Genomic DNA, 57519 nt, shown 5'->3' with positions numbered 1-57519 from the left:
CCCGTCCCGGAACATCCTGCGCAGCGAGACGCTGATCGTCCTCGCCCTCTCGCTGGGTGCCAGCGCGGTGTCGGCACTGATCAGCTTCATCGGATCGCTGACCAAGCCCGGCGGCCTCAAGCATCAGGCGGCGACGCTCAACGGGTCCCATGCGCCCGGCCGGCCCTGGCTGGATCTCGCCTGGCAGCTGTTCGGTATCGCGACGGCCCTCGTCCCCGTGGTGCTGGTGGCACATCTGCTGCTGCGCGAACGGGCCGGCGGGCTGCGGGCGATCGGCTTCGACCGGCGGCGGCCCGGCTTCGACCTGGGGCGCGGTGTCGCGCTGGCGGCCGTCATCGGCGGCAGCGGGCTGCTGCTGTATCTGGGTGCGCGGGCGGCCGGATTCAATCTGACGGTGGTCCCCGAGGCGCTGCCGGCGGTGTGGTGGAAGATCCCGGTGCTGATCGCCTCCGCGGTGCAGAACGCCGTACTGGAGGAGGTCATCGTCGTCGGGTATCTGCTGCGCAGACTGGGGCAGTTGGGCTGGTCCCCGGTGGCGGCACTGGTGGCCAGTTCGGTGCTGCGCGGCTCCTACCACCTCTACCAGGGCATCGGCGGCTTCGTCGGCAACATGGTGATGGGCGTGATCTTCGTCCTGCTCTACCGGCGATGGGGGCGGGTCGGGCCGCTGGTCGCCGCCCATGCCCTGATCGACATCGTGGCGTTCGTCGGCTATGCGGTGCTGGCGGGGCACGTGGGGTGGCTGCCGACGGCGTGAGACGGGCGAGGCGCGGGGCACCGCCGATGCCTGCCGCGCCTCCTGGAGACCGCTCCCGCCGGGGCCGGCTCAGCCGGTGACCAGCAGCTCGCCGTCGATGACCGTGACCGCCGAGCCGGTCAGCAGCGTACGGTCGCCGCGCAGCTCGGTCCGTACGAAGCCGGTGCGGGCGGCACCCTGCAGGCCGACGAGTGCGTCCCGGCCCAGGCGCGCCGACCAGAACGGGGCGAGCGCGGTGTGCGCGCTGCCCGTCACCGGGTCCTCGTCGATGCCCACCCCGGGGAAGAAGCAGCGCGAGACGAAGTCATAGCCGCCGTCGGGGTTTTCGGCGCGCGCGGTGGTGATCACCCCCCGGCCTCCGTGCCCCGCCAGCGCCGTCAGGTCCGGGCGCAGCGCCCGTACGGACCTCTCGTCGGCCAGCTCGACCAGGAGATCCCCGACATCGGGACCGGTGTCGTGCGCGGAGCGGATCTCGGTGCCCAGCGCGCCCGCGACGGCCGGCGGCACCTCGACGGGCGTGAGCGGGGCGGTCGGGAAGTCCATGGTGATCGCGCCGCCGGAGCCGGTCGCCGTGGTCAGCACTCCGCTGCGGGTGCGGAAGCGGACCGTACCGGTGGCCGTCCCGGTGGTGTGCAGGACATGTGCCGTGGCCAAAGTGGCATGCCCGCACATGTTCACCTCGGCGGCCGGGGTGAGCCAGCGCAGCGCCCAGTCGGCGTCACCGCCCTCGGGCAGCGGATGCGCAAAGGCGGTCTCGGAGAGATTGACCTCGGTGGCGACCTGCTGCAGCCAGGCCGTATCGGGAAAGGCGCCGGAGTCGAGAAGCACGACTCCCGCGGGGTTGCCGGTGAACGGACGCTCGCTGAAGGCGTCGACGATACGAATCCTCATGGCCGCGAGCGTAGAGGTGCCGCAAAGCCGCAGGCCAAGGCCAATTCGAGGGAATTGGCCACAGTTGGCCGGCATGGCGGCGGCCGTCGGTGGCTCGCCGGTTGTGTGCGCGATGTTCCCGGGGAGGCGTTCAGGGGCTTGCTTCGACGAACAGTCCCGATATATCGTTGAGGCATCGCAATAGATCAACGATAGAAAGCGAGGACGCCATCATGCGTTCCCAAGGACACGATCACGGACATGAGCACCGGCATGAGCACTGCGGCCCCGGGCGCCATGGCGGCCGCGGCGACTTCCCGGGCGGCTGGGAGCGGCGGCGCGCCGCCTTCGGCCCGTTCGGCCCGCCTTTCGGGGGCCCGCCGTTCGGCGGCGGCCGGGGGCGCGGCGGACCGCGCGGCCGGGCGCGGCGGGGCGATGTGCGCGCCTCGATTCTGGCGCTGCTGAAGGACCGCCCGATGCACGGCTACGAAATGATCCAGGAGATCGCCGAGCGCAGCGGCGGGGCGTGGAAGCCCAGTCCCGGCTCGGTCTATCCGACGCTGCAGCTCCTGGAGGACGAGGGGCTGATCGCCAGCGCCAGTGAGGGCGGCAAGAAGCTGTTCTCGCTGACGGACGCCGGGCGCACCGAGGCCGACAGTGGCTCGGACGCCCCCTGGGAGGACGCCGGCCGTGGCGTTGACTGGGAGGCGATGAACGAGATCCGCAAGGCGGGCGGCGGCCTGGTCGAGGCGTTCCGTCAGGTGTGGGCCACCGGCAGTCCCGAACAGCGGGAGAAGGCCATGGCGGTGGTCAACAAGGCGCGCAAGGAGCTGTATCTGATCCTTGCCGAGGAGGACTGAGCGAGGGGTGACGGGGGTGCGGGGCCTTCGGGGGCCGGTGCGTGTGGGGGCTCCCGAGGGCTCAGGTGACCAGGGCGGCGAGCTTGCGAAGTGACTCGTTCAGCGCGGCACCCGCCGAGTCCCTGAGCTTGCCGGCCATCAGGGAGACCGCGGCGCCGGTGAACGTCCCGTCGATCCGGACGGCCGTCGCTGCGCCGTCCGGTGTGAGCTCATAGCGCATCCCCAGGTTGACGCCCATCGGGCCCTTGCCCTGGATGTCGAGCAGCCGGCCCGGCTCCAGCTCCCGCACGGTCCAGACGACCTCCGCGGGAAAGCCCATCAGCTTCATGTTCTCCTCGTACCCCGCGCCGACCTCGAGCGATTCCGGGCCGCCTTTGGGGAAGGCGGTGTGGGTGGCGTTCCACTCCCCGTACGAGTCGAAGTCGGTGAGCCGGTCCCAGAGCTTCTCGGCCGGCGCTTCGATACGGGCCTGCGCGGTGACTTCGGCCATGCGAGCACCCCTTCGGTGACGGTCCTGGCTGGTGCCGCGGAACGTAGCCCTATGGGGGTGAAGGTTCAATACCGATGACCGAGCTTTGCTGATGAGGCGTCAGTTTTGAGGTGCCCCCCGTGGTGGGCCGCGACGGATGCGTGGTCGCCCCGGGCCCGCATGTCCGGCCTCCACGTTTCCCTCGCATCTCCTCCGTAAGGATGAGATGGTGTGCGGCCGTGCCCAACCACCGTGGGATACGCAAATGCTCCCCGCCGGGGATGATCCGGCGCCCAGAGGCTGGTGGGGTGGGTGCTGTGCAAAACCGTACTGCGTACAGTGGTGGCGACGGGCCCGCCCAGGAGGAGCTCGACACCCGGCTCACCGTCGAGCTTGCGACGGTCGTATCCGCTGCCCGCAGGCGGGCCACCCGCGACGGCGACCGGCAGGTCGACACCGCGCATCTGCTGCACGGCCTCCTGGAATCGGACCCCGCCGTACGCGACTCCTTCGACGGCGCACCGCAGGTCGCACGGCTGCTGGGCTACCTCGTCCAGCGCAGCATCGGCTACGGGCTCCAATGGCACGGCACGATCGAGGACTCCGGAGCGGTCCCCATGGTCGCCGAGGGCGGGGCCCCGGGGTGGTCACCGGCCGCGGCCGCCGCCATGGACGGCGCCCTGGACCGCGCCCATTCCCGCTACGACACCTGTGCGGGCTGCCTCGACCTGCTCGCCGCTTTGGTGGACGACCCCGAGTCCCGGGCCGTCGAAGTACTGCGCCGGGCCTCCGTCGACACCGCCCGGCTCGCCGCCCGTCTGGACGGGGAACGCCCCGGTCGTGTCTGACGGGAACGCCCCGGCCAGGAAGGACAGGGGTATCGGGGGGTGGCACTGCTGACGACGGCTGCCATGATGACCGGATGCACGCGACTTCGGGGAGCCCGGCAGGTCCATCGACCGGGCCGGGCCAGGGAACTCCAGGGTCCTGGGGGACCCAGCCGTCACCACCCGCCCTCCGGGCGAGCCATGGCGAGGCGTCCCGGGGACGCGGCGCCGGCCTCGGCATCGCCCTGCTGTCCGCCCTCGCCTTCGGCGGTTCGGGCGTCGCCGCCAAGCCCCTGATATCCGCCGGTCTCGAACCGCTGCATGTCACCTGGCTGCGGGTCGTCGGGGCCGCGCTGGTCATGCTGCCGGTCGCCTGGCGCCACCGGGATCTGCCGCGCCGCCGGCCCGCGCTGCTCGTGGGCTTCGGGCTGCTCGCCGTCGCGGGGGTGCAGGCCTGCTACTTCGCCGCGCTCTCCCGTATCCCCGTCGGTGTCGCGCTGCTCATCGAATACCTGGCTCCTGCCCTCGTGCTGGGCTGGGTCCGCTTCGTTCAGAAACGGCCGGTCACCCGTGCCGCCGCGGTCGGGGTGGTGCTGGCCGTCGGCGGACTGGCCTGCGTCGTGGAGGTCTGGTCCGGGCTGAGCTTCGATGCCGTCGGACTCGGCCTCGCGCTCGGCGCGGCCTGCTGCCAGGTCGGCTACTTCGTGCTCTCCGATCACGGCAGCGACGGCGACGACTCGGTGGACCCGCTCGGCGTGATCGCCTACGGCCTGCTGATCGGCGCCGTCGTCCTCACCGCCATCGCCCGCCCCTGGGGCATGCGCTGGCCGGTGCTCGGGGGCAGCGCGCAGATGAACGGTGTCCAGGTGCCCGCTGTCCTGCTGCTCGCGTGGATCGTGCTGATCGCGACGGTGGCCGCCTACCTCACCGGAGTGGTCTCGATCCGCCGGCTCTCACCACAGGTGGCCGGGGTGGTCGCCTGCCTGGAGGCGGTCATCGCGACCGTCCTTGCCTGGGTCCTGCTCGGTGAGCACCTCTCCGCGCCGCAGATCGTCGGTGGGGTGGTGGTGCTGACCGGCGCCTTCATCGCGCAGTCGGCCAAGCCGAAGGCGACGGAGACGGTGCGGGTGGCGGGTGCCGGTGCCGGGACGGGGACGGCGGCGGGCGACGGGACGGGTGAGGGGGCTCCGGGTGACGGGGTGTCCCCGGCATCGTCGGCCTCCTCGGCGCCCTAGTAGCGGACACGCCCTGGGCCCCGTCGCTCCGGGAGCGCTCCGGGAGCGACTTGTCGGCCGGTCCGAGCGTGACGTAGGGTCACGATCATGCATTCGACTGTGCTGCCCCCTCCCGCCGCGTAACGCGGGCGGCGGCCTCCGAGGAAACCCCCGGCTCGGGACGGTTCCCGAGCTGTTTCGTCGCTGCCTGCACACGGGACCACGCGACCACTCCACGGCGCACCGCGCCGTCCTGGATTTCCCGGAGCACCTCTGTCATGCATGCCACTCCTTCCTCCGCCCTGCCCGTGGGCCGGGGGCTGCTGTACGTGACGTTCGCCGCGACCGCCTGGGGCACGGCGGGCGCGGCCGCCGCGCTCCTCTACCGCGGTAGCGGACTGGGCCCGCTCGCCCTCACCTTCTGGCGCACCTTCGGCGGCCTGGTCCTGCTGCTCGCCGTACGGGCGCTGCTGCGCCGCCGGTCCGGTACCGCCGCCGTCCGGGCCCCGTACGAGCCGCTGCGCCGGCGGATGACCCGGGTCGTGGTGACCGGCGTCGCCCTCGCGGTCTTCCAGGCCGCCTACTTCGCGGCCGTCGAAGCCACCGGCCTGGCCGTGGGCACCGTCGTCACCATGGGGGCGGGGCCCGTCCTCATCGCCATCGGGGCGCGCGTGACGATGGGCGAACGGCTCGGCGGGGGCGGGGTGCTGGCCGTCGCCGGGGCGCTTGCCGGGCTGACGGTTCTGGTCCTCGGGGGCGACGGGGGCGCCACCGTCCGTCCCGCCGGCCTCGGTTATGCCCTGCTGTCCGCGGCCGGCTGTGCCGCGATGACGCTGGCCACCCGACGGCTGGGCAAGGGCGGCGGCAGCGATCCGTATGCTGCGACGATCGGCGCGTTCGCCGTCGGTGCGCTGTGTCTGCTGCCGCTCGCGGCGGCGGAGGGGCTGTGGCCCCAGGCCCACGATCTGGGCCGCAGCCTCGTGCTGTTGGGCTATATCGCCGCCGTGCCGACGGCGCTGGCCTACGGGCTGTACTTCGCGGGGCTGGCCGCCGTCCGGGCCGCGACCGCGTCCGTGATCTCGCTGATCGAGCCGGTGTCGGCCGCGGTGATCGCGGTGCTGTTCCTCGGGGAGCGGCTCACGACGGGGACGGTGGTCGGCACCGGCGTGCTGCTGACGGCCGTGGCTGCGCTGGCGGTGACGGAGGCGCGCGGAGCGGTGACGGCGGCGCGGTCCGCGGCGCCGGTGGCCGGCTGAGACCCGGGCCCGGCCGGTTGTGCCGACCGGGCCCCGCCGGTTCGACGGCCGGGCGCCTGCCGACGAACCGGCGGGGCAAGTAACGGGGCGGGGGCGCCGTTCAGGGGCGAGGCGTGCCGGTGGCCGTGAGCCGGCGCTGCTGGTGGGTGCGGGCCGCCGCGTCCCCGGGGCCGTCCCGTTCGGCGAGGTGCTCCGAGACACGCTGTTGGACGGCCTCGCTCCGCTTGCCTCCGTACTTGAACTTGGCGCGGACCTCGAGCACTTCGAGGCGCAGGCCGCGGATACCGGACAGCAGCCGCCCGTACGGAGCCGCACCGGCGGTGACCGGGGCCGAGCCGCCGTCCGGCTGGAAGTGGCCCAGCTGTCGCTGCAGCAGCGCCGCCTTCGCCTCCGGGTCGTCCACCACATGCGCGGTGCAGATCAGCTGGACCGCGGCGTAGAAGCTGGTGGGGACGCCGTGCTCGGGCGGCTGGTCCTCGGCCGCCTGCCAGGGGCCGGGGATGAAGGTGTAGTCGTCCACCACGCTCAGCAGCACCGTCGGCCGGTCCTCCAGCGCGCCCCAGAGGGGGTTGGGGCGGGCCAGGTGGGTGACGGCCTCGCGCCGGGACGGGTCGTAGGCGAAGTGCAGTGGTTGCAGCATCGGCGGCTCGCCGGGCGGTCCGTTGACGGCCAGCTGGCCGAAGTCGTGTGCCGCGAGCCACTGTTGCCACTCGGTGTCTTCGGTGGGGGCGTCCCAGGGATGGATCAGCACGGTCGCTCCTCAGCGGGCGGAGAGGTATGCCGGCTCGGGCGTGCCCGGCGCGAGATCGTCGGACGCTATGGGGGCGCCGTAGACCGGTGACACCGGGAGGACGCCGCTCCAGTACGGCAGCGCCAGGTCCTCCGGCTCGTCGTTGGGGCCACCGCTGCGGATCTTGGCGGAGACCTGGCGCAGATCGAGCCGGATCACGGCGGTCGCGGCCAGTTCCTTGGCGTTGCCCGGCCGGGAGTCGGCGGCGCGGCCGGGCAGCACATGGTCGACGAGCGCGTCGAGAGCGGCCTTCTTCTCCTCGGGGTCGGTCACCTCGTGCGCGGTGCCGTGCACCACGACGCAGCGGTAGTTGATGGAGTGGTGGAACGCGGACCTGGCCAGCACCAGACCGTCGACGTGGGTGACCGTGACACACACCTCCAGGCCGGGATCCGGTGCCTCGCCGGCCATCCGCAGCGGGCGGGACCCGGTCGATCCGTGCAGATAGAGGCGGTCCCCGACGCGGCCGTAGAGCGTCGGCAGGACGACGGGGGAGCCGTCGCGGACGAAGCCCAGATGGCAGACGTATCCCGTGTCGAGAATGGCGTGCACCGTCTCGTGGTCGTAGGCCGCACGGTCACGGGCGCGGGTGGGGGTCGTGCGCGCGGTCGGTTCGTAGGCCTCGGTTCGGGACATTGCCAACTCCATTGAACTAGTGCATAATAAAGTTTGTGCTAGGAGAGTATCGGATTGAAGGGCGGCGCGCATCGGAGATTGCCGCCAGCGTCGAGCGAGCCGTCGGTGCGGGCGAGCTCCAACCGGGCGAAGTCCTGCCCCCGCTGCGGGAGTTGGCCGTCTATCTGGAGGTCAATCCGAATACGGTCGCGTCCGCATACCGCACGCTCCGTGACCGCGGGGTGATCGAGACGGCGGGCCGGCGCGGCAGCCGGGTGCGCCCTCGCCCCGCGAGTACGCCACGTGAGGCGCTGCGGGCGGAGGTCCCGCCCGGCGTCCGCGACGCCTCCGGCGGGAATCCCGACCCGTCCCTGTTGCCCCCGCTCGAACGGGCGCTTGCGGAGGCCGCGGCGCGCAGCGCCCGGCGCCCCGTGCTCTATGGCACACCTGCCGTGGACGACGATCTCGCGGCCCTCGCGCGGGCGGCGTTCGCCGACGACGGGGTGCCGGCCGGTCCCGTCGCCGTCACCAGCGGTGCCCTGGATGCCATTGAGCGGGTGCTGGCCGCTCATCTGCGGCCCGGCGACACCGTGGCGGTGGAAGACCCGGGGTGGGGCAGCCTGCTGGATCTCATCCCGGCGCTCGGACTGCGCCCCGCCCCGGTCGGGGTGGACGACGAAGGCCCGTTGCCGGAGCCGCTGGCGCGTGCGCTCCGGGACGGTGCCCGTGCCGTCGTCATCACCGACCGGGCGCAGAACCCCACCGGAGCCGCCGTCAGCCGCGCCCGCGCCACCGAACTCCGCACGCTCCTGTCCGCACACCCCGGCGCCCTCCTCATCGAGGACGACCACGGCCACGGCATCGTCGACCTTCCGCTTCATCCGCTCTCCGGCGTCACCGACCACTGGGTCCTGGTCCGCTCGACGGCCAAGGCGTACGGACCTGATCTGCGGCTGGCGGTGCTCACCGGCGATGCGCTGACCATCGACCGGGTGCGGGGCCGTCAGGGCCTCGGCCCGGGCTGGATCAGCCATCTGCTCCAGGACACCGTCGTCCATCTCTGGCGGACGTCCGCGGTCGACCCGGAAGCGGTGGCCGGAGCGTACGGGCGACGGCGTGACGGGCTGATACGGGCGTTGGCGGAGCGCGGGGTCCGTGCCCGGGGCCGCAGTGGCATGAACGTGTGGGTACCGGTGCCGGACGAGACCGGTGCGGTGGCCCGGCTCCTGCACTCCGGCTGGGCGGTGGCCCCCGGCGCCCGCTTCCGTCTGCAGTCCCCGCCCGGCATCCGTATCACCGTCTCCGCCCTCTCCGATGACGACATCGACCCCGTGGCGGACGCCGTTGCCGCGGCAACGGGGGTGGGGGAGGCGCGGCGGTACGAGTGAGGGGAGACGGTAGGGGCTGACGGAACCGTGTAGAACTACCGGGGATGCTGCGGCGGTTGGCCCGGGAGTGCGGGGGAGCATGTGCGGGAGCCCCCGCGCCGGGGCGCGGGGGCTGGGAGGCGCGGCCTCGGCGCCCTGGCGCGCCGTCAGTCGCTGGTGGAGCCGGGCCGGGGGAGTGACGGGCTGTTCGGGCGGGGCTTGCTCTGTGTGAGGGCGGCGCCGGCCAGAACGATGAGGGCGCCGACCGGGGTGTTCCAGCTCAGCTGTTCGTGCAGAAGGGCCACTCCGGCCGCGGTGGCGATCACGGGGATGAAATACGTGACCATCTGGGCGGTGGTGGGACCGATCTCGGCGACCAGCCCGTACTGGATGAGGAAGGCGAAGCCGGTGCCCAGGGCGCCGAGGGCGAAGACGGCGAGCAGCGGGATGATCGGGTAGTCGGCCGGTGCGGTGGTGAACAGGGGTGTCACCACGGCCAGTTGGGCGGTTGCCAGCAGCAGCTGGGCGCTGGACATGGACAGGTGGGAGTGCTGGACGCCCGCCAGGGTGCGGCGGACGTAGATCCAGCCGATGGCGTAGCTGAGCGAGGCGCCCAGCGCCATCGCGGTGCCCGTCAGATCCGTGCCCGCGAAGCCCTGCCAGGCGCCGAGCACGGTCAGCACGCCCAGGAACCCGAGGCCGAGCCCGGCGACCCGGCGCCGGCTGGGGCGGTCCTCGGAGAGCGCGACGACCGACAGCGCCATGCCCCACAGCGGGGAGGTGGCATTGCAGATGCCGGCCAGTGTGGAGGGGATGGTCAGCTCGGAGTAGGCGAAGAGGGAGAACGGCAGCGCATTGAGGAAGAAGGCGGCGACGGTGAGATGGGCCCAGGTGCGGGGGGAGCGGGGAAGCCGCTCACGCTTGATCACGACCATGGCCAGCAGCACCAGCGCACCGAACGCCACCCGGCCCAGCGTGACCTGCAGTGGGGCGAAGCCCTGGGTGCCCACCTTGATGAAGAGAAAGCTGAAGCCCCAGATCAGCGAGAGGACGGCGAAGCGGAGCTGCCAGCCGCGGGCCCGACCGGTGGTCTTTGGGGTCGGGGTGCCCGTGCGGGGCGAGGCCGCCGCGGTTGCCGCGGCGTGCTCGTCGCCGGCGTGGCACGCGGTCGTGGCCGGAGAGTTCGTGGTGTCGGCGGAGGCGGTGGGTGCGCCGGTGGCGGTGCTCATGACGACCACGATGCGGCGTACAACTTCGTAGCACAAGCGAGATTTCGTGGCGGGTATCGCTTAGCATTGCTTATATGTTGAACCTTGATCGCCTACGGACGCTGAGCGCGATCGCCCGGCACGGGTCGGTGAGCGCGGCCGCCGACGGACTGCATGTGACGACCTCGGCCGTCTCGCAGCAGATCGCCAAGCTCGAGCGGGAGACCGGACAGCAGCTGCTGGCGAAGAACGGGCGCGGGGTCCGGCTGACCGACGCCGGACGGCTGCTCGCCGACCATGCGACGCGCATCCTCTCCCAGGTCGAGCTGGCACAGGCCGAGCTGGAAGCGCATCGGGGCCAGGCGGTGGGCGAGCTGCGGCTGGGCGCGTTTCCTACCGCGGCGCGAGGACTCTTCCCGGCCGCGCTGGTCGCCCTCCGGGCCGAGCACCCACAACTGCGGGCGCGGCTGACGGAGATGGAGCCGGATGAATCGGTACGCGGCGTGGTGCGCGGCGATATCGATCTGGCGGTCGTCCTGGACTGGTACAACCGGCCGCTGTCACTGCCGGAAGGCCTGGCGAAGGCCCCGCTCCTGGACGATCCGGCCGATGTGGCCATGCCGTCCACGCATCCGCTCGCCGGGCGGGGGTCCGTGGAGCTGGAGGAATTCGCGGAGGACGAGTGGATCTCCTGGCCGCAAGGGGAGTTCTGCCACGACTGGCTGATGTTCACCCTGCGCAGCAAGGGCGTGGAGCCGCGCATCGCGCACATGGCCGAGGAGCACCACACCCAGCTGGCCCTCATCGCGTCCGGGCTGGGCGTCGCGGTGGCGCCGCGGCTCGGCCGCGGGCCGGTGCCGGAGGGGGTGAGTGTGGTGCCCGTCCGTCATACGATGCGCCGCCATGTCTATGCCATCTGGCGCGCGGACGCCGACCGCAGGCCGTCGATCCGTGCCGCGGTGGGGGCGCTCCGCGCGGCCGGGAAGCGTGTGGAGGGCCGCTGAGGACGGAGCTGCCGGCAGTCTCCCGGCTCCGTTCAGGGCGGTGGGACGATCCCGCGGATCACGCCCAGTTCCAGCAAGTCCTGCGGGCGGATGCGGAGTTGGTCGGCAGTGTCGTGGATCTGCGCTTCGTCGCGCTTGAGGATGGCCGCGGCCAGCTCCGGGGCGATCACGGAGAAATAGCTGTCCGGTGTCGCCCACAGCCGGTCCGGCGCGGCAAGGGCCAGTGCGCCGCCCGAACCGCCCTCCCCGATGAGCAGGGAGGTGACGGGCACCTCGACGGTGGCGAGCGCCGCGAAGGCATCGGCGATGGCCGCGCCGGCCCCGGCCCGTTCGGCCGCGGCGTCGTTGGCGGCGCCCGGGGTGTCCACGAGCGTGAGGACCGGTAGGCCCAGCCGGCCGGCGAGCCGGACCAGACGCGCGGCGGTACGGAAGCCGGCCGGACGGGTGGCCGTGCCGCACTGGGCGGCGAACGCGATGGTACGGCCCTCGTGATGGCCGAAACCGCACCGTATCCCGGGGTCGACGCCGCCACAGCGGTCGCCACTGATCTCCTCCCGGTCGTCGAAGTACGCGTGCAGATACGCCTCGGCCCGCGGCCGCCGGGGCTCGCGGGCGCGGACCACCGCACCCCAGCCGGTCTCCGGCAGCCCCGGCGCTCCGAGCGCATACGGCGGGGGCGCCGGCTCCACGGTGCTAGTGCGGGACTCAGCGGGCGGGCACAGCAGTTGCAGCCACCGCTGGAGCGTGCCCCGCAGCCGGTCGGGCGGGACGACGGCGTCGATCTGGCCGGAGGCGAGCTGCCCCTCGGCGCAGTAGGCGGAGGGATCGGCGGCTGGGGGGCGCACCCGCGAGCCCGCGAAGCCGACCTGTGCCCCGGGAAGCGCGAGGATCACATCGGCGGCCGCGCCGAGGGTGGCCCAGCCGCCGCCGGTCGTCGGATCGCGCAGTACGGCGATCTGCGGCAGCCCCGCGGCGCGGTTCAGCGCCGACTGCCGTGCCACCCGCTGGAGTTGGGTCAGCGCGCGCATCCCTTCCTGCATCCGGCTGCCGCCCGTCGCGATCAGCGAAACGACCGGCAGGCCGCGCTCGCGGGCGTGGGTGTAGGCGGCCTCCAGACGGTCGCCGGTGCGCTCGCCGAGGGAGCCGCCCAGATAGCGGAACTCGAAGGAGATCACGACCGTTTCCCTGCCGCCCATCGTGGCCAGGGCCGTGACCACCGACTCGTCCTCGCCGGTCCGTGCGTGGGCGCGGGCCCGTGCGTCGTCGTAGCCGCGCCAGCCGAGCGGGCCGTCCGGTGCGGACGGAGCCGCGGCCGGAGTTTCGCGGCCGGCGGGAACGGCCGTTTCGGTGTACGTGTCCGCCACTGCCGCGATGGCTTGACGAGCTGTCAGCCGGGCGCACGGTATCGCGGTGGCAGCGGTGGCAGCGGTGGCAGCAGTGGCCGAAGCCCGGCCGTCGGCCGCGGCGTCGTTGGCGGCGTCGGCGCCCTGGCCGCCGTCCACACCGTGGCGCCCTTTCCCGTCCCCGGCCCGGTCCCCGTCCCCGGCCGCGCCGCGGCCGTCGTTACGCACGGAGCTCACGCTTCAGGATCTTGCCCATGTCGTTGCGCGGCAGGGTGTCCAGGAAGTGCACGGTGCGTGGCCGCTTGTGCGGCGCGAGCTGGCGGGCGACATGATCGGCGAGCTCCGGGCCGGAGGGTGCCGGGCCTGCGTCCGGACCCGTCTCCGCCACGACCCAGGCGACGATCCGCTCGCCGAGGTCTTCGTCCGGCGCGCCGGTGACGGCGGCCTCGGCGACCCCGGGGTGGGCCAGCAGCGCATTCTCGATCTCGCCCGCACCGATTTTGTATCCGCCGCTTTTGATCAGGTCGGTGGCCTTGCGGCCCACGATGCGGTAGTTCCCGCCGGCGTCCCGGATCGCCATGTCGCCGGTGCGGAACCAGCCCCCGTCGAAGGCTGCGGCGGTGGCATCGGGGCGGTTGAGGTACTCGACGAAGAGGTTCGGGCCGCGGACCTGGATCTCGCCGACCGTCTCGGCATCGTTCGCCTCGATGACCTGCCCCGCCTCGTCGACGAGACGGACGTACACCCCCGGCAGCGGCACTCCGACCGTGCCCGTGGCATCGGGGCCGTCCGCCCGCACGCTGGTGTTCATGAGCGTTTCCGTCATGCCGTAGCGCTCGATCACCCGCCGGCCGGAGGCCGCCGTGATCCGCTCATGATCGGTCAGCGGCAGCGCGGCCGAGCCGGAGACCAGCAGCCGGGCGCGGGAGAGCGCCTTGGCGAGCGCGGGGTCACCGCCGGCCTCGACGGCCAGGCGGTGGTACATCGTCGGTACGCCGAACAGCATCGTGCCGTCCGCGGACAGCTCACGGACCACCGCGTCGGTGCTGAAGCGTCCCAGGTGGTGAACGCTGCCACCGCGGCGCAGCGGTCCGAGGATGCCGAGAATCAGGCCGTGGACATGAAAGAGCGGCAGGGCGTGGACGAGGACGTCGTCGGCGGTCCACTGCCAGGCGTCCTCCAGGGCATCGAGGGTGTGCGCAATGGCGCGCCGGGGGAGGACGACGCCCTTGGGCGGCCCGGTCGTACCGGAGGTGTAGACGATCAGGGCCGGTGCCTCGTCGCCCGGTTCGTACGGCAACGGGGCCGGCTCGGCGTCCTCGGGCGGCTCCGCGGCCTCGATGTCGACGCGGTGCAGTGCGGCGAGCGGGCCCGGCAGGTCGGTGCCCGGCTCGGCCAGGACGAGCGATGGCGCGCTGTCCGTCACGATGTGCGCCAGCTCGCTTTCACCGATCTTCGGATTCACCGGCACCACGGACACTCCGGCGAGCAGGGCGGCCACCACACCGACCGAGGTCTCCAGCGTCGGCGTCGCCCAGACGGCGATACGGGTCTCACCGGCAATCCGCTCGGCGAGCGCCCCCGCCACCGACGCCAATTGGCGATAGCTGAGGGTGCGGTCACCGAAGCGCAGCGCGGGCGCGGGCGAAGCGTCACGCAGCGCGGGGAAGAGCACGTTCACCGGATCTCCTTCGTACTCGTCGGCGCCCGGTCCGTCGCGGCCGGGCCGTCCCGCTCCGGCGCCCCTGCCGGTACCGAACGGGCTGACCCACACCACTCTCGCAGAGACCACCGACAACGCGATCACATCCGGATGATCGATCCCCGCCGTCCGCGGTGACCGTCCCCACACCACCCCTCGCCCGCGCCCCGACACTCACCCCGGGATCTTGCGGAAGTCCCACGACGCGACCGACTCCGGCGTCAGGCGCAGCCAGGCATGGCGGCCGTCGTGCGGCATGTCGGACATCCCGAAGTACTTGTCCGCGAAGAGCCGCTCCGGGGCGTCGAGCGCGGGGCAGGGCTCGCCGGTGCGCGGCGCCTCGCCGACGAAGTCCGCGCGGCCCGCCAGCTCGGCCCCGCGCAGCTCGCCGTACTCGTGCCCGTCGTCGACGACCACCGCGATCCGCGGGTCCGTGCGCAGCTGGGCCCACCGCTTGCTGCGGGTGATCGAATACAGCCACAGCGCCGTGCCGTCCCAGACGAACCAGAGCGCCCCGACGTGCGGCGCTCCGTCGCCGCCCACCGTCGCGACCCGGCAGGTGCGCTGCGCCGCGAGAAACGCGTCGAGCTCGCCCTGCGTCATCATGATCCGGCGCCCGCGCCGCTGTGTGTCGGCCATCGTTCCTCGCCCTCCGCCGTGTGCCCCCGCTCGTGGGGCACTGACCCGCTTGCCTGACACCGACCCCGATACCTGACTGGGTGTCAGAAATCATGAGGGCTCTTCCTGACGTGCGCAATGCCCGGTACCCTCGCCCGGCTCGGACAGGCCGGGAACAGGTCCGCCAGGGGCCGCCTCCGAGGAGTCACGTCCGGCAGCAATCACGTCCGCCAGAGGGGAATGCGATGTCTTCGGGCGCAGCACGGCTCATCGAGCAACTGGATCCGGCCTCCACGGTGCTGCTCACCGTCGAGTGCCAGCGCGGCGTGGTCGGCCCGGACAGCGCGCTGCCCGAACTGGCGGACGCGGCCCGCAAGTCAGGGGCGCTGGCGAATGTCGCGCGGCTGGTGACGGCCGCCCACGACACCGGCGTCCAGGTGCTGCACGCCGTGGCCGAACGCCGTCCCGACGGCCGCGGCGCCAGCCACAACGCCCGCCTCTTCAAGGCGGCCGAGCGGCTGCCCGTCCAGCAGCTCACCGGGTCCACCGCGGTACGCATCGCCGATCCGGTCCCGGTCTCGGCGGACGACCTGGTGGTACGCAGACTGCACGGCCTCTCGCCCATCGCCGGCACCGAGGTGGACGCGCTGCTGCGCAACTTCGGATGCCGGACACTCATCGTCACCGGGGTGTCGGCGAATGTGGCGATCCCCAATGCCGTGTTCGACGCGGTCAATCTCGGATACACGGCCGTGGTGCCCGCGGACGCCATCGCGGGGGTGCCTGCCGACTACACACCCGCGATGGTCCGCAACACCCTCGCTCTGGTCGCCACCGTCACCACCACCGATGACATTCTGACCAGCTGGAGACGACCGCGCCGTGGCCGCTGAGCCGTGCCCGCCGCCCTGAGCGGCGGGCGGCCTGCGGCCCGTTCCGTCAGTCCAGGGCCACCGAACCGCCCTTCACGTTCACCTTGGCGGGCGCCAGCCCCTTGGTGGCGGGGCCCTTCTTCACGCTGCCGTCGGTGATGTCGAACTTGCTGCCGTGGCACATGCAGTTGATGGTGCCGCCGGAGACCTCGCCGACGACGCAGCCCGCGTGGGTGCAGATCGCGGAGAACGCCTTGATCTCGCCGTCCTTCGGCTGCGTGACGACGACCTTGTCGGCCTTGAAGATCTTGCCGCCGCCCGAGGGGATCTCCGAGGTCTTGGCGAGGATGGTGCCGCCACCGCTCCCGCCGGCGGCGCCGTCGCCCCCACCGCTCCCGCCCGAGCTGCCGGCCTGATCGCCGCCCTCGGCCTTGGAATCGCCGCTCCCCGCGTCCGCCGTGCTGCCTCCGCAGGCCGCGAGCGCCGCCGTCAGTCCGGCCGCGCCGACCGCCGCGACGACGGTCCGCCGGGCCGCCCCGCGCCCGGCCGGCGCCTGGTCGGTCCCCTCCGTCGCCGTCATCGCTTCGGTCTCCGTCCGCTCCGACGCTGCCTGTCGAGCCATGGTGTGCCTCCGGTTCTTGGTGGTGCCTTCGGTGCGCGTTGTGCTCCATGGACGTTGCACAAGGTCCATACGGAGGGACGGCCCGGCGTGTTCAATGCGGATGCGTTCTCTCGGCAAAAGCGACGAGCCGGCGGTGAACCACCAGGCCGAACGGGCGGACCGAAGAGCCGAGAGGGAACCGCCGAGCCGGACCGCGGGGCGAACCGCCGGGGGCCCTCACTCCACGTCGTCGCGCCCCGCCAGCGCATCCAGCAGGAAATCCCGCTGGAAGTGCAGCAGCTGCTCATTGACCGCGTCGTCGGCCGGCAGATGCGTGGCGCCCGGGAGCGGGAGCACGCTGTGCGGTTTGCCCGCCGCGAGCAGCTCCGCCGAGAAGCGCAGGGTGTGCGCGGCGGCCACATTGTCGTCCGCCAGGCCGTGGACCAGCAGCAGCGGGCGGCGCAGCAGATGGCCGTGGCCGATCAGGGAGCAGCGCACATAGTTCTCCGGCTGCTCGTCCGGGTGGCCCAGGAACCGCTCCTTCCAGTGGGTGTCGTACAGCCGCATGTCGGTGGGCGGGGCGCCGGCGACCGCCGCGTGGAAGACATCGGGGTGGTGCAGCACCGCGGCCGCGGCGAGGAACCCGCCGAACGACCAGCCGCGGATCGCCACCCGCGTCAGGTCCAGATCGCCGAAGCGCGCCCCGGCCGCCCGCAGCGCGTCCACCTGGTCCTCCAGCGCGGGCGTGAGCTGGTCGCCGTGGATGGTCTTCTCCCAGGCCGGGCCGCGGTTCGGTGTCCCGCGCCCGTCGACCACCAGCACCGCGAACCCCTGCTCGGCGAACCACTGCGACACACAGCCGGGCCAGCCACGGGCCTGCCCCACGAGCTGCATGGCCGGGCCCCCGTACGGGTCGAGGAGTACCGGCAGCTTCGCGGCGCCTTCCTCGTGCCACGACGGCAGGAAGAGAGCGCCGCGCAGCCGCCGGGAGCCGAGGGTGAGATGGAGCGGTTGCGGGGTGACCGACGGCTCCTCGGCGAGCGAGGCGATGGTCTGGTACGACGCTTCCTCGTCCGCACCCGCACCCGCACCCGCACCCGGCCCCGTTCCCCGCAGCACACCGGCTTCCTCGCCCCGCGGTGTCACTCCCGCCACGACGACCGCGCCGCCCCGCCCCACGCCGATGTACCTGCCGGGGTCCCGGCTCAGTCGGCGGCAGCCGTGGCCGGGCTCATGGCACCACACATGGGTCTCCAACGGGTCCTCGCTCGCGGTGAACAGCACCCGCTCGCCCTCGACCCCGAGGACCGCGCACAGCTGCAGCCCGTCCGGGGTGACCCGTCGGCCGCCGACGGTCAGATACCGGGTGTCGCCGTCGTCCTCGGGGAGCACCAGGGCACCCGACGCCGTACGGGCCGGGGTGCCGCCGACGAGCTCCACCCATGCGGGATCGGTGCGCTCATGCAGCACTTCGGTGGCACCGGTCGCCGCATCGACCGACAGCGTGCGCACTATCCGCTGGTCGCGGCTCTGTACGGCGAGGTACGGGCCGTGCGCGTCCCAGCCGGCGTCCACGAGGTACTCGTACGCCTTGCGGTCCCATTCCACGTCGACCCGCTCCCCCTCCAGGGAGAGGATCTGCAGGGTGACCTCCGCATTGGGCGTCCCGGCCGCCGGGTACCTGATCGTCTGCGGTGGCCTCGTCGGGTCGGCCGGATCGCCGACGTATCGCCGCTCCACGGGGCCGGTGTCGACCCTGGCCACCAGGATGTGGCGGCTGTCCGGAGCCCACCAGTAGCCGCGCATCCGGTTCATGGATTCGGCGGCCACGTATTCGGCGAGCCCGTAGGTGATCTCCGGGCCCTGCGCGCGGGCCAGTTGGCGGTCGGCACCGGTCAGATCGACGACGTGGAAGCAGCGGCGGCTCACATAGGCGATGTGCCGGCCGTCGGGGGAGGGGCGGGGGTCGACCACCGGACCTGCCGCGGGGACGGAGAACGGCGCGCCGTCATCGGTGCGCACCGCCCAGAGGGCTCCGGACAGCGCGAACGCCACGAGACGGGCGGCGTCGTCGGTCGCGTAGGACACCACTCCCACGGACCGCTCACGGGCGCGTTCCCGGCGCAGCCGCTCCTCCTCGGGGACGGCCCCGGAACCGGCCCCCACCAGGAGCGCCGGATCGGCCAACAGCCGTTCCACGCCGTCCTCGTGCTGCCACAGCCGGCCGACGGGATCGGTGCCCGAACCCGTACGGACGAACAGCACCCGGCTGCCGTCGGGGGAGAGGGTGAAATGCCGGGGCACCCCGAGGGAGAAGCGGCGAGTGCGGGCGAATTGGCGCGGAAAATCGGCGGAGTTTTCGGAGCTCACGGCGGGCGTCGAGCTCACGGTGTGTGCGGAGTTAGCGGTGTCCGTGGAGTTCACGGTGCTGCTGGGCAAGGTGCTGTCCTCCAGGATGCTGAGGGGTCCGGTCTGCGATGGTCCGGGTACGGCGATCCCTGGGGGCAACATAGGCAGGTCCGGGATTCACGGAAAAGGCTTGGCCGCGACGAGTTTTTTCGCAGCACTGAGCGCCCGGTACCCGACCGGGTGCTCAAGAGAATTCGGAAGCCTCCCCCTGCGCCCTGCCGCCCGGCGCATGCAGGTGATGATCACGATGCGGGGCATCGGCGCGTCAGGGTCAGGAAAGCCGTAGCTCGATCCAAGGGATGATATTCCCCCGGCAGCAGACCGCGCTCGGATTTTCACCGACCCGGTGCTGCTGCACGAACCGGAGCCCGCCCGCGCGGGAGGACAGGACGACGGTCTCGATCGTCTGCGTCACCGAGGTACGCGACCTCCAGATGCCGGTGCCGGGTACGTTCCCGTATCAGCCCCGGAGGGCCTTCGTACCTGCTCGGCTAGGGTCGTTCCCATGAGTGAGGACATCGCCGCGCTGGTAGGGCGACTGGCAGCCGTGGACCGGGTCGAGCGCAGGGCGGCGGCGGACCGGCTGGTCGCGCTCGGAGCCCCGGTCGTGGAGTACCTTCTGCCGCTGCTCAGCGACGAGGAAGGGCCCGGCCGGTCGGCCGCGGAGTCGTGCGTGCAGCGCCTCGGCGCCGCGGCGATCGAGCCGCTGAGAAGGGTGCGCGGCGAAGGCCCCGGCCGCCTGCGGCCCGCTGCACTCCGCATGCTCGCGAGCGTCGGCGGCGGCGACGCCCTGGCCCCCGCCGACCGGGCAGCCATCGAGCGACTCGTACGGATCAAGCTGCTGGACGAAACGCCCGGCGACCTGCCGGCCGAGACCTGGGCAGCGGTGCCACGGGCGGAAGTGAAGGACATCGTCCGGGCGTTGGGACTGCACGACGCACGCCCCGTCACCACGGCCCTGGGGGTGTCCGCCGCCGTCCACCAGGAGAATGCGCTCGACCATCGCTCCGCCGACGGCACCACCACCACCGAATACCGCGTGTTCATCACGCCCGAATTCGACGGCTGGCGGCTCGTCTACGGCGCCGGCTATCTCAACGACAACTGGGCACAAGCCGTCGAAAAGCTCAGCGCCCATTGCCGGGAAGCCCATTTCTACGCGGTGGACGAGTACAACGGCGCGCGGGTGTGGTGGGTCGCGGAGAACGGGCAGGACAAGCGCGGCTACCGCACCTACGGCGATCCCGAATGGGTCGGCGAACCCATGGAATTCGAGCGGGACCTGATGCAGGACGAGGACGACGAACTCTACGACCCGGAAGAGGCCGAGGAGTACGCCGAAGGCGTCCGCGACCCGGAGGAGGCGGCGTCCTGGATCTCCGTCCAGCCGACGACCGTCGAGGTGCTCGACCGGGTGGGCCACGGCTGGCTCGCGGTGACCAGCCCGGACGTCGGACACGGCCGGTTCAGGGGCGCACTGGACATCTGAGGGCCGGGACGGGACCGGTGCGGCCGCCCCGGCACGGGCGGCCGCACCGGGGACCGGGCCGACCGGTCACATCAGGCTCGGCTGGATCTTCCGCCAGGTCGTGTCCAGGTGATCGATGTGCCGGTCCATCTCCCGGACCATGGCCTGCTTCTCCTCCGTCGTCGAGCTGTCCTTCCGCTTGCCGTACTCGCGCTCGATGATCTTCTTGAGTTCCTTGCGCGCGTCCGCCTCGCCGAGCTTCTGTGCTGCCGCGATTTCCTTGGCGGCCCGCTCGGCGGACTTGTCCGAGCGCGCGTTGATGCGGTCGGCGATGTTCTGCTGCACGTCGGCCGCGGTCATCTTGTCGACCTTCTTCTTCTCCGCGGTCTTCTCCGTGTCGAGCTTCTTCTTCGCCGCGACATCGGCCGGGTCGGTGCGATAGGTCGTGCTGTAGTAGACCTTTGTGTCGTCGAGTGCCTTGTCCCGCAGCACCGTGGAACACTTCGCATGGCCCTGGCCCATACCGCAGGGCTCACGCTCCGTGTAGACGGCCTTGGGCGTGTAGGTCTGGTCGCCCTGATTGACCCGCTTCAGCCAGTCGGCGAGATGCTTTTCCGAGTGCCGGCCCGACACATACTTCTCGCCCACCGGCACCGAGGAGTCGGTGACATAGTGCGTCTCGCGTCCGGGCGGCGGGCCCTCGACCTCCAGCACCGCGTAATTGCGGTCCGTGAGGTCCGGGCTGTTGTGCTGCAGGCCGGGCGGAACGGTGCCGAGCTTGAGAGTGTTGAGGAGTTTGTCGCTGCTCTTACGGTGGCCCCGCACACCGAGCGATTCATCCGAGTTCTTGGCCGCACTGTCCCGGCTTTCCGGCTTGGGCGCATCCTCGCCCTTCTTGCGGTACGGCTTGTCGACGTTCTCCGGATTCTTGCCCACGCCGTGCTGCTCGTGGAATCCGACGCTGAGCCGGGCCAGGGACGAAACGACCGCGAGCCGTTCACCGCGCTCCAGGTTCTTGAATCCGGGCAGCCGCTGTTCCAGATCGCTCTGGGTGAAGGCGCGCGGACCCTTTCCGGCATCGGGTGACGAGGGAGTGGCATCACCGGTCGAGGCACGCAGAACCTGCGCCAGACTCCCGTCCTTCGCCCAACTGTCCAGATGGTCATGGACGTTGTCGAGCGGGATGCGGTGTACGTCGCGGTCCCGCCGGAGATCGTTCTGCAGCGTGTCCGGCGGAATCCCGTACTCCTTGGCCCCTTCCGCCTCCGCGGCGAGGGTGCGATCCCCCTTCCGCTCCTGCTCGGAGGTGTCGCTGTCACCGCGGTCGTGCGGGTCGGAGTAGGGCTTCTTCTCGTCGACGTCCATCCCGTCGTCGTCCTTCGGCGGCGACGGTGAATCGTCCAGTTTCAGAGCGGCGAGCCCCTCGTGATCCGGATCCGTTCGCGGCCTCTTGTTGCCACGTCCGTCCCCCGACGAGGACCCGGCGCCCGAGCCGGACGGCTCGTTGTCCGTGGGCGGTGGATCGCTGGCCTTCCGCTTTCCGCCCGGAGCGTCAGGAGCCGACGGCTTGGGACGGCCGTCGGGAGGCGACTGCTTCGGGCGGCCGTCGGCAGGGGGCTGGTCCGGTCGGCCACCGGGCGTGCCGGGGACGGTGGGGTCGGGCCGCGCCGCGGTGGGCCGGTTCTGGTCGTTGCTCTGGGGATCGCCCTCACGTGGCGGGGTGTCTCCGGGATTCCGGGATGCGCCGTCCGCATCGGGCCGGGCGTCGCGGCCATCCGGCCGCGGCTGTCCACCGGGTGAGCCGTCCGCAGGCGGGCCCGAGGAGAGCGAGGTGGACTGTTCGTGCCCGCGCTCGGGCTCGTGCCCGTCCTGCTTCCGGTGGTCCGGGGCGTCGTGGCCGTTGTCCGAAGCGGGCGGGGTGCTGGCGGAGTCGGGTGGTGCGGTGTCCGGGCCGGAGGACCTGTCGGGGCCGGCGTCCGGCGTGCTGTCCGCAGGTGCGTGGGGCGCGGTGTCAGTCGCGTTGACGTGGTTCCCGGGCGACTCTTGAGGGGCGTCACCTGTCGGGGGCTTGGCGGGGTCGCTCGCGTCGGAGGGGTCCGAGGCCTCCGAGGCATCCGAGGTGCCGTGGTTGCTCTGTGACGGGTCGGACGGCGGTGAGTCTGACTGGGATGGGTCGGACTGGGACGGGTCCGACTGTGGTGAGTCGGGGTGCTGCGCGTCCGGGTCCTGCGCGTCGGCGTGCTGTGCGTCGGACTGTGGTGAGGGATCGGACGGGGCGCTTTCCGTCTGTTCGGACGGGGAGTTGTGTGGCTGATCGGCCGGGGAGCCGTCGCTCTGCGGGCCGTCGTGCGCATCGTCCGAGGGTGGGGAATCAGCCGACTGGACGTCGTCGGACTGGTCCGAGGCGGAGTGGTCCGAGGCGGAGTGGTCCCCGTCGGACTGGTCCGAGGTGGAAGGGGCATCATCCGACGTGTCGGAGCCGGCTGCCGGGTCCTGAGCCGGATGGAGCGGGTTCCGGTCGGCGTCCATCGGGATGTAGAAGACATCCGTGGCGCCGTCGGTGTTGATGGGCTGCTCGCTCACCTCGCCGCTCTGGGTGTCCACCCACACGATGCGGCCGTCGTGGTTGACGGCGTTGAACGCGTGGCCTCCGCCTCCGTCCCAGTTGACCTGGACGATCGCGGACGAGCCCGGACCGGCGTTCAGAAGGTCTTGGGCGATCGCGGCGTGGCCGTCGGGGCTGGTGCCGGCGTACGAGTGCGGTGCACCCGTCCAGTCGATGATGTTCTCGTTGGCGTCCGTCTCCGGCGACCAGTGGTCCGGGGTCCCGTCCGCATTGAGGTCCGGCGTACGAGGTGCCGAGACCTGTGGGTTTCCGTACCAGGACTCAAGGAATGAACGGCTGCAGTCGGCACAGTTGTTGGACCGGCCGGGCACGTTCGTACCGCCGTCGTTCTGCAACTGGGCCCAGTTCCCGAACGGGTCGGGAAAGCGTTGCGGGGTGCCATCGTCGTTCCGGGGGATGGCGTCCACGAGTGCCTGCTGATCCGCGGTGTCGGGCGGCAACAGGCCGCCGGGGGCCTCGTGGATACCGGCACGGATGTCATCGAGGCTGGGCCGGTCGTCCTGCGCGTCGGGCTCGGAGTCCGAGTCGGACTCCGGGTCCGAGTCCGGCTCCGAGTCGGCATCCGCGTTCGGGTCCGAGTCGGACGTGGAGTCCGTGCTCGGGTCCGAATCAGGTGAGTCCTTGTCATCGGGGCCGGAACCGTCGGCCTGGGTGTCGTCGCTCTTGCTGTTGTCGCTCTCGCTGTCGTCGTTTGTGACGTCGTCGTTCTTGACGTCGTCCGGCTGGGGGTCCTCCGGCGTGTTGCCGTCGCCCTGGTGCTCGGAGTCGGCATCGGGCTTGTCGGCGTCAGGCTTGTCGGGACCCGGCTTGTCGGCATCGGGCTGGCCGGTCTCAGGGTCCTTGGCCGAGTCCGGCTCGGTGTCGGGCTTTTGCTCGGAGTCCGGCGTCCGGTCGTCGTCCGTGCGGGGGTCCGGCCGGTCCGTGGTGCCGGACTCCGGTGTCTGCGTGCTGTGGTCAGCCGTGGGTGGAGTGTCGTCGCCCCGCGGGGACTGTGGATCGGGAGTGCCCTGTTCCGGAGCGTTCTGGTCGGGGCCGTGGTTGTCCGGTTCCTTGCTCGGCGGCGGAGTCTGCGGCTGGTGCGGGGACGACTCGTTGCCGCGCGGCTGCTCGCTACGCGGTGGGTCCGCGCGCGGAGGTGTGGGCCGGGGACGTGAGGCCTGGTCGGGAGCGCCGGGCCGCTGACGTGGGGGAGCGCTGCGCGGATCGCCGTAGGGCGCGGTGCGGGGGTCCCGGGCGGGGGTGCTGCGCGGTGGAGTGCCGTTGCCGGCCGGCGTGCTGCGCGGCGGCGCGGAGGCGGGTGGAGCGCCCGCCGAAGCGTGGGCTCCGGCGGGGGCACCCGGGGTGGGGACCGGGCCGCCGCCCATGGCCGTGCCGGGCGGCGCGGTGGCAGCTGCGGGAGGAGGCGAGGACGGGGAGTGGGACGGATCGCCCCCGGCCTGCGACGCGTTCGGCACACCGGTGGGCGGCGGCGCGAGGGTGGTCGCGCTGTCCGTGTGCATGATGACGTCGCCGTCGTCGTTCGCCTGGTGGGGGTTGTGCTGCTGGGGTGAGCCGTACGAGGACGCGGGCGAGGAGTGCGACGAAGCCGCATGAGGCATGGCGCCCGAAGGCATACCGACCCGGCCGCCGCTCCCGTTGCCGCTGTCGCTCTGTGACGACGAGTGGGAGGAGTCCGACCCGTTGGGCGCGTTGTCCGGTGCGGGCGAGGGGGAGGGGACGTGCGCCTCCGGCCGGCTCCCCGAATCCGGTGCGGGCGAGGGGGACGGGTCCGGGGACTGGGACGAAGCGGGCGTCGGGGAGTGCTGCGGCGACGGGCCGGCTTCGGGGCCCGCGTTACCGGGGCCGGGGGTGTCGTGATGGGCCGGCCCGGAGGGCGTGCTGTCGGAGTGGGCGGGCGTGCCGTCGGTATGGGCGGGCGTCGGCGAAGGCCCGCTGTCCTGTCGGGTGCTCGCGTCGGGCGTGGGCGAGCTGTCCGTGTGTACGGGTTCGGGAGACGACCCGTGATCCGGTCGCGGTCCCGCGTCCGGGGAGGGGGAACCGTCGCCACGGGACGAGTCCGACGAGGGCGTGCCGGCCGGGCCGTCGGAGTCCGGGCCGGGGGATCGGTCGGGTGCCGGTGCCGGTGCCGGTGCCGGTGCCGCGTCCGGTCTCGTGTCCTGTGGCGTGCCGGGCGTGGTGTCAGGCCCGTGGCCGGAGTGGGTGTCGGCGTGCGCAGACTCCGGTGCGGCCGGGGCGCTGTCCTGAGAGGAGCCGGTGTCCGGCGTGCCGCCCACGTCGGGACGGGCACCCGAATCCGGGGACGGCCCCGCGCCGGCGTCGGCGGACGCCGAGGACGAGGACGTCGGCGTGGCGGCCGAGTGCGAGGAGTCGGAAGGCGAGTGCGAGGAGTCGGAAGGCGAGTGTGACGAGTCGGAAGGCGAGCTCGCTGGCGCGTCGCCGCCGCTCTGCGATGCGCGGTAACCCTCGTCGAACGGGGTCAGTTGGTGCGCAGCAGGGGAGTCCGACCCCGAAGGTCCGGACTGACTGCCGCCATCGGGGGAGTGGCCGCCACCGGAAGCGGGCGTGCTGGGGGCGTCGGCCGGCGAACCCGCGTTGTCGGACGCCGAGTTCGTCGAGACCCCGGCGCCGCTGTCGGAACTGCTGCCGCCTGAACCGCCGCGGTGTGACGCGCCACCACTGGACGAGCCGTCACCCCCCGATGCACCGGAAGTACCGGATGCCCCCGAGGACGTCGAGCCGCCGGAGGAAGACGAGTCACCCGAGGACGACGCCGAGTCCCCCGAGCCGGACCCCGTCCCCGTCCCCGTCCCCGAGCCGGAGCCCCCGGACGGTCCCCCGGAAGCCGAGTCCGCTCCCGAACCACCGCTGCCGGAGCCGCTGCTGGTCTCACTTCCGCCACCGGAGCCCCTGTCGGAGTCTCCGGCGGATTCGTGCCCGGAATCTGCGCCGGAACCGTGCCCGGCCGCCGATTCCATCCCGTTGCGGACGTGGTGTCCGGCCTTGGCGCCCGCACCGTCACGCAGCGACTCGGCGAACGTCTGGCCGGAGTTCTTGAGCGCGTTGACGCCTTCCTCGGCGCCCTTCTTGACCGTACGTCCGGCGTCGAAGCCGTTCTGCGCGTCGAAGCTCATGTTCACGGACTGCGCGATGACGTCCGAGATCATGGCCTGCAGCGCCGAGACGGCGGGTTCCTTCGCCGTCTCCATGGCCGCGTCGAGGAGTTGCTTCGCCACCTCCTTGATGATCTTCCGGACGATCGCACGGGTCGCGGTGGTCGCTGCCACCGCCGCTGCCTCGGACAACCCGAAGGTGAACGGTGCCGCTGCTTGAGCCGCGATGATTTCCGCGGCAAGAATCGCTAACTGCGTGATCACCGCGACTTTCATCCCGATGACGAGTCCGGCCGCGGCGTCCAGAGCGATGGCGATGGCGTTCGCGGCACTACGGGCGTCGGCGAAGTAGCCCGAGCCGCCCGCGAACTTCTCCCAGGTGGTGTGGAAACCGTCGACGGAGTCGCCGGAGTTCTGCGACAGCACGTTGCCGGCCGCCGTGACACCCTGGTACTGGAGATCCTCCACCCCGGCCGCGAAGTCCCGCCACTTCTGGGCGGAGTCCATCAACTTGTCCTCGTCCGCCGTGGGCCAGTTGAACCCCAGCATTTCGAGGACCCACTCAAGTGCGTCCGGCAGCATCAACGACACGGTGGCGTTTCCCCCGGCTGACTGTGGTTCGGGTATGTACGGATCAAGGACTGCTCATCCAGCGGGACGGCGTCATCGCGCTCTGTCGAGAGGGAACCGAGCCCGGCAAGGGGTCTTGGGCCCGTCGGTGGACCGGGGTCGGACAGGCCTCAGACGCTGGGCCGTTTGACCTGGGCGATCAGCTGGCTCTCCGCTTCTTCGTTCGCCACATGCTGCTTCATCATGGACTCGTTGAAGTTTTCGTCGGCGTCGTGGTTCTTGGCCATGTTGTTCAACCCGCCGCCGATTTCCTGGAGCTTGGCCGCAAGGTGGCCCATCGACTCGTACATGCCGTCGCGCAGACCTTCGTACACGACGCCGAACTTCTCGCCCAGGTCGTCGTCCCCCCAAGGAGGCGTGTCCTGGCCTTCGAGGGAGGTCAGCCCGCTCTGCAACGTGTCGACGAGAGACTGGTAATCCTTGCCGATCCGGTCGAAGTCGGTGCCGCCCGTCCGCAACGACCCGATGTCGGCCTTGAGCCCGTCTCCCATCGAGTTCCCCTCACCTTGGACGTCGCGGCCGCTCCGTCGGTACGGAAAGTTTAACCGTCAAAGTTGACGCCGTCTCAAGCGGCCTCCTTTTACGGGCGGTGGCCCTTGCGGGCGCCACCGGTCTGCGTCGGACAGCTCCGTCGCGGTTGCGGCATCCATCGGATCAACGGTCCCGCATTGAGGACGAGTACGACGCGGGCCCGGTTGCCCGGAGTTCCGTGCATGATCCCGGTCACGGCACCAGGTATGGCGGGCCGGGGTCCTTGAGGGGCTCGGGCAGTCGGATCACGGGGACGGGTTTGTTGTGCGGCCAGCCGTTGGAGGCGTCGTCGAAGCTGAGCTCTCCGCCGGCCGCGGGAACGGTGCTCGCGTCGTGGAGATTGGTGATCTCGTTGTACACGTCCTGGACGTCGGGCGCGTCCTTGCCGGTCTGGCCGGTGACATTGCGCGTCGCCCAGATCGCGGTCAGCACGGCGTCGTGGTGCATGATCGCGTATCCGTCGTCCATCACCGAGTCGCGGAACCGCAGGTCCCGCAGGGCTTGGTGGAAGGGTTTGAAGCCGGACGGGGCATGGATGCCACGGACCCACTGGGCGGGACTCGTCGCCGAGACATCCAGAATGGATATTTTGTTGTCCTTGAGCAGCCCCCGTACCTGCTGTCCCTGTGCGAAAGCCCCGGTCGCCCCGGTCATCACCGTGATCGGCGCGTCATGACCGCACTGGCTGCGGGTGGACAGGGCACGGACGAGATCGGCGAGATCGCGGTCGCGCCCGGCGTAGAAGATGACTTGCGCCTTGGTGAGGCAGATGTTGTTGACGGCGTTGTAGAAGAGCCTGGGGATGCCCGCGGGGTTGTGGCCGGTCGTGCCGACGAACGAGGCCCGCCGCCGGCCGATGTAGTCGGCGAATTCCTCGTCGAACGCCTTGCGCATGGTCTTGACGTAGTTGTCTTCCCGGCTGTCGAAGACCAGGTAGCCGCGATGCTTGGCCAGCGGAGAGTGGTCCAGGTACCGGCGGAGCGCCTTGGCGTAATCGACGTTGGACGGCGACACCTTGAACAGCCGTGGCGAATTGAGGTCCGTGGCGGTCAGGACCGCACCGATCGCGGGGATCTTCAGCCGGCCGAGTTCGGCGGCCGCTGCGTGGGTCTCCGGAATGCTGACTCCCATGCCGGCGACCGCGACCAGGGGATGCGGGTCGTCGACCAGGCCGGCCAGTTGCCGCACCACCGGCTGCCAATGCGTCTCATTGCGGCCCTCGTTGGCCAGGACGAGCTGGATCAGCGGTGTCTTGCCCTGGATGCCGGTGGAGCTGGTCGTGGACAGCTCGGGGCAGGCATTCGCGCGGCACTGCGCGATGAAGGCGCCCTCCAGGCTGGTGCGGATCTCATCGAGGGGCAGCGCGCTGGTGTCACTCTCCGTCATGGGCATCAGTACGCCGACCTTGACGTAGGGCAGTCGGCTCTTTCCGGAAGCGGGCTTCTCCCACTGGGCGCGGACCCGTCTGTTCTCCTGCGCGATCCGGTCGGTGATCCCCTTGAGCCGGGGGTCGAAGGCGAACGCCTTCTCTTCCGTGATGCCGACGCACTCCCGCCGCGGGCCGGTGCCGTCCCAGTGCAGCCCCGGCTGGCCCGCCGCGCAGCTGGTGTCCTCCTCGACCGGCCAGAAGAACCAGAGCCCGCCGGCTGTCAGCGCCAGCGCGAGTACGAGGGAGGCGATTCCTCGCCACCCCTTCCACCACGGGGGGAGTTCGTCGGCGGGTTGCGGGGGCAGATGCATGGTGCCAGCTCCTAGGGGACGGGGTGCTGCAGTGCGCTCACACGTACTTCGCGGCCTCGTGCATGAGCCCGATCCGGCGGGGGACGGAGCGCATGGCAAGGTCCTGGAGCATCGCGTTGATGGTCCGGTTGAGCTCGGGATTCGCGCCGGGCAGCCGATTGCGCGGATCGGACGCCAGCCACAGCCCGATCACCAGCAGCGTCAGGGGTGTGTGCTCCGCGAACGAGCGGGGCGCGAGGTCGGCGGCCAGCTGCTCCAGCCGCAGCGTGGCGGACTGCTCCGGCACCACCGGTTCACGAAGTGGCGCGGCGGTGATCGTGTAGAGCTCGTACAGCCAGATGTCCGTGTCGGAGAGCTCGACCAGACGCCGGGCGAGATGCTCGATGACCTCGTCCACCCGGTGCAGCGCAAGCGAGTGGTACAGCACCTCCAGCGGGTGGCCGTGGTGGGCGTGCCAGGTCCGCAACTGTCCGTGGACGGCGTTCCAACGGTCCGGGCGGGCGGCCAACTCCTGCAACAGCAGCAGGCGCAGCCACGGGTGAAGGGCGGGGCTGCCGCGCAACGGGTGCGGATGGACGCCTTCCAGATAGCCGGAGCCCCGGCCGCCGCGGGCCTCGGCATCCTGGGGGACCGGATCGGTCAGCCATAAGCGGGTCGCGACCACCCGGGCCAGCGAATCACGGGTGTGCAGCTGAAAGCGGTCGAGGAGCCCCGCGTCGCATGCGGCGTCGAACTCGCGGGCGGCACAGCACTCGACGAGCGCACGGTGCTGGTCATCGGTCAGGTCGCGCAGCAGATACTGCCGGGCCTCTTCCTCCAGCAGCGGCCCTTCGTCGGCACCTTCCGCGGACGGCGCGGTACCGGCGAGCACCGCGCGCAGCAGCGTCTCCGGGTCCTCACGGCCCACGAGGCGCGCCGAGGCGGCCAGCAGCTGTCGGATGCTCCACGGATGGCCGCTGGTCAACCGGTGTGCGAGCAGCGGTGCTTCCGGCAGCCGCGCGGCGATGTTCGTGCCGAGCTGGGCGGTCTCGCCGGCGGTCAGACCGCGCAGCTGGACGCAGTACCAGCGCCAGGACCGGTTCGGCGGCGGGTCCGGGATGGCCTGCTCCCAGTCGGCGTAGCCGGCCTGCTCGGGGGCCAGCACCCGCACGCCGGCCGGTCCGGTCGCGAACATCGCCGGCACCCGGCCGACGTTCGACGCCGCGGCCACGGCCAGCAGCGGATCCGGCTCCCCACTGGCGTCGCGGAGTTCCATCATCAGGTCCAGGAACTCGCGCCCGCCGGGAGCGTCGATGTTGTCCAGCAGCACGACGCAGTTGCGGTCGCGCTGGCGGCGCGCGTACTCACCGCGCAGATCGGCCAGGAACGCCTCGCACAGCCGCCGGTCCACCGTGGTCCGGTCCGCCGGCTCCTCGCTCTTGCTGAGCTGGTTGAGTTCGACCAGCGCGTCCAGGGCGGCCAACGGACCGGCGTACCAGGCGAATCCGGTGTGCCGGGTCACCCGCAGCGGCATGCTGGGCGGCTGCCGGATGAGGCTGGCCAGCAGGCTGACGCCGGGGATCCGGACCAGGTTGAGGTCCTGCAGCAGCCCGGCGACCGCGGCCACCCGGTCGCCGGCGGCGTTGGGCTCCTGGGGCCCGCGCAGCGCCTGGCGCAACTGCTTCTTGGCCCGCTCGGGATCCGTCGCGTCCAGCGACAGTTCGGGAGCCACCACGAACAGCCCCAGCGTCAGCCGCGGGAAGACCAGCGGGGTCTGCCGGGGGAAGCGGTGCGAGAGCCCGTACGCCAGACGTCCGGCGACCTCGTGGGGCCTGCGGAGCGCGGCGGACCCGAAGTCGAAGTACGCGTGCGGACGCCGCGATCCGAGGTAGCCGAGCCATTTCAGCGTGGTGGTCTTGCCGCTGCCCCGCGGTCCGACGAGGACGACCGCGGGAAGTCCGCGTCCGGTACCGGCGGTTCTGCCGTCCTGTACACGAGTGCGGCACTCCTCGTACAGGGCCTCGATCCCCTGTATCCCCAACGGACGCTCCGCCACGCTGCTTGGCCCCCTGTGAAGACAGCGACTGTGATGACAGCAACTGTGATGTCAGCGACGGCAGCCGCCGGCTGATTACAGAAGGTTGGCACGCGTACGCACAACGTGCCACCGGTTCGCGCAAGGTTCCGAAATGCGGGGCGCCGCGGGGGATTGCGGCGGAGAGGGAGCCCTGTGCGGCGTGCGCTATGCGGTGACCCCCGCAGCGGCCGACGTCGCCGTCGCCGGGTCCCAGCCCCGGCGCGGCACGGCGGCCAGCAGCGCCCGGGTGTACGGAGCCGCCGGCTCGGCGAGCACCTGCTCCGTGGGCCCCTGCTCCACGACCCGGCCGCGCTGCATGACCAGCGTTTCGTCGGTGAGGTGCCGGACCACGGCCAGATCGTGGCGGAGCGGATCGGGCACGCCCGGCGGCTGACCGACACCGCGTCCTTCCAGCGCGCGGTGGCCGCGCTCGCCGCGGCCGGGGAGGTGTTCTGCTACGGCGTCGCGGCCTCCGAGCTCGCCGCCCGGCACCTCGCCCTGACGCTCGCCAGGACCGGCCGCCGGGCCCGCTTCCTGGGCGCGACCGGCTTCGCGTTCGCCGATGCGCTGCTGCCGCTGGGCCGCGGCGACGCGGTGGTGGTCTTCCAGCCGGGACGCCCGCTGACGGAGTTCACCGTGCTGGTGGAGCGGGCCCGCGCGGTCGGCGCCAAGGTCGTCTTCGTCACCGATGAACTCGGCGACGCCTTCGAGAGCCGTGTCGAGGCCGTACTGACCGCGCCGCACACCCCCACCGGCATCACCGCCGAGGCACTGACCGGCCTGGTCATCGCCGACGCCCTGCTGCTCGCCCTGACCACGCTGGACGAGACCCGCGCGGTGGAAACCTCACACCAACTGACCGCCCTGCGCGAACAGTTGCTGCCACCCACGGTGCGGGCCCGCGCCCGGCGGGACCCGTCTTAGAGATGCCGCGGGTAGGGGCGCCGTCGCGAGCGCCGCGATACCGCCGCCCGGACCAGCGGACTCTCCTAGTGATCGGGCGATGATCGGTCGTGGCGACGGACCCGCGAGGGCGGTTTGCCGTCGGGGGGGCTGAGTAGTGCCCCACGCGCTCGGCCGAGAATTGACAGTTCGTTACTCGGTACTACTGAGTTCTCTGGTGCGTCTGGCCGAAACGGTCGAAACCTGACAGGGCGCGCATGCCCCACGCCTCCGAAGTTGTGTTAGAGCGCACTCCAATTCCTAGGTTCGGAAGCATGCGATACATCAAACTCGGAACGACCGGACTGGAAGTCTCTGCCATCACCCTCGGCTGCATGAGCTTCGGCGAGCCGGACCGGGGCGGCGAGCCCTGGTCGCTGGGCGCGGACGCCAGCCGGGACATCATCAAGCAGGCCCTCGAGGGCGGCGTCAACTTCCTCGACACGGCCAATGGGTACAGCGCCGGAAGCAGCGAGGAGATCGTCGGCCAGGCGGTCAAGGACTTCACCCGGCGCGAGGAGGTCGTTCTCTCCACCAAGGTCTGGATGCGGATGCGCCCCGGCCCGAACGGCGCCGGGCTGTCCCGCAAGGCGATCTTCGCCGAGCTCGACGCCTCCCTGAAGCGACTGGGGACCGACTACATCGACCTGTACCAGATCCACCGCTGGGACTACGACACCCCGATCGAGGAAACCCTCGAGGCGCTGCACGACGCGGTCAAGTCCGGGAAGGTCCGCTACATCGGAGCCTCTTCCATGCACGCCTGGCAGTTCGCCAAGGCCCTCTACCTGGCTGACCTGAACGGCTGGACCCGGTTCGTGTCGATGCAGGACCACTACAACCTCATCCACCGAGAAGCAGAGCGGGAGATGCTCCCGCTCTGCGCCGACCAGGGCATCGGCGTGATCCCGTGGAGCCCGCTGGCGCGGGGCAGGCTGACGCGGGCCCTGGACACCGCCACGGCGCGTGCCGAGACCGACGAGGGCGGCAAGATCCTCTACCGCGACGAGGACCAGGCAGTGGCCGAGCGCGTCCACGAGATCGCGGGCAAGCGGGGTCTGTCCCCGGCCCAGGTCGCCCTGGCCTGGGTCATGCGCAACCCGGCGGTGACCTCGCCCATCGTCGGGGTCACCAAGCCGGCCCAGCTGGCCGACGCGGTCGCCGCGGTGGACGTCGAACTCGACGAAGACGAGGCTGCCTACTTGGAGGAGCCCTACCAGCCGCACGAGGCCGCCTACCTGGAGGAGTCCTTCTACAAGCCGCACCCTGTGGCGGGCTCCCGGTAGTCCGGGCTACCACCGGGCCTTCGACGAGTCCTTGGCCTCGGCCTTCAGTAGGAGCGTCAGGCTGATGTGACGCGGGCACCGGGACCGTTTTGACGTGGGACTCCTACATCTCTACATCTGAAAACGGAGCACCGGTGCCCGCCTTCGAAGCATGGGCGATCGAGCCCTTGTGGGTCCAGTTCGAGGCCCTCCTGCCACCGCAACTCGAGACACATCCGTGGGGCTGTCACAACCCACGGATCCCGGACCGGATCGTGTTCGACAAGCTCGTCGCGAAACTCGTCTTCGGCGGCTCGTACCAGAAGCACTCCGATCAATCGTGCTCGGCAACCACGATGAGAACCCGACGCAACGAGTGGATCGCGGCCGGTGTCTTCGCAGGGCTGGAGCAGATCGTGTTGGAGACCTACGACCGTGTCGTGGGCCTGGACCTGGCCGACATCACCGTCGACGGGCAGATCACCAAAGCGCCCTGCGGTGGCGAGGTCGCCGGGAAATCACCGATTGACCGGGGAAAACTCGGGATCAAGTGGTCGCGGATGACCGACGGACGCGGGATCCCGCTGGGCTGTGTCGTGACCGGCGCGAACCGGCACGACTCCCCGTTCCTGCGCCCGACGCCAGAGAAGCTCGGGCGTTTCGAGCTCGCGTTGCCTGAGCAGATCGCGGTACACCTTGACGCGGGCTACGACTCCACGGTCACCCGCAAACTGCTGACCGATCTCGGCTGCGAGTGGCGGATCCAGCCCAAGGGCGTCGTGATCCCGATCAACCGACACTCGCCGCTGGGTCGTCGAGCGCACCAACTCCTGGTACAGCCGCGGCTTCAACTTCAGCCTGTCCTGCACGGAACGTCGAGCGGTCGTCATCAACGCACTGCTCGCGTTGATGACCGCGATCATCGTGATCCGACGCCTCATCCGCGAAGCCTGGACCAGCCAACGCTGGGACACACGGCCAGCCCGTCGACCATGACGCCTTGCCCTCTACCCGCGGAATCTCTTAGGTGTGCTGTCCGGAGAGTCCCGTCTGCCTCGCCGTGCCCGTGGGCCCGCCCCGCCCGCTGACCGCCGCTGTGAAGGAGCGGGAAACTCGCCGGCCAAGAGCCGACTCGCGCCGCCGCCCGCACGGGGCGAGTACCTCACCGCGGCCGGGGGACGGCTGCCCGACCTCCTCGCCTCCGTCCGGCCGGGACGAACGCCGTAGCGTCCCCTCCCTCGCCGCCTGGATCCGTCTGCATCGTCCGGGCCCCCGGTCCGGCCTCCTCGCCGGATGCCACTCCAGCGGCTCCCGCGAGGTGCCCTTCCCGGCCCGTCACTGCGGTGTGGCGACAGGCGAGGCGGGCCCGGACCGGTGCAGGAACGGCCGGGGAATCCTGGGTCCGCCTGCTCGGTGGCCGCCTCGGTGGTGCCTCATCGTCGCGACGGCGGGACGATGGACAGGGGGCCGCGCGGCTCAGAGCAAGGAGGCGGGCCGGTGACCGAGGGCTGGTGGGCTGCGGGCTCCGCCCAAGTGCGGGCCGGGCCGTCGCCGCCGGGTGCCCTGCTGGACGTGCTCGGGGTCGCCGCGGTGGTGCTCGACGCGGAGGGGCGGATCGTCCTGTGGAGCCCGCAGGCCGAGGCGCTGTTCGGCTACACCGCAGGCGAGGCACTGGGTGCCTTTGCCGGCCGTCTCCTGGTCAGTGAGGAGAACCTGGAGCTGGTGATCGACCTGTTCTCCCAGGTGATGGAGGGGGGCGGCCCCTGGGCGGGAGTCTTCCCCGTACGGTGCAAGGACGGCAGCACCCGGTCGGCGGAATTCCGCAACATGCGGCTGGAGGACCGGAACGGACACTTCTTCGCCCTGGGCCTGGCGACCGACCAGCCCACCCTGCGCCAGGTGGAGCGGGACCTGGCTGTCTCCCTACGGCTGGTGGCCCAGACTCCGATCGGGATCGGCGTCCTCGATACACAGCTGCGGTTCATCACGGTCAATCCCGCGCTGGAGCGACTCAACGGCCTGCCGGCGGCCGAGCACGTAGGCCGCCATGTCCGAGATGCCGTGCCCTTCTTGGACACCGAGGACATCGAGAACACGATGGGCGAGGTGCTGGCGACCGGGAAACCCGTACTCGATCGTTTCACGGTCGGTCGCACCCCCGCCGATCCCGCCACCGAGCATGCCTGGCGGGTCTCGTATCACTGCCTGGAAGACTCTGCGGGGAACGTGCTGGGGCTGGCCACCTCGGTCGTCGACTGCACCGAGGAGTACCGCACCCGCAATCACATGGCGCTGCTGGCGGACGCCTCCAAACGCATCGGCACCACCCTCGATACCGACACCACAGCACGGGAACTGGCCGAGGTGTGCGTGCCCGACCTGGCCGACTCTGCCACCGTCGACCTCCTCGCCTTGGTCACCGACGACAACCAGACCGAGTCCAGACCGGAGAATCCCCACGACTTCCACCCCGCCGCCACGGCCTCCACGACGGGTTCCCCCTCGTCGGCACCTGCCCGGATCGTGGCCGGGTGCATCGACACCGGCTGTCCGCTGCAACTCTACGAGGGCGCGGCCGGCACCTCAGGCCACGCGGCGGCTCCCGGAACGGGCGCACGGAGCGGGCGGAAGTGCTGCCGCCTGGTCGTGCCGCTGATTGCCCACGGTGAGGTCATCGGGGCCCTGGACCTTGCTCGTTCCCGTGATTCCGCCGGCTTCGACCAGGACGCCCTGGCGCTCGCCCAGGAAATCGCCTCCCGCGCGGCCGTCTGCCTCGACAATGCCCACGGCTATCAGCAACAGCGCCAAGCGGCCCTCGCCCTCCAGCGCCACCTGCTTCCCCATCGCCCGCCCCAGCACTCGGGCCTGTCGGTCGCCTACCGCTACCGGCCGGCCCGAGCCGCCAGCGCCGTCGGAGGGGACTGGTTCGACGTCATCGCCACCCCGCACCAGACCACGACCCTGGTCATCGGAGACGTCATGGGCAGCGGCCTGTCCGCCGCGGGCACCATGGGCCAACTGCGTACCGCCATCCGCATCCTGGCCACGCTCGGCCTGGATCCGGCCCGCATCCTGCAGCACGTCGATATCAACGCCACCGGCCTCGAACACGGCATCGCCACCTGCACCCTGGCCGTCTACGACTCACGCCAGGCGACGTGCTGCATCGCAACCGCCGGACATCTGCCGCCGGTTCACCTCCACGGGCAGCAGCCGACACTGCTCGATCTGCCCACCGGCGCTCCCCTCGGCGTCGGAGGCGTGTCCTTCCACACCACACACCTGCGCCTGGCCCCCGGCGACCGTCTCGTCCTCTACACCGACGGGCTCATCGAAACGCGCGACGAGCCGATCGACTGCCGCCTCGACATGCTCCTGCGAACCCTGCAAGGCGCACCCACCGGTGTGGAAGCCGTGTGCAACCTGCTCATGGACACCCTGCACATCGACGACCTCGACGACGCCACCCTGCTCGTCGCGCAGGTGCCTCTCAACAGTCCGCCGGCCGAGGATCGGCCGTAACGCCGGCACCCATGGACCGCACGTACTGACGTGAACCGTCCGCGATGCCGACTCCCACCTGACGCGGACCACTGGATCCGCCGGCACCCGCGGCCGGGCTGTCAGCGCACCCGGTATGAGCGGCTGTGGTGCGGGGTGTGGGTGACGATCCCGTGGCGTTCCAGGGCCTGCAGGTGGTAGGCGACCGTCGAGGCGGACAGGGCGACCGCGTCGGCGATTTCCCGTATAGACGGCGGGTAGCCGACATCGTCCGTCAGCTCCCGCAGGGCCCGTGCGATCCGGCGCTGGGTGTCGGTGAGGTAGGCGGTCATCGCCGGGTCTCTTCGGTGTCTGGTGCCCAGGTCTGCTGCTTGAGCGCCATCCGGGCGGCCGGGGCCCGGCCGGGGATGGTCGCCCAGTAGGGGTGCGTGGCAATCCGTACGGACAGTCGCTGCAGCGTACGGCGCAGAACAGTGGTCTGGGCAGGGTTCTGCTCCTGGGCGAGCTGACGGTAGGCGGCGTACCAGGAGTGCTGGGCCTGCACGAGGTCATCGGGGAAGTCGTAGGAGGACATCACCCTCGGATTGCATCACATGTTCGAATTGCGGTGCAGCACACGCAAGGGTGAATCTCGCACCCGGCTGTGGCCGGACGCGTCACCTGGCAGGTGGGCTCCTGAGCTGGCGGTCCGAGTGTTTCGGTCGGCGGGCCCGGCGGCGGCCGGGGTGAAGGCTCCCCGGTTCACGGTGTGGCCACCCGCGTTCGTCACGTACAGCGGAGCCGGCACCGCTGCCGACTCCGGCACTCGGGTCCACCCACTCAAGCGCTCACCCGCTGTGGGGTTCAGATCCAGTACGGCGCCGTGCGGACCGGACCGGGCCGGGAGGCCTCGGGCCACGCCGGTCTCACAGCTCCCACGACCTGGGCCGCTCCAGCCCCTCCCACTCGCCGCGGAGCAGGGACAGCAGCGCGAGGTCGTAGCGGCGCCCGCGGTGCAGGCACACCGAGCGGCGGACGCCCTCCCGGACGAAGCCCGACCTGGCCAGGACCGCCAGCGCGGCGTGGTTGTCGGTGTGGGTGTCCGCCGCGAGGCGGTGCAGGGGCAGTTCGCCGAAGGCGAGGTCGACGAGGGCGTCGAGGGCGTCCGTGCCGAGGCCGCGGTGCCGGTGCTCAGGGGCCAGCATCAGTGCGATCTCCGCCGTGCCGTCGACGAAATCCTGGTCGGTGAGTGCGATATGGCCCACCGGCGTGCCGTCCGGGAGCAGGACGAGGAAGTCGTCGCGGTCGTACGTGGCGATATAGCTCTCGATGCGCTCGCGGAGCGAGGACAGGGGGCGTGGCCAGAAGCCGATCTCATGGATCGCCTTGGGGTCGCACCGCCATGCGTGCAGCAACTCGGCATCGTCGACATCGAGTGGGGCGAGGCGGATCTGCTGCCCCCGCCAGCAGGTCTCCCGGCCCGCATCCGCCGCCGGCCGTGCTGTCCCGCCCGTCTCTTCCCCCGTGTTCTCTGTCACGGGAGGATGCTACGGGCCGGGCGGGGGCCGGGCCACGGGATTTCGCCGACGGGCGGAACAATCCGCGTGTCGAGCAGGCGACTTCGGTGTAGGAGCGCTACAACTCACCCCCAGGGCACGGGACTTCGACCGGATGTCCGTCGGATCCCGCCCCACGTGCTCCGTGCACGCTGCGAGCCCCGGGCACGCACGCAGCGAACCCCCGGGCATTGCGGCGGCGGAGTGGGCCGGGTCGGCGACTGCCTTCGGGCCTGCCTCATCGGGTGGGGCAGAGCCGGTACATGCGGCGCCCGGCCTGCGCCCAAGACCGGCCGGCTGCTCGCCGGCCGCGGCGAGGTGCCTGTCGAGGGTCCTCACTCCTGTTCGTCCAGCATGAAGGATCCGTACTCGGGCTTCCCCGCTCGTTCGTAGGCGCAGTACTGCACGCCCACACTGGTGGTGTGGGATTCCGTGAGTGTCCAGGCGGCAGGGGCGGCACCCTCGGTGAAGAGCCGCTTGCCGATGCCGATGATCACGGGGTTGACGAGCAGCCGGTACTCGTCGACGAGGTCGTGCCGCTGCAGGGTGTGGATGAGGTCGCTGCTGCCCTGCGTCATGATCACGCCGTCGAGCCGCTCCTTGAGCTGTGCGACGGACTCCGCGGCCTCGCCCTTGAGCAGATGGGAGTTGTGCCACTCCAGGCTGTTGCGGGTGCGCGAGGTGACGTACTTGGGCATGGCATTGAGCTTCACGGCGATCGGGTCGTTCTCGTCCGTGACGCGGGGCCAGTGGGCGGCGAAGATGTCGTACGTCTTCCGGCCGAGCAGCAGATGGTCGGCGGTCCGCTCGAAGATCCCCGTCATGAGGTCCATGAAGTCGTCGTCGACGTACGGGACCTGCCAGCCGCCGTGCTCGAAGCCTTCGTCGACGTCCTCGCCCCGGCCGCCCGGGGCCTGCATGACGCCGTCCAGGGTGACGAACGCGGTGACGATCAGTTTGCTCATGGTGCTGCCTTTCGGGTGCGGAATCTGCCTGCAGGTGAATTGACTCCCGGGCCGGCGAGAAGTCATCGCCCGCCGCGCGACGGTCTTCGGCACATTCCGTGATCAGCGGCCCGCCACGCGCAACCTTGCGTGGGGAGGGCGTCGGCTCCGTCGAAAGGACTCACCCCGGCCCGGGGCCGACGAGGGGGCGGAAACCAGTGCGCGAAGCCTCTCACCAGCACGTGCTCTGGTAAGGGCGTGCGGCGGTGACAGCGTGGCGGCGCGGCCGGGCGGACAGCCCCACGTCGGCAGGAGGATCCGCCCGCACCTGCGGCACAGGAAGCCCGCCCGTTCTCGTCCTTACACACCCCGGTGTGCGCGGGTGTCGCGGAGCCGATCCAGGTACTGCCGGTGCCTGGACCGGCTCTCTGAACGCACACAGGCTTGCTGCCATGCGCGACACATCCACCACTGACACATCCACCACAGACACACCCACCACAGACACACCCACCACCCCTGCCTCCCTGGGCTTGCTGGCCGGCAAGGTCGCCTTCATCACCGGTGCCGGGCGCGGTATCGGCGCCGCGGCGGCTCGGCTGTTCGCCCGGGAGGGCGCCCGGGTGCTGCTCGCGGCCCGGACGGAGGCACAGCTGAAGGCGGTGGCCGAGGAGATCCGGGCGGCGGGCGGCATCGCGGACCACGTGGTGTGCGACCTGGCCGACCCGGCAGGCGTCCGCGCCGCCGTCGACCGGGCCGTGGACCTGTACGGCCGACTCGACGTCGCCTTCAACAACGGCGCCACGTTCGTGCCGCCCGGCCCGATGGACCAGGTGACGGAGGCCGACTTCGACCACGTCTACGCCGTGAATCTCAGGGGCCCCTGGCTGGCCATGGTCGCCGAGGTCGCCGCCATCCGGGCCACGGCCGGCACGGGCGCCCTCGTCAACAACTCCAGCGTCGGCAGCCTGCGGGGCAACCCCGAGCTGCCCGCGTACGGCGCGATGAAGCGGGCGGTCAACAGCCTCACCGAGTCCGCTGCCCTGACGTACGGCCCGGAAGGCATCCGCGTCAACGCGATCGCCCCCGGCAACACGCTGACCGAGATGATCCGTACCTGGGAAGCGGATTCACCCGGTCTCGTCGAGCGACTCAAGGCGCGTACCCCACTCGGCCGCGCGGCCGACCCTGAGGAAATCGCCCAGGCCGCCGCCTGGCTCCTCAGCGACCGCTCCTCCTACGTGACCGGCACGGTCCTGCGGGTCGACGGCGGCGCGCGGGCCTGAGCCGGGACCGGGGGCCCGCCCCGAGACGACCACCCCACCCCGGTCAAGGCCGGGCGGAGCCCTGAACGGAGGTGGTGGCGTCGGCGATCTCCGCGCGGCCCAGAGCCGGCCGCAGCGTCAGGGCAGCCGCGGATCCTGCCACCAGGCCGCAGAGCAGGGCGGCAGGGACACCGTTACCGATGCCGGCGGACAGGCGCAGCAGGTCCCAGCGCAGGTCCGAGATCGCCCCGTCCACCGCCATCCTCAGCAGCTGGCTCGCCAGCAGCCCGAGGACGGTCGCGCAGACTGCGCCGGCCGCCATCGCGGGGACAGTGGCTCGGGTGAGCAGGCCGGGCAGCCGCCGCAGTGCCCACCACACCACGGCGAGCAGCAGCACGTCGGTGGCGCGATACAGGAGCCAGTCACCGAGCGGCGCCCCTCCCGGGCCCGTCCAGGCGCCGAGCAGCAGCCACTGCCGCAGGAGGTCGCCCGGCTCGGCGAACAGCCCGATGCCCGGGGAGACTCCCTGGAGAAAGGCGGCGACCGGCTGGTACGAAAGGACCACCAGGGACAGCGCGATCACCGCGGTCCCGGCGGTGGCGGCAAGGCGGGCGGCGCGCGCCGGGACGACCTCCCGCGGCAGCGGACCGGTCCCCTTGACGGTGACCCGCGCGAGGAACACGATCACCGCCGCCGCGACCAGTGCGGTCACCACCAAGACCTGCCGCCCGGAGGAGATCACGCTCGCCAGCTGGGGCAGGAAGCGGTAACTGCCGTGCCCTCCCGAGGCGATCAGCCACGGCGCGGAGACGGTCACCGCCAGGGTCCCGGCCACCAGCCCCCAGGCCCACACGGCGAGCAGCGTGGCCGGCATCCGGCCGTGCACCGGCGGCAGCCTGCGGATCAGGAGCAGCGCCCCGGGTACGAAGAAGGCGAAGACCGCGCCGAACCGGATCTGCAGCGCGGTGGTGTACAGCGCAAGGTAGTTGGTGCCGGCGGCCCTGGCCGCGTCCCCGAACCCGCCGGGCCCCTCGCTGCCGAACTGAACCGAGGCCGGAGGGTCGTACGACCAAGGGGTGAGCCAGCGCTCCAGCTCGGCGGCGGCCTGGCCGTCGAGCATGCCGGTGGCGCCCGGCAGGTGCAGTGCGTGCGCGCTTGCCCCCGCCCACCACAGAAGGGCCGTGAGCAGCAGCCCTCCAGCCAGTGCCGGTATCACCGCGCGCCGGTATGTCATGACTTTCCCCCGCCTTGGTCGCGCATCCCCTGAATCCCCTGCCCGGGGGAGATTACGGGGCGTTGATCACATACGGATCACGGTCGTACGCCGGGTTGCCCGAGCGACGGAGACGACGGCCTCAGCTGGACCCCGGGGACGACCGGGCAGTTGGCGCTCCTGCGTGGCTCCGGCCGGACCGAGTCCAGTGCCGTCCGCCTCCGTCACCTCACGCTGTACTCGCGCTCAGGCTCCCGCATCGCCTGCCGACTCGATGGTCACGCCGAATCGCCGCGTACAGCTCGGCCTTCGACGTCTGCAGCATGACCTTGCGCAGCAAGCTGCAGCTCAGCATCCGGGGCTGCCGTCTTGCCCACCGTCTTGTCCTCATGGAGCAGATGATCCAGTGGTTCCAGCGCCCAAGCGGCGTCACCCGCGGCTGCCTGGCTTGCTGTGCCACAAGAGGAAAGCCCGCGCTTGACCGGCCACCTGTTCAGGCCGACGCGTTCGGTTCGCCCCCGGGGCGGCGGCCCCATGCGGAAATGGTGACTTGGGGGATGTCGATGAACGCTGGGTCCTTGAGCAGGGTGGCGAACTCCGCCAAGTCGGCTTCGGTGAGGAGACCGTCGGCGAGAAGCGCGGGGGCCGCCTGGGTAACGAGGGGGAGCCAGCGGTCCTTGTCCAGCCCGCCCATGCAGCCGAGGTTTCCGACGAAGGCCACCTCGGTCAGCGCGTTGCGGGCGAGGAGAGAGGGCAGGGCGCGGGCCCAGGTCATGTCGGCGCCGTGTTTGCGGTAGGTGCGCTGATAGGCGTCGAGGATGCGCTGGATCAGGGGGAAAGGTGAGGTGTCGGCCGGCAGGTGGTAGGGCTCTTCGATGAAGAGCCGGCCGCCGGGGGAGAGCCAGCGGGCGGCCCGCGCGATCATGTCGTCGCGGTCCTGGAGATGGCAGAACAGGTAGCGCGCGTGGATGAGGTCGAAGCTGCCGGGCGCGTAGTCTCCGCGCGTGATGTCGGCTTCCTGGATCTCCAGGTTCGCGGCCCGGCCCGCATCCAGATGGCGGGTGTCGAGATCGACGGCGACCACCCGCCCGTCCGGACAGCGTCCGGCGAGCCAATAGGCGATGGAGCCGGTGCCCGCGCCCAGTTCCAGGCAGTTCCATGAGGCTTCGATGGGAAAGCCATCCAGGATTCCGGTGGTGAACGCGTCGACATTGCGTTGGATGGCCTCTAAGCGGTCACGTTCACGCTGGGCGTCATTGCTCAACAAGCCGGAGTTGTACGGGGTGGTGGCAGGCTGCTGTGTCATGGGCTGCGCCTCTCTCGTGCGAGTAGCCGGGGCATGGCGGTCGCGCCGGCCCGGCCCGGCGTGGCGGGGTCGGATGCTGTGGCGGGATAGCGCACGAGTGTACGGCGCGTAGCGTGCGGGTCTGGAGGACGGCAGGCAGCCAACTCGCCCGGCCTCTTATGACCCACTACGGCGGCCGTGGCACTCCGCGGGCTACAGGGCCGGCGAGCGCCAGGCGTCGAGTTCCAAGCTGATGAGCCGCAGCCGACCGCCCCTGCGGTCAGGGCTGGTCGTACCAGGCCAACGCTGCGATCCGCCAGCCCTCTGAGGTGCGGACGAACTGGATGGTCTTGGTCCCGCCTCCCTCGAACGGCTCACCATCCAAGGTCCCGGACTTGCGGTACTCGCTGAACCGCGACGCGATATCGCCCGCGATCTCTGTCCGTTCGGAGGTCTCCCACTCGGAGAACTCGACGAGCCGACCGTCGGTCAGCAGCCGCTGGCGAGGCTCGATGAACTCGTCCACGGTGTAGACCGTGAACTCCGGGCCGGCCTTGACCATCACACCACCCGGAAGAACCAACCGGCGGATCCGGGCCACGTCGGCCGCCTTGCCGCCCCGGTTGTCAAAGGCCTCGAAGAACTCGGCGGTCACCACGTCTATCTCGGTCTTGGGCACGGCGCGACAGTAACAGTGAAGGGGCCCGGACATCGTCGGTCTCGACAAGCTGCGGCACTGGTCAGGAGCGGGACAGCGGTGGGAGAAACCGGGAGGCGCAACGTGCACCGGCCCTCGCTCCTGACGGGCCGAGCAAAAGGCGCCTGACGGGCAAAAGCCCAGGTCAGTGAAGGCTATGTCTGCCGCCCGGGCGGCGGGCCGGCGACCGCCGGGTCCAGATACGCGGGACCGGGCAGACCTTTGCGACGCATGGCGATCCCGGTCAGCGCCTCGAAGATGGCTCGGCGGGCGTTCATGGTGGTGGTGTAGCCGGGATCGAGATGGGGTGCGACCTCGACGATGTCCATGCCCACGACGGGCGTCTCGTGACAGATCCGGCGGATGGCCGGCAGCAGTTCGCGGTTGGTGAGGCCGGGTGGCTCCGGTGTGCCGGTGCCGGGCGCGAAGGCCGGGTCCAGCACGTCGATGTCCAGCGACACGAACAGATATTCCGGCCCGTCCAGCGCCTCATCGATGGCCTGTTGGAGGACCACGTCGAATCCGCGTCGGTCGATCTCAGCCATGAAGTGCGCGCGCAGTCCGTGCTCGCGCATCCAGTCGAACAGTTCGTCGTCGGGCGCGATCGCGCTGCGCAGGCCGATCTGGATGAAGTTGCGTCCGGGGACATGCTCGTCCTCGATCAATCGGCGGATCGGGGTTGCGTGCGAGGTGGGATGGCCGAACAGGTCGTGGGAGCAGTCCGGGTGGGCGTCGAAATGGATCACGCCGACCTTGCCCGCCCCGTACACGTCGGCCATAGCCGCAGCGTCCGGCCACAGGATCGAGTGGTCCCCGCCGAGCACGATCGGGATCGCGCCCGTTCCGGCGATCTCGCGGACCAGAGCACGGATCGGTTCCATGGAGTTGTCGATGCTGAAAGGGTCCACGGCGGCATCGCCGTAGTCGACTACCGTCAACTCCTCGAACGGTTTGATGCGGGTGCTGGGATTGACCAGCATCTGCGGAGTGTTGGGCAGAATCCGCTCATCGGCCCTGATCGCACGTGGCCCGTAGGCCGCCCCCCGGTGTCCGGTGGACATGTCCACCGGTGCCCCGACAACTGCCACATCGACGTGACCGGCACGCAAGTCGTCCGGATTCAGGCACAGCGGCAGCCCGAAGAACGTGGCGACCCCGGCGTAAGCCGGTACGAACGCATACCGCTGCAGGTTGATCGGCCCGGGCTCGCGCCTCGGGTCGGACGTACGGTCGAGTTCCCATTTCCAGGCATCCGGCGGTACACCTTCCATGAGCAGCTCCTTTCGATCCCGTCCGGACAGCCCCTTGGTACGGATGGGGCCGGGCCGGCCACACAGCCGTCACTCAACCCGACCTGCGGTGATTCGCCGCGCACCTTGGCGAGACAGACCGCAACAGTCAGTCGTTCGGACCGGTGAGCAGGATGTCGGCAGGTCACGACAGGGCATCTGGGGTGGCGCCTGGGCTCCTGGCGGATACCCTCCACGCCTTCACCCCGGCGTGCAGGAATCAGGCGGACAGCGGCCGATGGCCGGCGACACGCGAGGAGGTGGGAAAGGGGTGCGCCGTATGGGCTGGTTCTCCCTGTTCACCGCCCTACGCGCCCAAAGCCCATGCCTGTGTGGCCGCATGCCAGGAGGGTGCCTCCGGCGTGAGGGCCGCGATGCCCGGTGCCGCAAGGGCCCGGGCGAAGACCAAGGGCAGCCCCCTTCATCGCGAGGAGAGGGCTCCTCATGAGCACGACCACAAAGAACTCAAGCCAGACGGGACTGCTCCGGCACTGAAAGCACCCGTCCCCGTCGGCTGAGGCCTCCATCGTGGTGACATCTCCGGCATCGATCCACGGGTCGGAACATCATCACCAACCTATGGCCTCCGCCGGAGTGTTGACAGTGGTGGCGAAGCAAGTGGCACGGATCGCGGACATCAAATGTTCCCACGACATTGCCTGACCATTACTCACTGATGCGATGGGAATGAGGTGTTGGTCTGGATAGCTGCACTTCGGGTGCGGTGCGGGATACCGAAGTGCAGATGGTGCGATGACACCGCGACGCATGAATCCAGTTGGTCGGGCGGGAAAAGTTGGAATCCAGAGAGCAACCAGTGGCCACGTTGAGTACATGGGAACGGCAAATTTGGCTACCTTTCAGTCTTTCCCGTTTGATTTCGGCTCGTACCGCGGCGTAGCGTAGGAAGTGGTCCAGCTGGACAGTTGGACCATCATCAGAGATTCAAGGAGGCACGATGAGCTTCCGAAGCGTATTCCCCCGCAGGCATGGCGACGATTGGGACGACTACGGCCGACGTGGATACGGTCGTGGACGGCGCGGGCGTGGCCGTGGACGCGGTCGTGGCCGCGGACGCGGCTTTGGCCGAGGTCGTGGATTCGGCCGCGGAGGCCGTTTCTAGGACCTCACAGGTCAACTTCGAGGCTGGTCCCCAATTGTGAGGGCTGGCCTCGAAGGTGCTGCGAGACAGGGGCTGCCGGTCGTGCCAATTCCCGTTCGCAGTATCCGTATCGGGGATCTGATGCCGACTCCTGAGTCGCCGACCTCGATGAGGAAAGCGTCATCGGCGAAGGCGGCTCATCAGCTTGCAATGCTCGCGCATCCTGAACCCGTACTTGTCAACAGCTCATTGATTCTACGGAGTCCCGCGACGTTCCGAGTGCCTGAGCAAGGGAAACGCTGCGTGGGGCGCATTTGCTCACACGCAGCGCGCTTCCGGGCCTTCCCTGCCCACGGTATTCAGTATTCCCGTCGACGACTTGCATCGCAATCCCAGATGCGCAACGCGCCCTTTGCGCACTCCTTCCGACTGCATAACGATGCGCTGCGCTCAGACGAACGGTCCGGCCGTTGGCTGTCATAGGTACGACGATTTTGGACTGTCGTTGGTTATGGAAATACCGCCGCAGGACAATCGATAGGCGGCGTGACCGGGCGTGGCACCGGACGCTGTTCAGCGCAGAGTCGCCGTGAGTCGCGTTGCGTAGGGGGTGCTGGAGGCCCGGTGCAACGCCGATAGATGGTCGGCGTTCGTGCCGTACATCGTGCCTACGAGGGCACCTCGTGGCTCGCAGTATCAGTTGTGGTCGCCGTGGTGCGGGTGTAGCGCGCCCGCATGGCGTGGTTGGCAACGGGGCCGGCGGCGAACACATAGGCATGACTGTCGTCGAGGCGGCTGCCGGTCTTGGCGTCGACTACCGCGGGTTCGACTTCTTCGCCGCTGTTGGTGTCGATCAGAATCATGCTGCGCTGCTCAGGGGTGAGGCGGGAGTTGCCCCATGCCGCAAGCGTGACGATCACCGGGCGCAGGGAGCGCCCCAGGCCGGTGAGGACGTACTCGTGGCGCACGGGGTTGGTCTGGTACGGGCGGCGCTCCAGCAGCCCATCGGCGACGAGGGTTTTCAGGCGTGCGGTGAGCATGCTTGCTAAAGTCGAAGTTACTGGCTTCTATTTTAGCAGTAACTGCAGGAGGTGATGTTGCTCCTGCCTGCACCCGGGAACGGAACTCGTCATGACCACCCCCACCAGCGAATATCTCAAGGCCCGCCGCGCCACGTCTCCTCGATCCAGCGCCGCATGCCGCTGTGGAACGGCACTCTCGCGTACGCCGCTGCCAAGGCCGCGCTGACCACCTACAGCAAGGGCCTGGCCAACGAGGTCGCCCCACACGGCATCCGCATCAACACCGTCTCTCCCGGCTTCGTCCAGACCACTGCCGCCGACAACCTCGTCGCACGGATCGCCGAGAACGCCGGCACCACCCACGAAGCGGCGCTCAAGCAACTGATGGCATCCCTGGGCGGCATCCCCCTGGGGCGTCCCAACCGCCCGGAAGAAGTGGCTGAACTGGTTGCCTTCCTCGCCTCTGACCGAGCATCGGCGATCGTCGGCGCCGAGCACGTCATCGACAGAGCACTACATCGCCACACAGCACCTGGAAGGCAACTTCCCGGGTGGGGTCGTCGACCTGCGCTACCGGTTCACCCTCAACTGTGGCCTCATCGAGGGCCTTCTCATCGAACCCTGACTCGCGCACCCAGAGATGCTCCGCCCGACACCACAGCCAACGGCACTCAGCCTGTTAGCAGTTCTCACCGTGCAGTGGTAAGAGATCGCTGTCGGTCGTGCTGTGGCTCGGTGAGCACCAGCTTTGGCAGCCGGGATTGCCACCGGGCCGTGATGAGTGCCGAGAGGAAGCAAGAACATGACCGCCTCGTACGAAACCATCAGCACCAGGCTGGACGGCAACGTCCTGTCCGCCACCTTCCACGCCACGCCGATCAACCTCATCGGTCCCGCGGTCGTGCGCGACCTGGTCGGACTGCTCGAGGAGCTTTCCCAACCGGCGACTGCACGGGTGGTGGTCTTCGACAGCGCGGATCCCGACTTCTTCTTCCCGCACGTCGACCTGACCAAAGTGCCCGAATACACCGCTGAAGCCGCGAAAGCCGGAGGCCCGGGCGACGCCTCCCTGGGGATGCTGTTCCGCAAGCTCAGCGAGATCCCGGCCGTCACGATCGCCAAACTGCGCGGCCGAGCACGGGGGGGGGGCGGGCAGCGAGTTCCTCCTCGCCTGCGACATGCGCTTCGCCTCCCGGGAGAACGCTGTCCTGTGCCAGCCCGAAGTCGGCATCGGCACCCCGCCAGGCGCGGGAGCGATCCAGCACCTCACCCGTCTGCTGGGCCGGGGCCGAGCGCTCGAAAGCCGTGCTGACGTCGGCCGACTTCGATGCCGAACTCGCCGAACGTTACGGATGGATCAACCGCGCGGTGCCCGACGCCGAGCTGGACGACTTCGTAGCCGGCATGGCCGCGCGCATCGGGGGCTTCCCCCGCGATGCACTGATCGCAGTCAAAATGGCCATCAACGCCATCAGCCTGCCGACTCCGGCCGACGTACGCGCGGATGCCGCCCTGTTCCAGCAGCTCGTACGGGGTGAGGCGGCGCAGCAACGCACGGCAGAGCTGTTCGAGCGGGGCTTCCAGACCCGTGGCCGTACCGAACTCGACCTCGGTGACGCACTGGGCGACTTGAAGGCCGTCGACTGATACCGATGACCAAACCATGCTTGCGCCCCGTGGCCTGCATGTACCTCGAACCAGGTGTCGGGTGGCCGGGCTCTGGCGCAACTTCAGTGAAGCGGCCACTCCGAGTCACACATGCGGCTGCAGCACATCCCGCTCGGCGATCTCGAACCGACCGCTGGGAGCGGCCACCTGCGCACACTCGACAAATGCTCATGGATACCTCTGCGGGCGGGCGCGATGCCGCAAAAGCCGGGAAGATGGAAGGTGAGGGCCGTCGCACGTCGGCGCCGCTCCAGGGCACCCTGCTGGGCGCTTGAGTCGTACTCGGCCGAGAGCTGACCGAAGCGAGGGACCGCGGTGCCAGATATGCATGTGATCGTCCTCCCGGGCGGCGGATATGCCGAACATGCGGCACACGAGGCCGACCCGATCGTCGACTGGCTCAGCGGGCTCGGGGTACAGGCGAGCGTCTTCCGTTATCCGCTCAACGTCCGGCACCCGCGACCGCTCCAAGCCCTCCGTGCCGAGATCCGGCGCCGCCGCGCGAGTGGGGTGGACCGCATCGGTCTGATGGGATTCTCCGCCGGTGGTCACCTGGCCGGCCTCGCGGCTCTCGCACCTGGTGCCGAGGCGCAGGACGTCGTGCAGTTCGTGGTCCTCGGATATGCGATCACGTCGATGGAAACCGAAACCTACCGCCCCGCCAGGCTGATCCTGCTGGGGGAGGATGCCGGCCCGGCGCTGCGGCGCTCGACGTCTCTGGACGCCTTGGTGACGCGTGAATCGCCACCGTTCTTCCTGTGGCACACCGCGGAGGACGTCTACGTCCCTCCCGATCACACCTACCGCTTTGCCGCGGCGCTTGCGGCCCACCATGTCCCCCATGCCGTGCATGTGTTCGCGCACGGGCCGCACAGCCTCGGCCTGGCCGAAGGCGCGGGGGACGCGGCGAACTGGACAGCGTTGGCCGCGTCCTGGCTTCGCGAACGCGCAGAAGCCTGAGGGCGGATGTCCACGGGCTCTTGTAGCGCGGGCGACGGTCCTTGCCCATGCCGCGGATGGGTTGGGGAAACCGTTGCCTCCGGCATTCACTCTCATAGCCTGCTGTTGTGACCCGGCTGGAGTGCGTGGCCGCGCATACCGGTGCGAACGGGTCGTCGAGCGGCTCGAAGGCCGTGGCTACACCGTCATGGCCCCCGCCAACCCGCTACGCGGGCTGTACAGCGACTCCACCTACATCGCCTCCGTACTGGACAGCATCAAGGGCCCGCTCGTGCTGGTAGGGCACTCCTACGGCGGCGCCCTGATCAGCTCGGCCGCCGCGGGCAACCCCTGTGAAGTCCCTGGTGTACGTCTCGGCGCTGATGCCCGACGTGGGCGAGAATGGCATGTCCCTGGCCGCCAGGTTCCCCAGCGAACTCGACACCGCCACGAAGTCCGTCCCCTACCGGGCCGGCGACGGCGTCAGCGGGACCGACCTCTACCTCAAGCCCGACAGACTCCAGCAGGTCTTCGCCGCCGACCTGCCGGAGAGCGTCACGAGGGTCATGGCGGTGACCCAACGGCCCGCGGCCACGACCGCGTTCTCGGAGAAGGCCAAGGTGGCCGCCTGGAAACACATTCCGTCGTGGTTCCTCGTCGCGAAGCAGGACAAGACCATCAGGACAAGACCATCAACCCCGACCAGGAACGCTTCGAGGCGAAGCGCGCGGGTTCACACACGGTGGAGATCGACTCCTCCCATGTGGCCATGATCGCCCACCCCGAAGCGGTCACCGACCTCGTCCTCCAAGCCGCCACGGCAGCCGAATCCGCCCGGCCCGCCCTGGCCACCACGGGCTCTCCCCATGACGCCCGGCCCGAGACCGCACTCACCGGCATCGCCGCCGCCTCGTTGATCGCGGGCGCAGGAGCCCTCCTCCTGGGCCGCCGGCTGAGGCGCCCCGCGCTCTGACGGCGCTCCAGAACGGCGTTCCTTCCGGTGTCACCGGCGGCCGTTAGGGCGTACGGCCTGTAGTTTTCCACCGCACTTCACCAAAGCCATCCCGAAGACCTCTTTGCACCGCTACCTACAGAGGTAGCCGAACCGGAGGCATTGAGGGGGCAAGGCCGGACGGCGCCTCCACCGGAGTCGGTGAGCCACGACGGCCTGCTCCGGTGGTTGCCACGGTGCGCCGCCTCGGGGCCAGGGCCGCGCGCAGCGCCGGGGTGAGGAAGCGGCGGGTCTCGGAAGGGGTGAGGGCTGCGGGGGTGGGGAGGGGGTTGAGGTAGCGGGTGTAGATGAGGCCGCCGAGGATCGTCACCACGGCCGTGGCGCGGGCGGTCGCGTCCCGGCCGCCGAGAAATTCAACAAGCCGGGCCAGCAGCTCGCGTTCCAGGTATTCGCGGATCGCCTCCGCGGCCTCGTCGCCCTGGGTGGTGAGTTGCAGGAAGTCGGCGTCCTCCCACAGGTCCGTCACCGCGTCGATCAGGCGGTCGGGGAGGGTGGCCGGGTCTCCGCCGAGGACATCGTCCACCGCCAGCGCATTGGCGCACTGGACCTGCATCACATCCGCGAACAGGCCCTTCTTCGAGCCGAAGTGGTACGCGATCAGCGCCGGGTCGACCCCGGCGGCCCCGGCCACCGCGCGCAGGGTGGTGCGCCGGTAGCCGTGTTCCAGGAACAGTGCACGGGCCGCTGAGACGATCGCCTCGCGGGTCCGCGGGTTGCCGCGGGGGCGGCCCCGGGTGCGGGCGGGGGCAGGGTCGGCGTTATTCATCAGCGTTGAGCTTGCGTTTCGTGATCGGCACAGTCAAGGGCATTCCAGGACCACACGAAGGGATGACCCGACACCATGCGTATCGCCATCTTCGGCGCCAACGGACCGACCGGCCACTACCTCACCGACCAGGCCCTCGCCGCCGGCCACGAGGTCGTTGCCGTGACCCGCCGCCCCGGATCCCTCCCCGTGCGGCCCGGCCTCGCCGTGGCCGTCGCCGACGCCACCGACCCGGCGGCCGTCGACGCCGCCATCGCCGGGACGGACGCCGTCCTCTCCGCGCTGGGCGCACGCTTCAGCAAGGAGACCATCACCACGTACTCGGCGAGCGCCACCGCCATCACCGGGGCCATGGCCCGCCACGGCATCAAGCGGCTGCTCACCGTCAGTTCCAGCATCGCCGACCCGAACTGGCGCCCCACCGGCTCCCACTTCTTCAACCATGTACTCGACCCGCTGGTGAACCGACGCCTCGGCCGCACCCTCCACGAGGACATGCGCCGCATGGAGGCCGCGATCCGTCAGACAGACCTCGACTGGACCCTGGTCCGCCCCTCGGGTCTCTTCGAGCACTCCGCCGTCACGGACTACCACACCGCCGAGACCAGCGCCGACGGCGTCTTCACCGCCCGCGTGGACCTCGCCGCGAGCATGCTGCGCGAACTGGCGGAGCAGCGGTACGTCCGCACGGCCATGGGCGTCATCACCACAGCCGTGAAGCCCAACATCGCCAAGCTGATCTGGAACGAGGGCGTGAAGAAGAAGTGAGCCGGGCCACCGCCGAACTCCCGGCCACCACACGGGCGTTCCTCACCCGCCCCCACACGGCCACCCTCACCACCCTCCGCCCCGACGGCAGCCCGCACGTCACCCCCGTCCGCTTCACCTTCGACGCGGCCACCGCTCTGGCCCGGGTGACCACCCGGGCCAGAGCCCGCAAGGCCCAGAACGTAGCGACGGGCGGCTCGACGGCCCGTGTCGCGCTCTGCCAGGCGGACGGCTTCCGCTGGGTCACCCTCGAAGGCCAGGCCACCGTCACCGACGCCCCCGCGCGCCTGGCCGAGGCGGTCCGCCGCTACACCGTCCGCTACCGCGCGGCCCCGCCCGCCCCGCTGGACCTGGTCGTCATCGAGATCGCCGTCGAACGCGTCCTGAGCCTCAACCTCTGAAATCTCCCTACGGAAAGCGAAGTGACACCCCGATGCCCACCCTCCCCGTCCTCGACTCCACCCTCCACTACCGCGAGTCCGGCGACCCCGACGGGCTGCCGTTCGTCTTCCTCCACGGCAACCCCACCTCTTCCCACCTGTGGCGGAACGTGCTGCCAGGTGTGGCTGCGCCCGGCCGCCGCCTTCTGGCCCCCGACCTCATCGGCATGGGCGACTCCGGCAAGCCCGACCTCGCCTACTCCTTCGACGACCACGCCCATTACCTCGACGCCTGGTTCGACGCCCTCGGCCTTGCCGAGGCCGTCCTCGTCGGCCACGACTGGGGCGGCGCGCTCGCCTTCGACCGCGCCGCCCGCCTCCCGGGCACCGTCCGCGGTCTCGCCTTCACCGAGACAATCGTCAAGCCGCTGGTCGGCGACGAATTCCCGGCGGCCGGACGGGAGTTGTTCACCCTCCTGCGCACCCCCGGGGTGGGCGAGGAGATGATCCTGGAGAAGTCACTGTTCATCGAGGGCCTCCCGGACACACTCGCCACCCCGCTCGATCCGGCCGACCTGGAGATCTACCGCCGCCCCTTCCCGACGCCACAGAGCCGCCGCCCGGTGCTGGCGTGGACGCGCATGATGCCGCTGGATGCCGAGCCCGCCGACGTCGTGGCCCGCGTCGCACACTACGACGCCTGGCTGGCGGCCAGCCCCGAAGTCCCCAAGCTCCTCGCCGCGTTCGATCCGGGTCCCGGCGCGATGACCGACCAAGGAGCCGTGGCCTGGTGCGAGGAACACATCGCGGGCCTGGAGGTCTCCCGCCACGGCCTCGCCGGCCACCATTCCCCGGAGGACCGCCCCGAGGAACTGGCCGCGGCCATCAACGCCTGGGCCGACCGCCACCAGCTGGCACGCCAGTAGGGTGCCTTGACTGACCCATCAACTCGGAGTCGTGTGCAGGCGACTTCCAGCATCAGTGCGGCCGACTTGAAAAGCTGGCACCTGCGGAGCCGGCCCGGACCCCGCAGGGCCTTCAAAAACACCTTCAAAACCCTGGGTTGTTCAACAACCACACGTCTGGGCAGCGAGGCGTTCTTCGCCGCGCTGTACGGGGTCAGCCCCATCGAGCACTCCTCGGGCCGACACCCTTGCCGTCGGCTCAATCGTGGGGGCGACCGACAAGCCAATGCCGCGCTCCACCGGATCGTGCAGACCCGTCTGCGCCACGGCGCGCGCACCCCGGACTACTCCACGCGCCGCATCAAGCAGCGCAAGCAAGACCCGACGCGAGATCATCCGCTGCCTCGAACGCTACGCCGCCCGAGATGTCTTCCACCTGAATGTCTTCCACCTGATCAGGCCGCTACCCGCAGAACTCCCGCTATAGGGGTGAGGAACCCGCCGGCAGCCCGGCCTACGGGACGGCGTCCCTCGCCTCTGTCGTGTCACGGAAGCCGGCGACGGCCTGCCAGTTGGGGTTCGCGGGCGTGCCACCAGCAGCGAACCAGTAACCCAGGGGAGTGGACCGGACCCTGCGCGCGAATGACCTCACAGGACCCACCAGTCACCTGCACAACACATCCACAGAGGTGAACCCCGTTACATGGCTATGACACAGCCAGCTTGAGTCGCTGTCATCGTACAAGTAGGTTCGCTATGAACCGAGTTCTTACTACGCACCGGCGTCCCTTCGCCGGAAGGATGGACGCCCCATGGGTTCCCACGCCCGCCCCAACCGAATACACCGCACCGGAGTCCGGATCGCGATGGTCGCACTTGTCGGTGCCGCCCTGCCGATCACCGCCGCCGGCCTCGCCGAGGCGGCAACCCCTGGCGCCACGCACTCCGCAGACGAGAACGACCAGCAGGGTGGCGAGGCCACCACCACGGCCGGCCAGACCCAGGGCACGCAGCGGCAGTTCCAGCCTGCCCAGGCGGCACAGCACGCTGTCAAGGACAAGGCAGCCGATGCGCAGGACGCGAAGGGCCAGGCCGCTCCCCAGATCAACGCCGACCACGCCTTCCTGCTGGACGCCCGCGACGGCAGCCAGGAGCGGGAGCTGTGGGGCGGGGCCAAGGCGGACGAGAGCGTGCCGATGGCCAGCACCACCAAGATCATGACCGCCATCGTGGTGCTCAAGCACCCGGAGTGGCTGAACCGGAAGATCACGGTGAAGCAGGAGTACCGGGACTACGTCCAGAAGGTCGGCGGCAGCACCGCCGACCTTCAGACCGGTGACACGCTGACCGTCGAGCAGCTGCTGCACGCCATGCTGATCCCGTCCGGCGACGACGCCGCGATGGCGCTGGCCGACAACTTCGGCTCCGGGGACACCCAGGACGCGCGGATCGCCGACTTCGTGAACCAGATGAACGCCGAGGCGCAACAACTGGGCATGACCGGCACGCACTTCGACACGTTCGACGGCATCTCACACGGCAACAACCACAGCACCGCTCGAGACCTGGCCAAGCTCGGCCAGCGCGCGATGCTGCAGCCGCTGTTCGCCGACGTCGTGAAGAACAAGCAGTTCAAGACCGAGGCCCCGGCGGCCAACGGCCACACCCGGTACTACAGCTGGGACAACACCAACAAGCTGCTGAGCACCTACGACGGTGCCCTGGGCATCAAGACGGGCAGCGGCCCGGAGGACGGCTACTGCGTCGTTTTCGCCGCCAAGCGGGACAACCGCACCCTGGTCGGCGCGATCCTCAAGGACGACGAGGGCCGCTTCGACGACGCCACCAAGATGCTCGACTGGGGCTTCGCCCACTGAACAGACAGAGCCCCCGGCACTGAGTGGGCACCGCGCGCACCGCGTGCGGCACCGTCGGCCCCCGACCCGCCCCACGGCACCGCCAGCTGCGCAGGCCCCGCTGCCGGGGGAGCGGGGCGTGGATGGTTTTGTCGACCCTGGGGCCGGTTACGGGGCCGGGCCTGATGGCCGCCGCTCCCGCCACTGAGGTCGGGCGCGCGTCTCATGAGCCTCGCCGGCGCACTCGTCCCTCGTCGCCGGGGGAATGTCCTCGGGTGCCGTGCCGACCCGTATCCGCAGTACCCGGACGGGACGGCGCCGGCGGCCGGCATCCCACTGCGGTTTCTCTAACGCAGGCAGTGTGGCGTGGAGCGAAGTAAACAGCTTCTGCGCAGCTCGGCGTCGGCGCGGCGGGGTCGCTTTGACCTTCTTCACGCTTGGTGCATCGGAGGCGGTGGCTGCCGGGGGAGAGGCGGCCATTGCCACCGAGGCCGGAGTGGCCGCTGCCGCGATGAGCGCAGAGGTGGCCGCGAGCGCCGAAGCCGCCGTACTGGCGACAGCGGTTCCAGCAGTGGATGGGACAGATGCATGCTGACGGGCGGACGTCCCCAGCGCTCACACCCAATGGAAAGAAGCCGAAGATCGATGCCCGCCGCGCCTACCAACTGCGGGTAGCCGGCTCGACGGAGTACAACCTGCACACCACCGTCCCCAACAAGGCCGGCGGCCAGTTGGGTATGAACGCCGACGGAGTCCGGGCGCAGGATGGCGCCGCGGTCGACGCCAAGTACGTCGGCCAGCAAATCAGATGCCGCTCCCCGCTACGCCTCGGCAACGTCGACAATGTCCCGTCATACGTGTACGCATCGACAGAGAAGAGCAAAGGGGACGAGCTTGTGAAGTACGGCTCTGCGTTCAAGGACCCCCGAAATCAGGTCAACCACCTGGAAGTCATCACCAACGATGAAAAGGCGGCTGCCTACTACGACGCCATGATGGCGGCCAAGGGCGTTCCCGGCGAAACCCGTATCGTCAAGTAGCCGCAGTCCTGAACCATTCTGGAAGGACACACGGTGGGATCCAGTTTCTTCGTCAGCGCCGACCAGCAGAACGGTGCTTCCTGGCCGTTCTCAACCGAGCAACTAGCCGAAGCCTTGACCCGACTGTGGCCCGGCAGCGCCATCGGAGGCACACCCGACGATGTCCTCGAAATGGACATCCACGTCGATGAGCGGACCCTGCACTTCGCCTGGCAGGTCGAATACCAGGTCCTTCTCTTCCCCGACCAGGAGCCCCTGTCCGAACCCGCACGAATCGTGCACCGGCTGCTACGGGAACTTGCACCCGATGTCCCCGCCGTCTGGTGGAGCGAATCCGACGCGACGTTGGAACCGATCGACCTGTCGCCAGATCCTGAGCCATTCATTCGCGAGTTCGCCGGCTGATATATGCCCAGAGACCACGTTCCCGCCTACGATGACCGACGCAGCGTGGGCGGGACACGCACGCACCTCAACGGGCGCATGCGGCAAACACCGGTCGCCACGGGTGGGGATGTTCGCGAGAATTGACGTCGCGTCTATGTCGGAGCTCCTCGGGCTTGTGGCTGCACCCTGCTGGAAGCCTGCCGTATGGAAATCTCTGCTGTGCTCTTCGATGTGGACGGAGTCCTCCTGGCCTCAGCAGGCGCTCACCGGAGAGTCTGGAACTCCTGGTCATTGGTGAGGGGCCTGGAACCCGAGAAGGTGTGGGAGCTCACCCTCGGGCGGCGCCCTGAGGATGCCGTCAAGGATGGGCCGGGGCGCCGAACAGGCCAGGCGTCACCGCGTCCCGGGTCACTACAGTCATGGGACTACTCCTTGAGGCCGTCCCCTGAAGGGGCGCCGAGGTCGGCAGGACCCAATCTCCGGTGTCGCCCTATCGGCCCGGCGTCCTGGAGCATCCACGGTGGGACGGGGCCGGGATAAGACGGTGATAGCGCGGGCATGCGGCCGCGATGGGCATCTGGCCCACGCTGGTTCCAGTAACGCCGCACGGATCGCGAAGCGGGTTGCGAGACGAATGGCCACATCGAAGGAGAGCTGAGATGTCCGTCAAGAAGCTGCCGGTCGCCGTGACGCCTGGCGGCGGCCCACCCGCCGACAACACGCCGTGGACGTGACCGGCCGGCATGTCTCCTGGTGTCAGCTGACCGATGTCACGGGCTTGCCCAGGATGGCAAC

Annotated in this window: 46 protein-coding genes and 6 pseudogenes (1 of these 52 only partly in view); 27 read left to right on the top strand and 25 right to left on the bottom strand. The window is 70.3% G+C overall.

The features are described 5' to 3' along the window. A protein-coding gene (locus ACWGI6_RS31265) for a CPBP family intramembrane glutamic endopeptidase (protein ID WP_453270618.1) crosses the window boundary here: on the top strand, positions 1–757 show its 3' portion. The gene continues 65 nt to the left of window position 1, outside the view; 757 of the gene's 822 nt are visible here — the last part of the coding sequence; its start codon lies off the left edge, out of view; the stop codon is at positions 755–757. A gap of 69 nt (positions 758–826) precedes the next feature. Here ACWGI6_RS31265 and ACWGI6_RS31260 read toward each other — a convergent pair whose 3' ends face one another. Then, a complete protein-coding gene (locus tag ACWGI6_RS31260) occupies positions 827–1648 on the bottom strand; it encodes a PhzF family phenazine biosynthesis protein (protein ID WP_453270617.1) in 822 nt (273 codons plus the stop codon). Between the two features lie 212 nt (positions 1649–1860). On the opposite strand from ACWGI6_RS31260, the gene ACWGI6_RS31255 reads away from it, so the two are divergent. Then, positions 1861–2487, top strand: a complete 627-nt coding sequence (locus tag ACWGI6_RS31255; RefSeq protein ID WP_393909869.1) for a PadR family transcriptional regulator — start codon at positions 1861–1863, stop codon at positions 2485–2487. Between the two features lie 61 nt (positions 2488–2548). On the opposite strand, the gene ACWGI6_RS31250 is transcribed toward ACWGI6_RS31255, so the two are convergent. Beyond that, entirely contained in the window at positions 2549–2977 is a 429-nt protein-coding gene (locus tag ACWGI6_RS31250) for a type II toxin-antitoxin system Rv0910 family toxin (protein WP_453270616.1), read from the bottom strand. Between the two features lie 296 nt (positions 2978–3273). Here ACWGI6_RS31250 and ACWGI6_RS31245 point away from each other — a divergent pair, with 296 nt between their 5' ends. The 3 genes from ACWGI6_RS31245 to ACWGI6_RS31235 all read left to right on the top strand — a co-directional run bounded on the left by ACWGI6_RS31245 (position 3274) and on the right by ACWGI6_RS31235 (position 6253). Next, positions 3274–3804: a Clp protease N-terminal domain-containing protein gene (locus ACWGI6_RS31245; protein ID WP_393909871.1), complete on the top strand. Its 531-nt coding sequence runs from the start codon at positions 3274–3276 to the stop codon at positions 3802–3804. Positions 3805–3878: 74 nt separating this feature from the next. Beyond that, on the top strand, positions 3879–5018 hold the full coding sequence (locus tag ACWGI6_RS31240) for an EamA family transporter (RefSeq protein ID WP_453270615.1): 1140 nt from the start codon (positions 3879–3881) through the stop codon (positions 5016–5018). A gap of 257 nt (positions 5019–5275) precedes the next feature. Next, positions 5276–6253, top strand: coding sequence for a DMT family transporter (locus tag ACWGI6_RS31235; protein WP_453270614.1), 978 nt, complete (start codon positions 5276–5278; stop codon positions 6251–6253). A gap of 100 nt (positions 6254–6353) precedes the next feature. Here ACWGI6_RS31235 and ACWGI6_RS31230 read toward each other — a convergent pair whose 3' ends face one another. Both ACWGI6_RS31230 and ACWGI6_RS31225 read right to left on the bottom strand, forming a co-directional pair. Then, positions 6354–7004 carry an FMN-binding negative transcriptional regulator gene (locus tag ACWGI6_RS31230; RefSeq protein WP_453270613.1) on the bottom strand — a complete coding sequence of 217 codons (651 nt, stop codon included), beginning with the start codon at positions 7002–7004 and terminating at the stop codon, positions 6354–6356. Between the two features lie 9 nt (positions 7005–7013). Beyond that, positions 7014–7679, bottom strand: a complete 666-nt coding sequence (locus ACWGI6_RS31225; protein ID WP_453270612.1) for a pyridoxamine 5'-phosphate oxidase family protein — start codon at positions 7677–7679, stop codon at positions 7014–7016. Positions 7680–7714: 35 nt separating this feature from the next. Between ACWGI6_RS31225 and ACWGI6_RS31220 the strand changes: the two genes are divergently transcribed. Beyond that, entirely contained in the window at positions 7715–9046 is a 1332-nt protein-coding gene (locus tag ACWGI6_RS31220; protein ID WP_453270611.1) for an aminotransferase class I/II-fold pyridoxal phosphate-dependent enzyme, read from the top strand. Between the two features lie 146 nt (positions 9047–9192). On the opposite strand, the gene ACWGI6_RS31215 is transcribed toward ACWGI6_RS31220, so the two are convergent. Further along, positions 9193–10254 carry a DMT family transporter gene (locus ACWGI6_RS31215; protein ID WP_453270610.1) on the bottom strand — a complete coding sequence of 354 codons (1062 nt, stop codon included), beginning with the start codon at positions 10252–10254 and terminating at the stop codon, positions 9193–9195. Between the two features lie 74 nt (positions 10255–10328). Between ACWGI6_RS31215 and ACWGI6_RS31210 the strand changes: the two genes are divergently transcribed. Continuing rightward, on the top strand, positions 10329–11237 hold the full coding sequence (locus ACWGI6_RS31210) for a LysR family transcriptional regulator (protein ID WP_453270609.1): 909 nt from the start codon (positions 10329–10331) through the stop codon (positions 11235–11237). A 32-nt stretch (positions 11238–11269) separates the two neighbouring features. Here the strand turns inward: ACWGI6_RS31210 and ACWGI6_RS31205 are convergent, their stop codons facing one another. From ACWGI6_RS31205 to ACWGI6_RS31195, 3 genes are all read right to left on the bottom strand, one after another. Next, positions 11270–12610 carry a carboxyl transferase domain-containing protein gene (locus ACWGI6_RS31205; RefSeq protein WP_453270633.1) on the bottom strand — a complete coding sequence of 447 codons (1341 nt, stop codon included), beginning with the start codon at positions 12608–12610 and terminating at the stop codon, positions 11270–11272. A gap of 190 nt (positions 12611–12800) precedes the next feature. Then, positions 12801–14261, bottom strand: a complete 1461-nt coding sequence (locus ACWGI6_RS31200; RefSeq protein WP_453270608.1) for an acyl-CoA synthetase — start codon at positions 14259–14261, stop codon at positions 12801–12803. Positions 14262–14456: 195 nt separating this feature from the next. Beyond that, entirely contained in the window at positions 14457–14921 is a 465-nt protein-coding gene (locus tag ACWGI6_RS31195) for a pyridoxamine 5'-phosphate oxidase family protein (RefSeq protein ID WP_393909880.1), read from the bottom strand. 224 nt (positions 14922–15145) lie between these two features. On the opposite strand from ACWGI6_RS31195, the gene ACWGI6_RS31190 reads away from it, so the two are divergent. Then, positions 15146–15793: a cysteine hydrolase gene (locus ACWGI6_RS31190; protein ID WP_453270607.1), complete on the top strand. Its 648-nt coding sequence runs from the start codon at positions 15146–15148 to the stop codon at positions 15791–15793. Between the two features lie 46 nt (positions 15794–15839). Here ACWGI6_RS31190 and ACWGI6_RS31185 read toward each other — a convergent pair whose 3' ends face one another. Both ACWGI6_RS31185 and ACWGI6_RS31180 read right to left on the bottom strand, forming a co-directional pair. After that, positions 15840–16352 carry a Rieske (2Fe-2S) protein gene (locus tag ACWGI6_RS31185; protein WP_453270632.1) on the bottom strand — a complete coding sequence of 171 codons (513 nt, stop codon included), beginning with the start codon at positions 16350–16352 and terminating at the stop codon, positions 15840–15842. Between the two features lie 258 nt (positions 16353–16610). Then, positions 16611–18761 (bottom strand): prolyl oligopeptidase family serine peptidase, encoded by a 2151-nt coding sequence (locus ACWGI6_RS31180; protein WP_453270631.1) that lies wholly within the window; start codon positions 18759–18761, stop codon positions 16611–16613. A 526-nt stretch (positions 18762–19287) separates the two neighbouring features. Here ACWGI6_RS31180 and ACWGI6_RS31175 point away from each other — a divergent pair. Further along, positions 19288–20271 carry a hypothetical protein gene (locus ACWGI6_RS31175; protein ID WP_453270606.1) on the top strand — a complete coding sequence of 328 codons (984 nt, stop codon included), beginning with the start codon at positions 19288–19290 and terminating at the stop codon, positions 20269–20271. Positions 20272–20337: 66 nt separating this feature from the next. Here the strand turns inward: ACWGI6_RS31175 and ACWGI6_RS31170 are convergent, their stop codons facing one another. The 5 genes from ACWGI6_RS31170 to ACWGI6_RS31150 all read right to left on the bottom strand — a co-directional run bounded on the left by ACWGI6_RS31170 (position 20338) and on the right by ACWGI6_RS31150 (position 31294). Continuing rightward, positions 20338–26568 carry a toxin glutamine deamidase domain-containing protein gene (locus tag ACWGI6_RS31170; protein ID WP_453270605.1) on the bottom strand — a complete coding sequence of 2077 codons (6231 nt, stop codon included), beginning with the start codon at positions 26566–26568 and terminating at the stop codon, positions 20338–20340. A 158-nt stretch (positions 26569–26726) separates the two neighbouring features. Further along, entirely contained in the window at positions 26727–27107 is a 381-nt protein-coding gene (locus ACWGI6_RS31165; protein ID WP_393909885.1) for a hypothetical protein, read from the bottom strand. A 232-nt stretch (positions 27108–27339) separates the two neighbouring features. Continuing rightward, positions 27340–28887, bottom strand: coding sequence for an ABC transporter substrate-binding protein (locus ACWGI6_RS31160; RefSeq protein WP_453270604.1), 1548 nt, complete (start codon positions 28885–28887; stop codon positions 27340–27342). Positions 28888–28924: 37 nt separating this feature from the next. After that, entirely contained in the window at positions 28925–30907 is a 1983-nt protein-coding gene (locus ACWGI6_RS31155; RefSeq protein ID WP_453270603.1) for a hypothetical protein, read from the bottom strand. 201 nt (positions 30908–31108) lie between these two features. Next, positions 31109–31294: an ABC transporter ATP-binding protein gene (locus tag ACWGI6_RS31150; RefSeq protein ID WP_453270602.1), complete on the bottom strand. Its 186-nt coding sequence runs from the start codon at positions 31292–31294 to the stop codon at positions 31109–31111. Positions 31295–31309: 15 nt separating this feature from the next. Here ACWGI6_RS31150 and ACWGI6_RS31145 point away from each other — a divergent pair. The 4 genes and pseudogenes from ACWGI6_RS31145 to ACWGI6_RS31130 form a co-directional block, all read left to right on the top strand. Next, a pseudogene (locus tag ACWGI6_RS31145) lies at positions 31310–31867 on the top strand (SIS domain-containing protein); the annotation flags it as partial. A gap of 293 nt (positions 31868–32160) precedes the next feature. Further along, on the top strand, positions 32161–33171 hold the full coding sequence (locus ACWGI6_RS31140; RefSeq protein WP_453270601.1) for an aldo/keto reductase: 1011 nt from the start codon (positions 32161–32163) through the stop codon (positions 33169–33171). Between the two features lie 134 nt (positions 33172–33305). Next, positions 33306–34146, top strand: a pseudogene (locus ACWGI6_RS31135) (IS5 family transposase). Positions 34147–34605: 459 nt separating this feature from the next. Then, entirely contained in the window at positions 34606–36672 is a 2067-nt protein-coding gene (locus ACWGI6_RS31130) for a SpoIIE family protein phosphatase (protein ID WP_453270600.1), read from the top strand. A 101-nt stretch (positions 36673–36773) separates the two neighbouring features. Here the strand turns inward: ACWGI6_RS31130 and ACWGI6_RS31125 are convergent, their stop codons facing one another. The 4 genes from ACWGI6_RS31125 to ACWGI6_RS31110 form a co-directional block, all read right to left on the bottom strand. Beyond that, a complete protein-coding gene (locus ACWGI6_RS31125) occupies positions 36774–36983 on the bottom strand; it encodes a LexA family protein (RefSeq protein ID WP_453270599.1) in 210 nt (69 codons plus the stop codon). After that, positions 36980–37225, bottom strand: coding sequence for a hypothetical protein (locus ACWGI6_RS31120; protein WP_453270598.1), 246 nt, complete (start codon positions 37223–37225; stop codon positions 36980–36982). Before ACWGI6_RS31120 ends, ACWGI6_RS31125 begins: the two co-directional genes overlap by 4 nt. A 331-nt stretch (positions 37226–37556) precedes the next feature. Further along, positions 37557–38168 (bottom strand): GNAT family N-acetyltransferase, encoded by a 612-nt coding sequence (locus tag ACWGI6_RS31115; protein WP_453270597.1) that lies wholly within the window; start codon positions 38166–38168, stop codon positions 37557–37559. 353 nt (positions 38169–38521) lie between these two features. Continuing rightward, positions 38522–39151, bottom strand: coding sequence for a dihydrofolate reductase family protein (locus ACWGI6_RS31110; RefSeq protein WP_453270596.1), 630 nt, complete (start codon positions 39149–39151; stop codon positions 38522–38524). A 431-nt stretch (positions 39152–39582) separates the two neighbouring features. On the opposite strand from ACWGI6_RS31110, the gene ACWGI6_RS31105 reads away from it, so the two are divergent. After that, a complete protein-coding gene (locus ACWGI6_RS31105; RefSeq protein ID WP_453270595.1) occupies positions 39583–40416 on the top strand; it encodes an SDR family NAD(P)-dependent oxidoreductase in 834 nt (277 codons plus the stop codon). Between the two features lie 43 nt (positions 40417–40459). On the opposite strand, the gene ACWGI6_RS31100 is transcribed toward ACWGI6_RS31105, so the two are convergent. The 4 genes from ACWGI6_RS31100 to ACWGI6_RS31085 all read right to left on the bottom strand — a co-directional run bounded on the left by ACWGI6_RS31100 (position 40460) and on the right by ACWGI6_RS31085 (position 44861). Beyond that, positions 40460–41629 carry a hypothetical protein gene (locus ACWGI6_RS31100; protein ID WP_453270594.1) on the bottom strand — a complete coding sequence of 390 codons (1170 nt, stop codon included), beginning with the start codon at positions 41627–41629 and terminating at the stop codon, positions 40460–40462. Positions 41630–42101: 472 nt separating this feature from the next. Beyond that, positions 42102–42914, bottom strand: a complete 813-nt coding sequence (locus ACWGI6_RS31095) for a class I SAM-dependent methyltransferase (RefSeq protein WP_453270593.1) — start codon at positions 42912–42914, stop codon at positions 42102–42104. Between the two features lie 259 nt (positions 42915–43173). Further along, positions 43174–43572, bottom strand: a complete 399-nt coding sequence (locus ACWGI6_RS31090) for a DUF4440 domain-containing protein (RefSeq protein WP_453270592.1) — start codon at positions 43570–43572, stop codon at positions 43174–43176. 173 nt (positions 43573–43745) lie between these two features. Beyond that, on the bottom strand, positions 43746–44861 hold the full coding sequence (locus ACWGI6_RS31085; protein ID WP_453270591.1) for an agmatinase family protein: 1116 nt from the start codon (positions 44859–44861) through the stop codon (positions 43746–43748). A gap of 1007 nt (positions 44862–45868) precedes the next feature. Here ACWGI6_RS31085 and ACWGI6_RS31080 point away from each other — a divergent pair. Continuing rightward, positions 45869–46042 carry a hypothetical protein gene (locus ACWGI6_RS31080; RefSeq protein WP_453270590.1) on the top strand — a complete coding sequence of 58 codons (174 nt, stop codon included), beginning with the start codon at positions 45869–45871 and terminating at the stop codon, positions 46040–46042. A gap of 607 nt (positions 46043–46649) precedes the next feature. On the opposite strand, the pseudogene ACWGI6_RS31075 reads toward ACWGI6_RS31080, so the two are convergent. Beyond that, positions 46650–47027: pseudogene (locus ACWGI6_RS31075) on the bottom strand (winged helix-turn-helix transcriptional regulator); the annotation flags it as partial. Between the two features lie 120 nt (positions 47028–47147). Here ACWGI6_RS31075 and ACWGI6_RS31070 point away from each other — a divergent pair. The 5 genes and pseudogenes from ACWGI6_RS31070 to ACWGI6_RS31050 all read left to right on the top strand — a co-directional run. Beyond that, positions 47148–47510, top strand: a pseudogene (locus ACWGI6_RS31070) (SDR family oxidoreductase); the annotation flags it as partial. Between the two features lie 671 nt (positions 47511–48181). Further along, positions 48182–48241 (top strand): annotated as a pseudogene (locus tag ACWGI6_RS31065) (hypothetical protein); the annotation flags it as partial. Positions 48242–48308: 67 nt separating this feature from the next. Beyond that, positions 48309–48650 carry an enoyl-CoA hydratase/isomerase family protein gene (locus ACWGI6_RS31060; protein WP_453270634.1) on the top strand — a complete coding sequence of 114 codons (342 nt, stop codon included), beginning with the start codon at positions 48309–48311 and terminating at the stop codon, positions 48648–48650. Positions 48651–48995: 345 nt separating this feature from the next. After that, positions 48996–49631: an alpha/beta hydrolase gene (locus ACWGI6_RS31055; RefSeq protein WP_453270630.1), complete on the top strand. Its 636-nt coding sequence runs from the start codon at positions 48996–48998 to the stop codon at positions 49629–49631. Further along, positions 49513–50583, top strand: coding sequence for an alpha/beta fold hydrolase (locus ACWGI6_RS31050; RefSeq protein ID WP_453270589.1), 1071 nt, complete (start codon positions 49513–49515; stop codon positions 50581–50583). The genes ACWGI6_RS31055 and ACWGI6_RS31050 overlap by 119 nt, the downstream gene beginning before the upstream one ends. 115 nt (positions 50584–50698) lie before the next feature. Here ACWGI6_RS31050 and ACWGI6_RS31045 read toward each other — a convergent pair whose 3' ends face one another. After that, entirely contained in the window at positions 50699–51388 is a 690-nt protein-coding gene (locus ACWGI6_RS31045) for a TetR/AcrR family transcriptional regulator (protein WP_453270588.1), read from the bottom strand. Positions 51389–51463: 75 nt separating this feature from the next. Here ACWGI6_RS31045 and ACWGI6_RS31040 point away from each other — a divergent pair, with 75 nt between their 5' ends. From ACWGI6_RS31040 to ACWGI6_RS31010, 7 genes and pseudogenes are all read left to right on the top strand, one after another. Further along, on the top strand, positions 51464–52156 hold the full coding sequence (locus ACWGI6_RS31040) for an NAD(P)-dependent oxidoreductase (RefSeq protein ID WP_453270587.1): 693 nt from the start codon (positions 51464–51466) through the stop codon (positions 52154–52156). Continuing rightward, positions 52153–52557 carry a pyridoxamine 5'-phosphate oxidase family protein gene (locus ACWGI6_RS31035; RefSeq protein ID WP_453270586.1) on the top strand — a complete coding sequence of 135 codons (405 nt, stop codon included), beginning with the start codon at positions 52153–52155 and terminating at the stop codon, positions 52555–52557. Before ACWGI6_RS31040 ends, ACWGI6_RS31035 begins: the two co-directional genes overlap by 4 nt. A gap of 32 nt (positions 52558–52589) precedes the next feature. Then, a complete protein-coding gene (locus ACWGI6_RS31030; RefSeq protein WP_453270585.1) occupies positions 52590–53462 on the top strand; it encodes a haloalkane dehalogenase in 873 nt (290 codons plus the stop codon). A gap of 153 nt (positions 53463–53615) precedes the next feature. Beyond that, a pseudogene (locus ACWGI6_RS31025) lies at positions 53616–53928 on the top strand (transposase); the annotation flags it as partial. A gap of 325 nt (positions 53929–54253) precedes the next feature. Then, positions 54254–55318: a D-alanyl-D-alanine carboxypeptidase family protein gene (locus ACWGI6_RS31020; protein WP_453270584.1), complete on the top strand. Its 1065-nt coding sequence runs from the start codon at positions 54254–54256 to the stop codon at positions 55316–55318. Positions 55319–55881: 563 nt separating this feature from the next. Beyond that, complete coding sequence (locus ACWGI6_RS31015) at positions 55882–56337, top strand: restriction endonuclease fold toxin-2 domain-containing protein (RefSeq protein WP_453270583.1); 456 nt, start codon at positions 55882–55884, stop codon at positions 56335–56337. A 33-nt stretch (positions 56338–56370) separates the two neighbouring features. Further along, positions 56371–56742, top strand: coding sequence for a hypothetical protein (locus ACWGI6_RS31010; RefSeq protein WP_453270582.1), 372 nt, complete (start codon positions 56371–56373; stop codon positions 56740–56742). The last annotated feature ends 777 nt before the right edge of the window (positions 56743–57519 follow it).

The organism is Streptomyces sp. NPDC054786, from assembly GCF_053611685.1.
The sequence above is the reverse complement of the archived record's forward strand: the minus strand, read 5'-3'. Positions and strand labels throughout refer to the sequence as shown.

Coding starts and splice junctions, on each gene's coding strand:
- ACWGI6_RS31260 (WP_453270617.1), bottom strand. CDS start 1,648: ATGAGGATTCGTATCGTCGACGCCTTCAGCGAGCGTCCGTTCACCGGC.
- ACWGI6_RS31255 (WP_393909869.1), top strand. CDS start 1,861: ATGCGTTCCCAAGGACACGATCACGGACATGAGCACCGGCATGAGCAC.
- ACWGI6_RS31250 (WP_453270616.1), bottom strand. CDS start 2,977: ATGGCCGAAGTCACCGCGCAGGCCCGTATCGAAGCGCCGGCCGAGAAG.
- ACWGI6_RS31240 (WP_453270615.1), top strand. CDS start 3,879: ATGCACGCGACTTCGGGGAGCCCGGCAGGTCCATCGACCGGGCCGGGC.
- ACWGI6_RS31235 (WP_453270614.1), top strand. CDS start 5,276: ATGCATGCCACTCCTTCCTCCGCCCTGCCCGTGGGCCGGGGGCTGCTG.
- ACWGI6_RS31225 (WP_453270612.1), bottom strand. CDS start 7,679: ATGTCCCGAACCGAGGCCTACGAACCGACCGCGCGCACGACCCCCACC.
- ACWGI6_RS31215 (WP_453270610.1), bottom strand. CDS start 10,254: ATGAGCACCGCCACCGGCGCACCCACCGCCTCCGCCGACACCACGAAC.
- ACWGI6_RS31210 (WP_453270609.1), top strand. CDS start 10,329: ATGTTGAACCTTGATCGCCTACGGACGCTGAGCGCGATCGCCCGGCAC.
- ACWGI6_RS31195 (WP_393909880.1), bottom strand. CDS start 14,921: ATGGCCGACACACAGCGGCGCGGGCGCCGGATCATGATGACGCAGGGC.
- ACWGI6_RS31190 (WP_453270607.1), top strand. CDS start 15,146: ATGTCTTCGGGCGCAGCACGGCTCATCGAGCAACTGGATCCGGCCTCC.
- ACWGI6_RS31185 (WP_453270632.1), bottom strand. CDS start 16,352: ATGACGGCGACGGAGGGGACCGACCAGGCGCCGGCCGGGCGCGGGGCG.
- ACWGI6_RS31175 (WP_453270606.1), top strand. CDS start 19,288: ATGAGTGAGGACATCGCCGCGCTGGTAGGGCGACTGGCAGCCGTGGAC.
- ACWGI6_RS31170 (WP_453270605.1), bottom strand. CDS start 26,568: ATGCTGCCGGACGCACTTGAGTGGGTCCTCGAAATGCTGGGGTTCAAC.
- ACWGI6_RS31165 (WP_393909885.1), bottom strand. CDS start 27,107: ATGGGAGACGGGCTCAAGGCCGACATCGGGTCGTTGCGGACGGGCGGC.
- ACWGI6_RS31160 (WP_453270604.1), bottom strand. CDS start 28,887: ATGCATCTGCCCCCGCAACCCGCCGACGAACTCCCCCCGTGGTGGAAG.
- ACWGI6_RS31140 (WP_453270601.1), top strand. CDS start 32,161: ATGCGATACATCAAACTCGGAACGACCGGACTGGAAGTCTCTGCCATC.
- ACWGI6_RS31130 (WP_453270600.1), top strand. CDS start 34,606: ATGGACAGGGGGCCGCGCGGCTCAGAGCAAGGAGGCGGGCCGGTGACC.
- ACWGI6_RS31125 (WP_453270599.1), bottom strand. CDS start 36,983: ATGACCGCCTACCTCACCGACACCCAGCGCCGGATCGCACGGGCCCTG.
- ACWGI6_RS31120 (WP_453270598.1), bottom strand. CDS start 37,225: ATGTCCTCCTACGACTTCCCCGATGACCTCGTGCAGGCCCAGCACTCC.
- ACWGI6_RS31110 (WP_453270596.1), bottom strand. CDS start 39,151: ATGAGCAAACTGATCGTCACCGCGTTCGTCACCCTGGACGGCGTCATG.
- ACWGI6_RS31105 (WP_453270595.1), top strand. CDS start 39,583: ATGCGCGACACATCCACCACTGACACATCCACCACAGACACACCCACC.
- ACWGI6_RS31100 (WP_453270594.1), bottom strand. CDS start 41,629: ATGACATACCGGCGCGCGGTGATACCGGCACTGGCTGGAGGGCTGCTG.
- ACWGI6_RS31095 (WP_453270593.1), bottom strand. CDS start 42,914: ATGACACAGCAGCCTGCCACCACCCCGTACAACTCCGGCTTGTTGAGC.
- ACWGI6_RS31085 (WP_453270591.1), bottom strand. CDS start 44,861: ATGGAAGGTGTACCGCCGGATGCCTGGAAATGGGAACTCGACCGTACG.
- ACWGI6_RS31080 (WP_453270590.1), top strand. CDS start 45,869: ATGGCGACGATTGGGACGACTACGGCCGACGTGGATACGGTCGTGGAC.
- ACWGI6_RS31055 (WP_453270630.1), top strand. CDS start 48,996: ATGCATGTGATCGTCCTCCCGGGCGGCGGATATGCCGAACATGCGGCA.
- ACWGI6_RS31050 (WP_453270589.1), top strand. CDS start 49,513: ATGCCGTGCATGTGTTCGCGCACGGGCCGCACAGCCTCGGCCTGGCCG.
- ACWGI6_RS31045 (WP_453270588.1), bottom strand. CDS start 51,388: ATGAATAACGCCGACCCTGCCCCCGCCCGCACCCGGGGCCGCCCCCGC.
- ACWGI6_RS31040 (WP_453270587.1), top strand. CDS start 51,464: ATGCGTATCGCCATCTTCGGCGCCAACGGACCGACCGGCCACTACCTC.
- ACWGI6_RS31030 (WP_453270585.1), top strand. CDS start 52,590: ATGCCCACCCTCCCCGTCCTCGACTCCACCCTCCACTACCGCGAGTCC.
- ACWGI6_RS31020 (WP_453270584.1), top strand. CDS start 54,254: ATGGGTTCCCACGCCCGCCCCAACCGAATACACCGCACCGGAGTCCGG.
- ACWGI6_RS31015 (WP_453270583.1), top strand. CDS start 55,882: ATGCATGCTGACGGGCGGACGTCCCCAGCGCTCACACCCAATGGAAAG.